General features: G+C 42.4%; 47 protein-coding genes (1 of these 47 only partly in view). 28 read left to right on the top strand and 19 right to left on the bottom strand.

The features are described from left to right. The 3 genes in view from BLQ87_RS24855 to BLQ87_RS24845 are tightly spaced (at most 10 nt apart) and all read left to right on the top strand, a layout consistent with a single transcriptional unit that may run on beyond the window. A protein-coding gene (locus BLQ87_RS24855; protein WP_074611626.1) for a carboxypeptidase-like regulatory domain-containing protein crosses the window boundary here: on the top strand, positions 1-1,475 show its 3' portion. It extends 1,219 nt beyond the left edge of the window; the window shows 1,475 of its 2,694 coding nt (coding positions 1,220-2,694); its start codon lies off the left edge, out of view; it ends in the stop codon at positions 1,473-1,475. Positions 1,476-1,485: 10 nt separating this feature from the next. Next, complete coding sequence (locus BLQ87_RS24850) at positions 1,486-2,247, top strand: enoyl-CoA hydratase/isomerase family protein (RefSeq protein WP_074611625.1); 762 nt, start codon at positions 1,486-1,488, stop codon at positions 2,245-2,247. A 3-nt stretch (positions 2,248-2,250) separates the two neighbouring features. Continuing rightward, on the top strand, positions 2,251-3,126 hold the full coding sequence (locus BLQ87_RS24845; RefSeq protein ID WP_074611624.1) for an SDR family oxidoreductase: 876 nt from the start codon (positions 2,251-2,253) through the stop codon (positions 3,124-3,126). Positions 3,127-3,146: 20 nt separating this feature from the next. On the opposite strand, the gene BLQ87_RS24840 is transcribed toward BLQ87_RS24845, so the two are convergent. After that, complete coding sequence (locus tag BLQ87_RS24840; protein ID WP_245723924.1) at positions 3,147-4,196, bottom strand: 3-oxoacyl-ACP synthase III family protein; 1,050 nt, start codon at positions 4,194-4,196, stop codon at positions 3,147-3,149. A gap of 77 nt (positions 4,197-4,273) precedes the next feature. Between BLQ87_RS24840 and BLQ87_RS24835 the strand changes: the two genes are divergently transcribed. After that, positions 4,274-4,555, top strand: a complete 282-nt coding sequence (locus BLQ87_RS24835; RefSeq protein WP_073231955.1) for an ATP-dependent Clp protease adaptor ClpS — start codon at positions 4,274-4,276, stop codon at positions 4,553-4,555. Here the strand turns inward: BLQ87_RS24835 and BLQ87_RS24830 are convergent. Beyond that, positions 4,535-5,149 carry a thioredoxin family protein gene (locus BLQ87_RS24830; protein ID WP_074611623.1) on the bottom strand — a complete coding sequence of 205 codons (615 nt, stop codon included), beginning with the start codon at positions 5,147-5,149 and terminating at the stop codon, positions 4,535-4,537. The genes BLQ87_RS24835 and BLQ87_RS24830 overlap by 21 nt on opposite strands. 98 nt (positions 5,150-5,247) lie before the next feature. Here BLQ87_RS24830 and BLQ87_RS24825 point away from each other — a divergent pair, with 98 nt between their 5' ends. From BLQ87_RS24825 to BLQ87_RS24815, 3 genes are read left to right on the top strand one after another with little or no spacing between them, the layout of a single operon-like run. Then, positions 5,248-7,740, top strand: coding sequence for a TonB-dependent receptor (locus BLQ87_RS24825; RefSeq protein ID WP_083362044.1), 2,493 nt, complete (start codon positions 5,248-5,250; stop codon positions 7,738-7,740). A gap of 13 nt (positions 7,741-7,753) precedes the next feature. Further along, positions 7,754-8,308, top strand: coding sequence for an NUDIX domain-containing protein (locus BLQ87_RS24820; protein WP_074611622.1), 555 nt, complete (start codon positions 7,754-7,756; stop codon positions 8,306-8,308). 18 nt (positions 8,309-8,326) lie between these two features. Beyond that, entirely contained in the window at positions 8,327-9,061 is a 735-nt protein-coding gene (locus tag BLQ87_RS24815; protein WP_074611621.1) for a lysophospholipid acyltransferase family protein, read from the top strand. A 7-nt stretch (positions 9,062-9,068) separates the two neighbouring features. Here BLQ87_RS24815 and BLQ87_RS24810 read toward each other — a convergent pair whose 3' ends face one another. After that, on the bottom strand, positions 9,069-9,824 hold the full coding sequence (locus tag BLQ87_RS24810) for a LytR/AlgR family response regulator transcription factor (RefSeq protein WP_074611620.1): 756 nt from the start codon (positions 9,822-9,824) through the stop codon (positions 9,069-9,071). Then, a complete protein-coding gene (locus BLQ87_RS24805) occupies positions 9,821-10,849 on the bottom strand; it encodes a sensor histidine kinase (protein ID WP_074611619.1) in 1,029 nt (342 codons plus the stop codon). Before BLQ87_RS24805 ends, BLQ87_RS24810 begins: the two co-directional genes overlap by 4 nt. Positions 10,850-11,112: 263 nt before the next feature. Between BLQ87_RS24805 and BLQ87_RS33880 the strand changes: the two genes are divergently transcribed. The 6 genes from BLQ87_RS33880 to BLQ87_RS24775 all read left to right on the top strand — a co-directional run bounded on the left by BLQ87_RS33880 (position 11,113) and on the right by BLQ87_RS24775 (position 17,829). Then, complete coding sequence (locus BLQ87_RS33880; RefSeq protein WP_172664963.1) at positions 11,113-11,286, top strand: hypothetical protein; 174 nt, start codon at positions 11,113-11,115, stop codon at positions 11,284-11,286. 2 nt (positions 11,287-11,288) lie between these two features. Then, positions 11,289-12,197, top strand: a complete 909-nt coding sequence (locus tag BLQ87_RS24795; protein WP_074611617.1) for an ABC transporter ATP-binding protein — start codon at positions 11,289-11,291, stop codon at positions 12,195-12,197. A 2-nt stretch (positions 12,198-12,199) separates the two neighbouring features. Beyond that, positions 12,200-12,982: an ABC transporter permease gene (locus BLQ87_RS24790; protein WP_074611616.1), complete on the top strand. Its 783-nt coding sequence runs from the start codon at positions 12,200-12,202 to the stop codon at positions 12,980-12,982. 700 nt (positions 12,983-13,682) lie between these two features. Next, positions 13,683-15,278, top strand: coding sequence for a M28 family metallopeptidase (locus tag BLQ87_RS24785; RefSeq protein ID WP_245723923.1), 1,596 nt, complete (start codon positions 13,683-13,685; stop codon positions 15,276-15,278). Between the two features lie 191 nt (positions 15,279-15,469). After that, positions 15,470-15,847, top strand: coding sequence for a BlaI/MecI/CopY family transcriptional regulator (locus BLQ87_RS24780; protein ID WP_069379337.1), 378 nt, complete (start codon positions 15,470-15,472; stop codon positions 15,845-15,847). After that, positions 15,844-17,829: a M56 family metallopeptidase gene (locus BLQ87_RS24775; protein WP_074611615.1), complete on the top strand. Its 1,986-nt coding sequence runs from the start codon at positions 15,844-15,846 to the stop codon at positions 17,827-17,829. Before BLQ87_RS24780 ends, BLQ87_RS24775 begins: the two co-directional genes overlap by 4 nt. A 93-nt stretch (positions 17,830-17,922) precedes the next feature. Here the strand turns inward: BLQ87_RS24775 and BLQ87_RS24770 are convergent, their stop codons facing one another. The 4 genes from BLQ87_RS24770 to BLQ87_RS24755 form a co-directional block, all read right to left on the bottom strand. Beyond that, positions 17,923-18,693, bottom strand: coding sequence for a succinate dehydrogenase/fumarate reductase iron-sulfur subunit (locus BLQ87_RS24770; protein ID WP_074611614.1), 771 nt, complete (start codon positions 18,691-18,693; stop codon positions 17,923-17,925). 26 nt (positions 18,694-18,719) lie between these two features. Beyond that, positions 18,720-20,699 carry a fumarate reductase/succinate dehydrogenase flavoprotein subunit gene (locus tag BLQ87_RS24765; RefSeq protein WP_074611613.1) on the bottom strand — a complete coding sequence of 660 codons (1,980 nt, stop codon included), beginning with the start codon at positions 20,697-20,699 and terminating at the stop codon, positions 18,720-18,722. Positions 20,700-20,726: 27 nt separating this feature from the next. Continuing rightward, a complete protein-coding gene (locus BLQ87_RS24760) occupies positions 20,727-21,470 on the bottom strand; it encodes a succinate dehydrogenase cytochrome b subunit (RefSeq protein WP_245723922.1) in 744 nt (247 codons plus the stop codon). 153 nt (positions 21,471-21,623) lie between these two features. Then, positions 21,624-23,162 carry a trypsin-like peptidase domain-containing protein gene (locus BLQ87_RS24755; RefSeq protein WP_074611767.1) on the bottom strand — a complete coding sequence of 513 codons (1,539 nt, stop codon included), beginning with the start codon at positions 23,160-23,162 and terminating at the stop codon, positions 21,624-21,626. A 217-nt stretch (positions 23,163-23,379) separates the two neighbouring features. On the opposite strand from BLQ87_RS24755, the gene dapF reads away from it, so the two are divergent. Next, positions 23,380-24,165, top strand: coding sequence for a diaminopimelate epimerase (gene dapF, locus BLQ87_RS24750; RefSeq protein WP_074611766.1), 786 nt, complete (start codon positions 23,380-23,382; stop codon positions 24,163-24,165). Here dapF and BLQ87_RS24745 read toward each other — a convergent pair whose 3' ends face one another. The 6 genes from BLQ87_RS24745 to BLQ87_RS24720 form a co-directional block, all read right to left on the bottom strand. Continuing rightward, the gene (locus BLQ87_RS24745) at positions 24,166-26,445 is read right to left on the bottom strand and encodes a helix-turn-helix domain-containing protein (protein ID WP_074611612.1); all 2,280 of its coding nucleotides are present in this window, start codon (positions 26,443-26,445) and stop codon (positions 24,166-24,168) included. It abuts the gene before it with no gap. A gap of 251 nt (positions 26,446-26,696) precedes the next feature. After that, positions 26,697-28,217: a sulfatase family protein gene (locus BLQ87_RS24740; protein WP_074611611.1), complete on the bottom strand. Its 1,521-nt coding sequence runs from the start codon at positions 28,215-28,217 to the stop codon at positions 26,697-26,699. A 58-nt stretch (positions 28,218-28,275) separates the two neighbouring features. Further along, positions 28,276-29,934: a RagB/SusD family nutrient uptake outer membrane protein gene (locus tag BLQ87_RS24735; protein ID WP_074611610.1), complete on the bottom strand. Its 1,659-nt coding sequence runs from the start codon at positions 29,932-29,934 to the stop codon at positions 28,276-28,278. Between the two features lie 13 nt (positions 29,935-29,947). Then, positions 29,948-33,286, bottom strand: a complete 3,339-nt coding sequence (locus BLQ87_RS24730) for a TonB-dependent receptor (protein ID WP_172664964.1) — start codon at positions 33,284-33,286, stop codon at positions 29,948-29,950. Between the two features lie 284 nt (positions 33,287-33,570). Continuing rightward, positions 33,571-34,692 carry a FecR family protein gene (locus BLQ87_RS24725; RefSeq protein ID WP_172664965.1) on the bottom strand — a complete coding sequence of 374 codons (1,122 nt, stop codon included), beginning with the start codon at positions 34,690-34,692 and terminating at the stop codon, positions 33,571-33,573. Between the two features lie 116 nt (positions 34,693-34,808). Next, a complete protein-coding gene (locus BLQ87_RS24720) occupies positions 34,809-35,378 on the bottom strand; it encodes an RNA polymerase sigma-70 factor (RefSeq protein ID WP_074611608.1) in 570 nt (189 codons plus the stop codon). A gap of 272 nt (positions 35,379-35,650) precedes the next feature. Here BLQ87_RS24720 and BLQ87_RS24715 point away from each other — a divergent pair, with 272 nt between their 5' ends. Next, positions 35,651-38,419 carry an outer membrane beta-barrel family protein gene (locus tag BLQ87_RS24715; protein WP_317048293.1) on the top strand — a complete coding sequence of 923 codons (2,769 nt, stop codon included), beginning with the start codon at positions 35,651-35,653 and terminating at the stop codon, positions 38,417-38,419. A gap of 5 nt (positions 38,420-38,424) precedes the next feature. Continuing rightward, a complete protein-coding gene (locus tag BLQ87_RS24710; protein WP_074611606.1) occupies positions 38,425-39,192 on the top strand; it encodes a GLPGLI family protein in 768 nt (255 codons plus the stop codon). On the opposite strand, the gene BLQ87_RS24705 is transcribed toward BLQ87_RS24710, so the two are convergent. The 3 genes from BLQ87_RS24705 to BLQ87_RS24695 all read right to left on the bottom strand — a co-directional run bounded on the left by BLQ87_RS24705 (position 39,189) and on the right by BLQ87_RS24695 (position 42,741). Further along, a complete protein-coding gene (locus tag BLQ87_RS24705) occupies positions 39,189-39,884 on the bottom strand; it encodes a response regulator transcription factor (RefSeq protein ID WP_074611605.1) in 696 nt (231 codons plus the stop codon). The genes BLQ87_RS24710 and BLQ87_RS24705 overlap by 4 nt on opposite strands. After that, positions 39,884-41,728 carry a sensor histidine kinase gene (locus tag BLQ87_RS24700; RefSeq protein ID WP_074611604.1) on the bottom strand — a complete coding sequence of 615 codons (1,845 nt, stop codon included), beginning with the start codon at positions 41,726-41,728 and terminating at the stop codon, positions 39,884-39,886. The genes BLQ87_RS24705 and BLQ87_RS24700 overlap by 1 nt, the downstream gene beginning before the upstream one ends. A 647-nt stretch (positions 41,729-42,375) precedes the next feature. Next, a complete protein-coding gene (locus tag BLQ87_RS24695; RefSeq protein ID WP_073231935.1) occupies positions 42,376-42,741 on the bottom strand; it encodes a DUF3127 domain-containing protein in 366 nt (121 codons plus the stop codon). Positions 42,742-42,813: 72 nt separating this feature from the next. Here BLQ87_RS24695 and BLQ87_RS24690 point away from each other — a divergent pair, with 72 nt between their 5' ends. The 6 genes from BLQ87_RS24690 (at position 42,814) to BLQ87_RS24665 (ending at position 47,939) form a co-directional block, all read left to right on the top strand. Beyond that, complete coding sequence (locus BLQ87_RS24690) at positions 42,814-43,995, top strand: THUMP domain-containing class I SAM-dependent RNA methyltransferase (RefSeq protein WP_074611603.1); 1,182 nt, start codon at positions 42,814-42,816, stop codon at positions 43,993-43,995. Positions 43,996-44,096: 101 nt separating this feature from the next. After that, positions 44,097-44,360: a helix-turn-helix domain-containing protein gene (locus BLQ87_RS24685; protein ID WP_074611602.1), complete on the top strand. Its 264-nt coding sequence runs from the start codon at positions 44,097-44,099 to the stop codon at positions 44,358-44,360. A 62-nt stretch (positions 44,361-44,422) separates the two neighbouring features. Next, positions 44,423-45,070: an HD domain-containing protein gene (locus BLQ87_RS24680; protein WP_074611601.1), complete on the top strand. Its 648-nt coding sequence runs from the start codon at positions 44,423-44,425 to the stop codon at positions 45,068-45,070. A 34-nt stretch (positions 45,071-45,104) separates the two neighbouring features. After that, entirely contained in the window at positions 45,105-46,130 is a 1,026-nt protein-coding gene (locus BLQ87_RS24675) for a sensor histidine kinase (protein WP_074611600.1), read from the top strand. A gap of 145 nt (positions 46,131-46,275) precedes the next feature. Further along, a complete protein-coding gene (locus BLQ87_RS24670; protein WP_069379321.1) occupies positions 46,276-46,917 on the top strand; it encodes a DUF47 domain-containing protein in 642 nt (213 codons plus the stop codon). Positions 46,918-46,928: 11 nt separating this feature from the next. Then, entirely contained in the window at positions 46,929-47,939 is a 1,011-nt protein-coding gene (locus BLQ87_RS24665) for an inorganic phosphate transporter (RefSeq protein ID WP_074611599.1), read from the top strand. A gap of 72 nt (positions 47,940-48,011) precedes the next feature. Here the strand turns inward: BLQ87_RS24665 and BLQ87_RS24660 are convergent, their stop codons facing one another. Together BLQ87_RS24660 and BLQ87_RS24655 are read right to left on the bottom strand one after the other, a co-directional pair. Then, positions 48,012-49,376, bottom strand: a complete 1,365-nt coding sequence (locus tag BLQ87_RS24660) for a carboxypeptidase-like regulatory domain-containing protein (protein ID WP_074611598.1) — start codon at positions 49,374-49,376, stop codon at positions 48,012-48,014. Continuing rightward, positions 49,369-49,947: an RNA polymerase sigma factor gene (locus tag BLQ87_RS24655; protein WP_074611597.1), complete on the bottom strand. Its 579-nt coding sequence runs from the start codon at positions 49,945-49,947 to the stop codon at positions 49,369-49,371. The genes BLQ87_RS24660 and BLQ87_RS24655 overlap by 8 nt, the downstream gene beginning before the upstream one ends. Positions 49,948-50,045: 98 nt before the next feature. Here BLQ87_RS24655 and BLQ87_RS24650 point away from each other — a divergent pair, with 98 nt between their 5' ends. The 6 genes from BLQ87_RS24650 (at position 50,046) to BLQ87_RS24625 (ending at position 57,581) form a co-directional block, all read left to right on the top strand. Then, a complete protein-coding gene (locus BLQ87_RS24650) occupies positions 50,046-51,938 on the top strand; it encodes a vWA domain-containing protein (RefSeq protein WP_074611596.1) in 1,893 nt (630 codons plus the stop codon). Beyond that, positions 51,925-52,701: a DUF4197 domain-containing protein gene (locus tag BLQ87_RS24645; protein WP_074611595.1), complete on the top strand. Its 777-nt coding sequence runs from the start codon at positions 51,925-51,927 to the stop codon at positions 52,699-52,701. Before BLQ87_RS24650 ends, BLQ87_RS24645 begins: the two co-directional genes overlap by 14 nt. A gap of 113 nt (positions 52,702-52,814) precedes the next feature. Continuing rightward, positions 52,815-54,065: a DEAD/DEAH box helicase gene (locus tag BLQ87_RS24640; protein ID WP_074611594.1), complete on the top strand. Its 1,251-nt coding sequence runs from the start codon at positions 52,815-52,817 to the stop codon at positions 54,063-54,065. 60 nt (positions 54,066-54,125) lie between these two features. Next, the gene (locus tag BLQ87_RS24635) at positions 54,126-55,406 is read left to right on the top strand and encodes a replication-associated recombination protein A (RefSeq protein WP_074611593.1); all 1,281 of its coding nucleotides are present in this window, start codon (positions 54,126-54,128) and stop codon (positions 55,404-55,406) included. 1 nt (position 55,407) lies between these two features. Next, positions 55,408-56,886 carry a DUF5687 family protein gene (locus BLQ87_RS24630; RefSeq protein ID WP_074611592.1) on the top strand — a complete coding sequence of 493 codons (1,479 nt, stop codon included), beginning with the start codon at positions 55,408-55,410 and terminating at the stop codon, positions 56,884-56,886. After that, positions 56,883-57,581, top strand: a complete 699-nt coding sequence (locus BLQ87_RS24625; protein WP_074611591.1) for an ABC transporter ATP-binding protein — start codon at positions 56,883-56,885, stop codon at positions 57,579-57,581. Before BLQ87_RS24630 ends, BLQ87_RS24625 begins: the two co-directional genes overlap by 4 nt. Positions 57,582-57,671: the final 90 nt, after the last annotated feature.

The raw sequence follows: 57,671 nt of genomic DNA, 5'->3' as shown, positions 1-57,671 counted from the left end.
AGCTGACAGAAGGTATCCTACAACTGACTTTATTCTCCGGGGAGAATGTACCGCTTGCCGAACGGCTTGTTTTTATCCATAGTCAGGCTGATCGTATCCTCGCAAAACTGGAAACAGTGAAAACGACCTATGCAAAGAGAGAAAATGTGACTGTCAACCTAAGTAGCAGTTATCTTGGCCAACCAAACCCAGGCTCTTTCTCGGTATCCGTAACCAATACCTCATCCGTAAAACCCGACCCTGAAAATGAAAGCAATATTTTCAGTACTATGCTCCTCAGTTCAGACCTTATCGGCTACATTGAAAAGCCCAATTATTATTTTATCAATGAGGGTCCAGAAGTGGAACAAAACCTGGATAACCTGATGTTAACCCAGGGATGGCGTAGAATTTTATGGAAAAATGTGATCAATAACACACCCCCAATCACACGGTTTGCAGCAGAGAAATCGCAAACCATTAGTGGAACTATTACCAATTATAGTGGAAAGCCTGCTCCAAACAGTAAGGTTTCCTTATTTTCTTCTTCCGGTGGCTTTTTCGCCTTGGACACCCTTACTGATGCACAGGGGAAATTTAACTTTGATCGGCTGATTTTCCCTGAAGATACCAAGTTCATTATACAGGCGCGAACGGCAAAGGATAAAAAGAGGGTGGACATTCACATGGATATCGTTCCCGGACAGATCGTAACCAAAAGCAAAAACAGCGGAGATATAGAAATCAATGTAAACGAAGCTTTATCCGCTTATTTGCAACAAAGCAGCAGTTATTTCGATGAGCTAAACAAACGCGGGTTGCTCGAAAAAACACTCTTACTGAAAGAGGTACAGATTACCGAAAAGAAACAACAGGCAAAAAACTCTGCCAACCTCAATGGAGCAGGAAGAGCAGATGCGGTGATTACTGCAGAACAGCTCAGCACCTGCGTAACCTTATCTCAATGTTTACAAGGCCGTGTTGCCGGTCTGATGATCATGAATGGTCAGGCTTACCTTAGCCGAAATGGGGGCAGAACCCCGATGGCAGTGATACTGGATGGAATGAGCATGGGTTCTGATTTTCTGGACAACATCAACGTAATGGATGTAGAAACCATTGAAGTCCTAAAATCCGCTGGAAACACAGCGATTTATGGATCTAATGGAGGGGGTGGGGTACTGGTCATCACTACCAAACGCGGGGGAGGAAATTACAGCAACACCTTTAGCCCTGGTATTACCACTTATAACCCTAAAGGACTCTATATTCCAAGAGAATTCTATAGCCCTAAATATGAACCTTCCGTACCTGACCGCAAGCCGGATTTTAGAACAACGGTTTACTGGGCACCACAGGTTCCAGCTAATGAGCAGGGAAAATCGAGATTCAGCTTCTTCAATACCGATGAAACCGGAACCTACAGGATAGTATTGGAAGGAATGGATCATATGGGTCGTCTGGGAAGAGCTGTTTATACCTATGAAGTAAAATAAACTGATATATATGAATACCATTAAAGTCACCATAAAAGACCATTTAGCACTGATTACTTTAGACCGCGGAAGATCTAATGCCCTGAACCGCGAAATGATTACTGAATTGAATGACATGTTGAACAGCATAGCTTCAGATCAGAATATTGCAGGAGCGATCATTACAGGTAAAGAGAATTTCTTTTCTGCCGGACTGGACCTGATCGAACTGTACAATTATTCGGAAGCAGAAGCAGAATCCTTCTGGCACCTGTTTCTGGACTTTATCGCCAATATCACTTCTTTTAGAAAACCATTGGTTGCCGCAATAAACGGACATAGTCCGGCGGGAGGCTGCGTCATTGCCTTGGCCTGTGATTATAGAATTATGGCAGAAGGAAAGGCCATTATTGGCTTGAATGAAGTTCCTGTAGGGATCATTGTTCCAAATTCCATTTTCCACCTTTACTCTTTCTGGATTGGCAATGCCCATGCATCAAGAAGTTTATTGGAAGGTAAGCTGTTTACACCTGAAGAGGCGTTACAGGTTGGCCTGGTAGATGAACTGGTGAACCCGGAGAGTATCCTTACCGCCGCGGAACGCAGAATCAGAAAATATATGGGTATGGAAAGAAATACCTGGGAACAGAGCAAACTAAACATCAGAAAAGACCTCATTGCCGCCACCCGTGCAAATCAGGATGAAGCCCTAGCGCTCATGTTGAAACAATGGTGGGCACCAACCACCAGAAATATTTTAAAAACAATTATTGATAACCTGCAAAAGAAATAGCCCATGTACAATCAACCAATGTTAAGAGATGACGCCTTAAAAGGAAAAACAATCGTAGTTACCGGTGGAGGAACCGGTCTTGGTAAAGCGATGGGTACTTATTTCCTGAAGCTGGGTGCAAACCTGGTGATCACCAGTCGTAAGGCCGACGTATTGGAAAAAACAGCTGCCGAGATGGAGAAAGAAACAGGAGGAAGGGTTCTGGCCGTTGCCTGTGATGTACGTGAATATGAGCAGGTAGAAAATGTCCTTGCCGAAACCATTAAAACATTTGGCAAAGTAGATGGATTGCTCAACAATGCCGCGGGTAATTTTATATCTCCTACAGAACGCTTGTCTGCCAACGCCTTTTCTACCGTAATCGACATTGTCTTAAAAGGCTCGGTAAACTGTACCCTTGCTTTTGGAAAACACTGGATTAAAGAAAAACAAAGCGCAAGCATTTTAAATATCGTCACTACCTATGCGTTTACCGGCTCTGCCTATGTCGTTCCTTCTGCTTGTGCAAAGGGAGGGGTATTGGCGATGACCCGCTCATTAGCAGTAGAATGGGGTAAATATGGTATCCGAACAAATGCGATTGCTCCGGGACCTTTCCCTACTAAAGGCGCATGGGACCGCTTACTGCCGGGAGACCTGGCGGAGAAGTTTGATTTTAAAAACCGGGTACCACTAAAACGTGTAGGTGAACACCAGGAGTTGGCGAACCTTGCGGCCTTCCTCATCAGTGATTTCGCGGGTTACATCAACGGAGAAGTAATTAGCATTGATGGTGGAGAATGGTTACAAGGTGCCGGTCAGTTTAACGGACTGGAAGCCATTCCAAATGAGATGTGGGATATGTTTGCACAAATGACAAAATCAGCTAAAGGAAGTTAAACCTTTAGCTGATCTTATAATTACCATCTGATTAAAGCACTGGCCCAGGTAAAACCTGATCCAAAGGCGGCCAGGCATACCAGGTCGCCTTCTTTAATTTTACCCGCTTCCCATGCTTCGCATAATGCAATTGGCACAGAGGCAGCGGTTGTATTTCCGTATTTCTGAATGTTATTAAACACTTTATCATCGGGTAAGCCCAATAATTGCTGTACATACTGACTGATCCTCAGATTGGCCTGGTGTGGCACCAGCATATCAATATCTTCAGGCTGCAGGTTATTTGCCGTTAAAGCTTCTTTAATCACTTCCGGGAACTTCACTACGGCTTTTTTAAATACCGCCGGTCCATCCATGTAAGGCAGGGACGCTCCGCTTTCCAACTGCTCTGTGGTCATGAATAAACCACCCAGCTCCTGATCAGGGTAACCAGGTTTATCTTTCAGCCATTTGTTGGCACTTGCTCCCGGATAATACATCGCCAGAATCTCAGCATCTGCCCCATCACTATGTAAATGGGTACTCATGATGCCTTGTCCTTCTTTCTCCGCCGGCTGCAAAACGACCGCTCCTGCCCCATCACCAAAGATAACAGAAACGTTGCGGCTACGTGTTTCAAAGTCCATGGCGAAAGAGTGCTTTTCACTCCCTACCACCAAAATATTTTTATACATGCCGGTTTTAATAAATTGATCGGCAACAGATAAAGCATATACAAACCCGGAACATTGGTTCCTGATGTCTAATGCCCCAATCTCTTTCATTTTCATTTCACGCTGCAGCAGTACGCCGCATCCCGGGAAATAATAATCAGGGCTGAGGGTTGCAAAAATCACAAAGTCTATTTCCTGAGCCGTTGTTCCGGCTCTTTCTATCGCAATTTTCGCGGCTTCTACCCCCATAGTCGTGGTAGTTTCCTCTAAGCGGTCTGCAAACCTGCGTTCCTTTATGCCGGTACGTTCCTGAATCCATGCATCATTCGTATCCATAAAACGAGACAAATCATCATTGGTATAGACATTTTTAGGCACATAGTAGCCTATTCCGGCAATTTTTGAACGATGCATCATATTTGGGTTTATTACAAATTTTAGGCAAAAATAACTTTAACTGCAACATTATTTTGAAATTAGCTTATTTTTGTACCATGTCAACAGAAACTAAAGAAGAAACTTTTACATTAGAAGAAATCCTGACCTCCTTAAAAACGGTTCACCGGTTAATCCTATGGAACGATGATGTAAACACGTTTGACCATGTCATTCACTGTATGATGAAGTACCTTGATTATTCGGAAAGCCAAGCCGAAAAAATTGCCTGGGAAGTCCATAACAAAGGAAAATGTGCGGTATTGGAAGGTTCTTTTACAGAGATGGAAGTTTACCGTAAGATCTTACAACAGGAAGGTCTAACTGTTTCCGTTGACTAACACCTGTTGAACCAGCGCATTCAACTCTTGCTGAGTAGTTTGCGTTTTATCCTTCGCATACCATCCATGAAGTCTTTCTGCGATGAGCATCATATCCGTACTTTCTTTTTTCCAACCGGCCAATAAGGACTGTAGAATTTGTGGCCTTGGACCCCATTTGCAAAGAACAGTTCCTTCATCATCAAGGATCAGCAATACCGGAATTGCTCTTCCACCATTGGTGAGGTGTGCATCAATCAAAGGCAAATTCTGATCTCTCAATACGAATTTAAGACTTATTTTATCTGGAAAGCTACTGGCCATTTTATCAAAAACGGGAACAATCTGTGCCGCATCTCCACACCATCCTTCGGAGATCACCAGGAAGCGGTACTTCCCTTTTAAATCATTTAAGGAATCCAGCAGATCTGCATTGAGCTTCACCGTTTTGTCGACACGGCTCATTCGCTGCACATTCATTTTCGTATAGTGAAGCATTGCTTCGCTATCGTCCTCACCGGTTGTTTTTTTCGCGAGCAGCAGCTCATTTATCAAATTACGATAGGCTGAATAACTCATTCCTTCGTTAACAAAAATATTACTGTATTCGATCATAATTAGCTGTAATAAAATAGTTACGCCTGTTCTTTTTAAACCTCAGGCATGTTTCTTTGTCCCTCTTATATAAAAAGCACCAAAACCTAAACACACCAATGAAGAATCTGTTATACAAAGTTCTATTTTTAACCTTTGCCATTTGTACTACAACTGTAAAACTTAATGCACAAACTACCGGAGAAGGTAAGATTATGGCAAAGGTTGTAGATGCCCAAACCAGCGAAACCATTCCATTTGCTACCGCAGTTATCCTGGACAGAAAGACCAAAGCACTGGTAAAAGGGGTACAGACCGATGTGAACGGAAATTTATCCATGGCGGGATTGCCCAAAGGTGTTTTTACCTTTAAGATAAGCTATGTAGGTTACCAAACTATGGTCCGCGATTCTGTATCCATCTCTGCGATTGTTAAAGAAATCAACCTGGGAACCATTAAAATGAAAACTGCCAAAGGTACTGTATTAAATGAGGTGGCCATTACTGCCCAGAAGAGCACCATTCAACTTGGTGTAGATAAGAAAGTATTCTCCGTAGATCAGAGTTTAGTGAGTGAGGGCGGCTCTGCCTCCGACCTTCTACAGAATGTCCCTTCTGTACAATCTGATATCGACGGAAATGTGAGCTTAAGGGGCTCCACAGGAGTAAAAGTCCTGATTGATGGCAAGCCTTCTTTGATTGCCGGCGGCAATGTGGCACAAATCTTACAGTCCATTCCGGCGAGCTCGATTGAGAGTGTGGAACTGATCACCAATCCTTCGGCCAAATACGATGCAGAAGGGCAGTCAGGAATCATCAACATTGTATTAAAAAAGAACAAAAAACTGGGACTGAACGGTAACATTGCGTTAACCGCCGGAAACCGGGACAACTACAACGCCAACACCAGTTTGAGCTTTCAGAACAGTAAAGTGAACCTATATGGTAACTATAGCTACCGGTATGGAAACCGTCTTGGCGGCGGCTACAACAACATCAGTTATTTAAATTCAACTTTCCCGAATGCCTTTGCCAATCAGAATACAGACTCCAAATCTTTAGATAAAGGACACAATGTGAAAGCAGGCCTCGATTATTACCTGAGCGACAAAGACGTTTTAAGCTTCTCTGGCGGCTTTAACATCAGAGACAATGATAGAAATGAGTTCCTGACTATTGATCAGTTAAACAGCCTTAAAAACCCACTGGAGCTCAGCAGAAGGAACAATTCCAATCTGGGATCTGGCGGCAGCTATGACCTTAACCTGGATTTTAGTCATAAATTTAAAAAACCGAAAGAAGAAATTACCTTTAATGCCAGCTTCTCTGAGGGCGACAATGACAACCTGCAAATCTACAATACAGACATTTACAACCTCAACGGCACAGCTGTTGACCTGCTGCCGGAAATCATCAGAAACAACGGAACGGGAATCAACAGGAATTATAATATTCAGGCAGACTACACCTTACCGATCGGTAAAGCCGGAAAACTGGAAGCAGGTTACCGCAGTCAGATTCGCATTGCAGAGAACAATACCTTTTCTGATCAATTGAACAACCTCACTGGAAATTACGACGTCAACCTGGCGCTTACCAATGATTTCAATAGCAAAGACCAGGTTCATGCCCTATATGCGAACTATCAGAATCAGGTTAAAAACTTCGGTTATCAGCTGGGATTAAGGGCAGAAGATGCCACTCTTGACACCCGTTTGGGGATGTATGGATCGAATGGACAAATCAACGCTGTTCCGGGAAAAGTGGCCTATACAAGGTTATACCCAAGCATCTTTCTGACACAAAAATTCAAATCAGAACAACAGTTACAATTGAGCTACAGCAGAAGGGTCAACAGACCAAGAGGCTGGGATACCAATCCTTTTATTGATGTTTCTGATCCATTAAACTACCGTCAGGGAAATCCAAACCTTAAACCAGAGGATGTACATGCTTTTGAACTAAGCTACAGCAAATTCTGGCCAAAAATAACTTTCATCTCTACTGCTTACCTCCGTCAAACCAATGACGTGATTCAAAGGATCAGAACAGAACCAGATCAAAATGGAATTACCATTACAACTCCTCAGAACTTAACCAGGGAGATCTCCAGCGGATTGGAGCTAATCGGTCGTTTTGATGTAGCTAAAGCCTGGAATTTCACCGCCAATGCCAACTTATACCAAAGTAAAATAGATGGCGTCCCTGCCTTCGGTATCGTAGACAATTCCGGATTTACCTGGAATGCCAACTTAACCAACAACTTTGTACTTCCTTATAACATCACCTTACAGATCAAAGGAGATTACCGCGCGCGCCAGGTAATGGCACAGGGCACAAGGAATGCCATGTATGGTGTTGACGCAGGCGCCAAATATGATTTTAAAAATAAAAAATCTTCTTTAAGCCTGAACGTACGTGATATCTTCAATACCCGTAGCTGGAGTATGACTACGACTACGGCCAACTCTGTTGTTGATTTCAGACGTTACATGCAGGGAACGATGGCAAGCTTAACCTATTCTTACCGTTTCGGAAAGACCAGCTTCAGTCCTAAGAAAGGCAAAAAACCGGATCAGCAGGAAATGCGTTCCGATGAAGAGTCATTTTAGTATATTTGCGTCCATGGAAGAACACAATCCCTGGACCACTATTGAAAGCCGAAAAATCTATGATAACAACTGGATTGGGCTAACAGAACACCAGGTGATCAACCCATCCGGAGGTAAAGGAATATATGGTGAAGTGCATTTCAAGAACTTAGCCATTGGAATTTTACCTTTAGACGAGGAGTTGAACACCTGGCTGGTTGGACAATACCGCTTTCCTTTAAAAGCTTACAGCTGGGAAATCCCGGAAGGCGGAGGCCCCTTAGGTTCCGATCCCCTGGATAGTGCCAAACGGGAACTACAGGAAGAAACCGGGCTTTCGGCAACAGACTGGGTAGAGCTTCAGCGCATGCACCTCTCCAATTCGGTAAGCAATGAGCTGGCGATTATTTACATCGCCAGAGGCCTGAGCATGGGCATTGCCGAACCTGAGGAAACTGAAGAGCTCCGGCTCCGCAAACTTCCTTTTCAGGAAGCATATGAAATGGTCCTAAACGGGGAGATCACTGACAGTATGAGTGTTGCCGCCATTTTAAAAACAAAAATAATCCTTCAGGAATATCAGCTATAACGAACCTTTTCAGCTATTATGAATAAATTTTTCGGATACATTTTCAGTCCCCTGTTTTACCTCTTCTTTGGGCTGACTTTAATCATTTTTCAACCCATTCAATGGCTGTGTTACCGCATGTTCGGTTATCAGGCACACAAAGCCTCAGTAGATGGACTGAATTTCTTTCTCACCTATTGCGATATTTTCCTGGGCAGCTCGGTTACTTTTATCAATGAGCAGAACATCCCTGTTGATCAGCCCAAAATATTTGTGGCCAACCACCAGAGCATGTATGATATTCCCGGGTTAATCTGGTTTCTGCGAAAACACCACATCAAGTTTATCTCGAAAATAGAACTGACCAAAGGCATTCCGTCCATTTCCTTCAACCTTAAATATGGGGGTGGGGCTAATATCGACCGTAAGGACAGCAAACAAGCCGTTGGCGAGATCATCCTTCTGGGTAACAGAATGAAAGAGAACAACTGGTCTGCGATGATTTTTCCCGAAGGTACACGCTCCAAAGACGGCAACCTGAAGCCTTTTCATATAGGTGGGATTGCAACACTTTTAAAAAAGGTACCCAATGCATTAATCGTTCCTATCGCGATTGAAAACTCCTGGAAAATGGTACAATATGGTACTTTTCCACTCAGTTTCGGCGAAAAGATCCGCTGGACAGTATTAAAACCAATTGATTCCACAGGCAAAAACCCGGAGGAAGTTACCCAGGAAGCAGAACAGGCAATTCGCAAGAAATTAGGCCAGTAAGCGCGCTTTAAATATTTTTATTATCGATGTGTTTGAAGAATTCGTCGCGGTAGGTATCTCCTATCGGAATGACTTTACCGAAGATACTGATCCTGCTGCGTTCAATACTTTCAATCTTATCCAGGGCAATAATATAGGATTTATGCACCCTTATGAACTGAGCATTAGGTAGCGTTTCTTCCATTTTCTTCATATTCTGAAGCGTAATGATCCTTTCCGCTTTGGTATAGATAGAAATGTAATCTTTTAGCCCTTCAATATAGAGGATATCATCCAATTGTATTTTTTGAATCTTATGCTCTGTTTTTACGAAGATAAAGTCCTGAACAGGATGCACTGCTGCCGGTGCTGACATCAATGGAGTAATTGCAGGTGGAGCTGCCGGGCTCGGTTCCGCCGCTTTCTGTTGTTGGTTATGCACCTTTTCTACCGCTTTATAAAAACGATCGAACGCAATCGGCTTCAACAGGTAATCCGATACATTCAGGTCATAACTCTCCAAAGCATATTGTGAATAGGCAGTAGTCAGGATATAGTTTGATTTCCCATTAGCAATTTTCAGGAACTGGATTCCGGTAAGTTCAGGCATCTGGATGTCAAGAAAAACCAGATCAATCCCTCCTGCCTGTACCAGCTGTAATGCTTCAATCGCATTTTCTGTTCTTTTAACCAGCTCCAGGAACGGTACTTTTGACACATAATCCTCTATAATATCAAGTGCCAATGGTTCATCATCGACCGCAATACATTTTAACTTTGTCATAAATCTAGCATTAATTCACTGGTGTAATGGGTAGCCGAATTTACAATATTTAATTTATATCTTTCAGGATATAGCAATTGTAACCGTCGTTCTACATTATTGAGGCCCACTCCTCCTACTTCATCTTTATTATGTTTATTCTTTTTATTCGTCACGCTAAAATGCAGGATCTTCTGATTGGCGATGATATTGATCTTGATTGGATCTTTCGGATCGTTGGCCACCCCATGTTTAAATGCATTTTCGACAAAAGAGATGAGGATGAGTGGTACAATCTGCTGGTTGTCGATCTCTCCGTTCAGGCTAAGTTCCACAGCTGCGCCATCTCTGAACCTTAATTTCTGAAGTTCGATATAGCTCTGTACATATTCAATTTCTTTACTTAGTGAAACCCAGCTGTCATTGCTCTCGTAGATCATATAGCGCATGATTTCCGAAAGTTTAAGAATAGCATCTGCTGTTTTATCAGATTTCTGATAAGCAAGTGAATAAATGTTATTCAGGGAGTTGAACAGGAAATGTGGGTTTAATTGTGATTTCAGGAATTGCAGTTCCATTTCTTTCTTTTCACTTTCCAGGTTCCGCTGAACACGTTCATTTCTGAACCAGTCTACAGCGAATTTGAGCAGAGAACTGGCCACCACAAAAAAGCCGCATGTAAATATAGAAACGGCACCAAAGGTTCCGATAGGTATATAATCACGTTTCCCTCCTTCCCATGTCACCAATATCACTTCCGGATTCAGGCTGGCGATAACTGTTTTGATGGCACTCATGACCACGATCAACAACAGGATTGCCCCTATATACAATCCATATTTCTTCTGCTCTTTGATCAGCATCGGAATGAGCAGCATGTAATTGATATAGAAAATTGAAATATTGATCAGGCCGGAGTATCCATATCTAATTGCAACCGAAGATAGTGTCTGTGCTTCTTTGGCGAATATAATGTTCAGGGCAATAAGGGCTAGGATTAACGACCAGAAAACAACATGTACAATCAGAGGGCCTTTATTTTTCATTTAAACTTTGTTATTGACAAAAACTCCATTGGTCTAAAGTAAATTTTTCCAGCTGTTATGAGCAATGGCTTTCGACGAACGGGCATTTTTTTTCTACCAAATTGGCAAATAAACCAATCAATTGCAAAACTAGAATAAATAGGCGTTTATCTAGGATAATATGGCCTTGGTCTAAAAGATTTTAGCAGCGTTTTTTTTATCATTCTATTTGTTTCATCAAATCGCAACGAATTATGAAAACTGCATCTGTCAATATAAATATTATGAAAAAGTTAGCAAACGTATCGCCATTCTTACTTTTATTAGTTCCTGTATTCATGATGATGGTATTAACCATTGCCAACAACGTAACCCGTTCACAAGACGATGAAATCGCTGCAAAAGCAACGACTTCAGTAAAAGGGATTGCTAAAGTAAGCACCATTTCGTTTAAATAGGGATGAAGGACCTGATCATTGAAACCCGCGGGCTAAACTACTACTTTGGCACACAAAAAGTAGTTGACGACCTGTCGCTGAAGGTAGAGAAAGGAAGCATTTATGGTTTTCTGGGCCCAAATGGTGCCGGTAAAACCACTTCAATAAAAATCCTTTTAAACCTTTTAAAATCACCGGCAGACACCGTGTTTCTTTTTGGTAAGGAAATCAACTCCAATCGCATAGCCAGTTTAAAACGCCTTGGCGCACTGGTAGAGCAACCCGCAATCTATGCACACCTTTCCGGCGAGGAAAACTTATACAACAGGTGTATGCTATTGGGCATTAACAGGACTAAAGCGAAAGAGATGCTTCGTCTCGTAGGCCTGGAAGATGCTGCCAGCAAAAAAGCAGGGAAATATTCATTGGGAATGAAACAACGTCTGGGCATTGCCCTTGCCTTGTTATCAGATCCGGAACTGTTACTGCTCGATGAGCCGACGAACGGCCTTGACCCTAACGGGATTATCGAAATCAGGAACCTGATGATCGAACTTGCCACAAAACATCAAAAAACGATTCTGGTATCCAGCCATCTATTGGCGGAGATTGAACGGATCGCCACTCATGTGGGCATCATTAACAAAGGAAAACTACTATTCCAGGGCACCATCAATGAATTGCATGATTTGAGCAAGCCGATGATTGAACTAGAGCTAAACGATATTCCCAAAGGCCAGGAATTCCTGACCACCAATGGCTATCAGATATTGAACAGTACTGAAAAGAAAATCATCCTTCCTTTCATTTCCACCGAAGAATGTGGCAGGTTAAACACCTTGCTGATACAACACGGCTTTACGGTTTACAGCATTTATCAGATTAGGAAAGATCTCGAGCATTTATTCCTTGACATTACTAAAAACAATTAATCATGCGCTCATTACTCCTATCCTTACAATCTGAATTTTATAAATCAAGAAAGACGCTTGCCTTTTGGGCAGCGATTGTCCTTCCATTGATCATTTGCGGACTAATTGCCTTTGGATTCCTCAGCAATGCGGATAAAATCATAAAAATGCATTTTCCCTCCCAAGTGTTGTGGATGAACTTTAGCGGAGGAGCCCTTGGCGTGATGGGCATGTTGATCCTTCCCTTTTATGTGATCTTTATGGCTTTTTCGGTCAACAATATTGAACATAAGAACGATACCTGGAAAAGCCTCTTTGCACAACCGCTCAACAAGTTTTCAATTTACGCAGCAAAATATTTATACGCGGTGATATTGATATTTATATGTTTGTTCCTATTTGCACTGTTCACCATTTTATCCGGCTATCTATTGCAGGCATTAAATAGTGGTTTTACGTTCAATGGGTATTCCCCAGTGGCCCTGCTATCAAAAATATATTTCAAGATGTTCCTTTCTTCCCTGGGAATATTATCACTACAGTTCATCATTAGCCTGATCTGGTCGGACTTTTTAAAACCTATGGGGATTGGATTTATAGGGATTATTGCCGGAATTATTGTGGCCACCAAAGGATGGGAATATGCCTACTTCGTTCCTTACAGTCATCCGACATTGGCTTTATCCATGACCAAGTCGAAAAATATGGATCAACTGTTTAGTCAGGAGATTTACAGCAGTCTTATTTACGCCGTTATCCTCTTTGTCGCCGGTTACTTTATTGTCGCCAGGAAGAGCATCAAATAGTTTTTTAGTTTTAGTTAATAGTCAGAAATGGCGGTCTTGGTACCGCCATTTCCTATTTAGTTCTGCTTCACAGTTGTCCAAAATGTTTTTCATATATTCTAATTACAAGCTTTTGGCCACTTTTTTCAGAGCCTGTTAAATTTCATAATTTATTACTGTTAAGAATCTTGCAAAAGGTATTATTGGTTTTGGCAACTTTATTGAATTTTATGTTGAGGCTGATATTTTGCTTTATCAGCAAAGCGATACAAAAGGCTATATAAGCTGGCTAAAAGAGGGAAGATAGATACCCACCAATGGTAAAAATAATTTGTTCAGTCAAATATTGGCTAATATTATCAGAGAAAAATCTGATAAACTGGTAACAAAACAACCAAAGTGATAAACATATTAAAGGATTAAAAGCTGGGCCACTTACTCCAGGTGAGCATGCCTCAGGACCATGCCGATGCAGAGCATCGCAGCCAACAGGCAAATGGAAGCAGCTATAGTTGATATTGAAGAACGGATCACTTCGGTTGAAGCGGTGAGATCTTGTTGACCATAGAAAGCAAAAAGCTTGTAATTAATTAACGTATATGAAGAACGTTTGGAAAGCTGTGATCCCTATTTGTAAATCGCCCCGAACATTTAACTAATGATGTAAAAATATGATTAGGGAGATACAAGCAATTATCTTTTCCTGTAAATTCAGGTATTAATGAAAAATTCCAAGGAAAAAATAGATATGAAAACACTTACAATAACCGGACTAGCACTATGCTTCAGTCTCTCTTTATCTGCTCAGGAGCAGACGAATACGGCCGCGGTACAGAAAATACGCCAGGAAGGCCTTGAAAACTCGAAGGTAATGGATATTGCATTTCAGATTACTGATGTTGCAGGCCCGCGCCTATCCAATTCCCCGGGATTAAAACGTGCGCAGGATTGGGCGGTAAGACAATTCACCTCCTGGGGACTAAAAAATGTACACCTGGAAGCATGGGGTCAATTTGGTAAAGGATGGCAGATCGACAAATACTATGCAGCAACTACCCTGCCTTATTATCATGCGATGATTGGTGCGCCTAAGGCATGGACTCCGGGAACTAAGGGTGCGATAAAATCTGAGGTCATCCTGATCAAAGCGGATACGATTACCGACCTTTTACCTTATAAAGGAAAACTTGCCGGAAAAATTGTGATGTTTGATCAGGTTACGATACAGCCCTTACAAAACAGCTATAAAGCCGATGCAGTCAGATATACTGATGCTGAGCTTGCTAAAATGGCAGAAGCAGCACCACAGCCACAAGGACAGCGCCCGCGTGCCGGGGCAGCTAACAATATGATGGCCCAAATGATGAAGATGAGAGAAATCCGCGCTGCTATGGCCAGTTTTATGCTGGAAGAACAAGTGGGCCTGCTCCTTAGTTACGGCCGGGGAAACCACGGCACATTCTTCACCAGCAATGGTGCCTCTTATGCACTGGATGCAAAACCTGTTGCTCCTGAACTGGAAATATCTGCAGAAGACTACCTTCATATCCTTCGTTTGCTTCGTGCAGGAGAGAAAGTAGAAGTAGAGGCCGATATCAGAACGTCCTTCTATGATCAGGATCCTCAGGGGTATAACGTGATTGCAGAGATTCCCGGAACAGATAGAAAGTTAAAAGATGAAGTGGTGATGATTGGCGGACATTATGATTCCTGGCATTCGGCTACAGGGGCTACCGATAATGCTGCCGGAGCGGCAGTAATGATGGAGACTATGAGAATTCTTAAAGCCATTAATTTTAAGCCTAAAAGGACCATCAGGGTGGCGTTATGGAGTTCTGAAGAACAGGGTCTACATGGCTCCAGAGGTTATGTAGCCAAACATTTTGGGGATCCCAAAACGATGGTATTGACCAAGGATCACAAAAAGATCAGCGCGTATTATAACCTTGATAATGGAACCGGTGCGATCAGAGGAATTTATTTACAGGGGAATACCGCAGCAGGCCCCATATTCCAGGAATGGTTAACCCCCTTCCAGGATTTAGGCGCAAAAACAGTTACTGCCGGCAATACCGGAGGAACAGATCACCAGGCCTTTGATGCAGTGGGGATTCCCGGATTTCAGTTCATCCAGGATCCAATGGATTACAATACCCGTACCCATCATACCAATCAGGATACCTTCGACCGCTTAGCGGAAGAAGATTTAAAAAGAGCAGCAACCATAGTCGCCTCTTTTGTATATCACACGTCTGAACGTGAAGCACAGATTCCGAGAAAAGAATTGCCAAAGACTCCTGAGGTTCCAAAGCAGTAAAAAAGCCAGTTTAAACAAAGAAACCTCTGAAAATTCAGAGGTTTCTTTGTTTAAACTAAAATATTTCCATTAAAATTCTTTGAAAACTAAAATATTAGTTTTAAGTTTATACTAAGGTTTTAGTTATAGTACTATTGACGAATAGTTATGATCCTTAAACCAATTAAAAAAACCGGTTAATACAATAAAAGATGGACATTAAAGATTTAACAAAAGCAGAAGAACAGTTGATGCAAATTCTATGGCAAATAGAAAAGGGGTTTGTAAAAGACGTGATGGATTTTTTACCGGAGCCAAAGCCGGCTTACAATACGGTATCTACGATTATCAGGATACTGGAAGTAAAGGGTTTTATCGGACATGAGGCATTCGGAAAATCACATCAGTACTTTCCGCTCATCAGCAGGGAAGACTACAAACGCCATGCTACCGAAAAGTTACTAGGTAACTATTTTGAGAATTCTGTGGAAAGCATGTTTTCCTTTTTTGTTAAGGAAGAAAAGCTTGATTTAAGCGATGTAGATGAAATTTTAAAAATGATTAACAAAATTAAAAACAGACCGAGATGAGTTGGGCACATTATATCCTGCAGGCCAATATATACCTGGTATTATTCTATGGCTTCTATAAACTATTTTTAGCTAAAGAGACTTATTTCATCCTCAACAGGATTTATCTGATCTCGGCGGGAATATGTTCTCTATCCATTCCTTTTTTAAGGTTTGAATGGTTTGGTAACCAGGCCGCGGCGACCCCAATTTATACTGGTGTTGATCAGCTAAATGACCTTATGACACAGGTTAGCGTTGGATCAGATGCTCCGGAAAAACTAAGCCCCGGAAATGTGATTGTAGCCATTTATCTGACCGGTCTGCTGATTTTTGCCCTTCTCTTCATCTACAAATTACTAAAAGTACAACGTTTGCTTCAAGAGGAACATGTTGGAAATGCCTTCTCCTTTTTCAGGAAGAAAAGAATAGATACAAACCTGCCGGAAGTGCAAACCATCGACAAACATGAAGAGATTCACATCCGTCAATGGCATACGCTGGACGTACTGTTCTTTGAATTACTGGCCGTTTTCACCTGGTTCAACCCCATCATTTATTTTTATAAGCATACCATTAAAAACATTCATGAATACCTGGCAGATGAGGAAGCTGCCAGATTTCAGGGCGACAAAGAGCAATATGCATTGCTCCTGTTGAGCAGGGCATTTAACATCGCTCCCAGTAGCCTCACTAATACTTTCTTTAATAAATCACTGATTAAAAAGAGAATATTTATGCTACATAAACAAAGATCAAAAAAGACCGCCGTATTAAAATACGGATTGTTTTTACCTCTTTTTGCCATCACATTGGTGATGTCGTCTGCCACTATCCGCAGTAACGAAAGCATCATTGCTGTAACAGAAGAGATCCCATTAAATACCCCGCTGAATGTTGTGAAAGACGTCATATCTGCACCTATAGAAATTGCCGTGTCGAATATGAAGCGGGAAGCGGTTATTAAACCACAAAACGTAACTGACCCTGCCTGGGAAGGCTTTTACAACTACCTTAAACGCGGCATCAGGTATCCGGCAGAAGCTTACAATACCGACCTTCAGGGAAACAGCCAGATTAAGTTTAGTCTTAAAGACGGACATATCGGAGCGATCAGTGTCGTAAACAAGCTTGGTTCAGGATTTGAAACCGAGGTCATGAGAATCGTGTTGAGCTACAGAGATTTCAAAAGCAGCCAGGACGGTAATTACTCATTGCCTGTTTCCTTTATCCTATCCGGAGCAACCAGTGCTAAAAAGAACCTGAAATTAAGCCCGGTAAAAGGTTATAAGAGCCTCAGCAAAATCACCGTTATGGGCTATAAATCTGAATCGGCAAATGCGAATGTCATTCCTGTGGAGGAAATTCGGACAGATCCGAATGACGTTAAAGTTTACGACTTTGTTTCCATCGACAGACAACCTGGATTTCCGGGAGGAATGGAAAGATTCTATAAATACCTAAGCAAGACCGTTAAGTATCCGGCAGAGGCTCAGGAAAAAAACGTGCAAGGCAAAGTATTCCTATCTTTTATCGTAGAAAAAAACGGTGACCTTGCAGACATTAAGGTAGAAAGAAAGCTTGGCGCAGGAACGGATGAAGAAGCCGTAAGGGTCTTGAAGGCTTCACCGAAGTGGATTCCAGGTGTTTACCATGGAAAAACAGTCCGGGTGAAATACAATATTCCGATCAGCTTTAGTTTAACAAGTGATCCTCCTGCAGGCAATAGAACAGGTAAAGTAATCGGGTTAAACGTTACAGAGGGCACAGATAAAAAGCTGAAACTTACAGGCCTTGGTACCGGCAAAGACCCACTGATCCTGGTAGATGGCAAGAAACCTGAAACCAGCATCAATGAAATCAATCCAAACAACATTGAAAGTATTGAAGTTTTAAAAGAGTCGGCCACTACACTTTACGGTTCAGCAGGCGCAAACGGTGTGATCTTGATCAAGACAAAAGCCGCTTTACAAACGAAACAGAAAGAAGACAAAAAAGACTAAAGACTATACCCCCAACCTCCCGCTAATGCACGAAAGCCCAGCTAAATAGCCGGGCTTTCGTGTCAAATATCCTTGTCTCGTTAGCTAAATTTATTAAATATCTTCCTCAGATACAAATTTTGCAGACAAATAATCTCTATTCATACGTGCAATGTTCTCTAAAGAAATTCCTTTAGGGCATTCCGCTTCACAAGCACCGGTATTGGTACAATTTCCAAATCCTTCTGCATCCATCTGCGCCACCATAGTTTGAACCCTGCGGTAACGTTCCGGCTGTCCCTGAGGCAATTGCGCCAGCTGAGATACTTTTGCAGAAACAAATAACATGGCAGATGCATTCTTGCAGGTAGCTACGCAAGCACCACAACCAATACAAGCTGCAGCTTCGAATGCTGAATCGGCCTGTACTTTTGGAATAGGCAGGTTGTTGGCATCCTGTGCGTTCCCTGTATTCACAGAAATAAAGCCTCCAGCCGCAATAACTCTGTCGAACGCAGACCTATCTACCGTTAAATCTTTAACTACCGGAAAAGCCTTCGCTCTCCATGGTTCCACAACGATGGTATCTCCATCTTTAAATGAACGCATGTGTAACTGGCAGGTGGTAATTCCTTCCTTTGGTCCGTGAGGTCTGCCGTTGATAAACATCGAGCAGGCACCACAAATCCCCTCTCTGCAGTCGTGATCAAACACAACCGGCTCATCACCCTTAGAAATCAGCTCTTCGTTCAATACATCAAACATTTCTAAGAAGGACATATCAGGAGAAATGTCTGATAGTTTATAATCCACCAAACCACCTTTGGCTTTTGTATTTTTTTGACGCCAGATTTTCAGCGTTAAATTCATATTTCCTGTACTCATGATATTGAGATTTTAGTACTTAGCTATTATTTATAACTTCTTTGTGCAACCTTGATGTTTTCAAATTTCAGCTCTTCTTTATGCAGCTCAAATTTAACACCCTCTTTGAACTCCCATGCCGCAACGTAAGCATAGTTTTCATCATCACGCATGGCTTCACCTTCTTCAGTCTGATATTCTTCCCTGAAGTGACCTCCGCAAGATTCGTTTCTGTTCAACGCATCGATACACATCAATTCTCCCAGTTCGATAAAGTCGGCCACACGACCTGCTTTTTCCAGCTCAGGATTGAACTCATTGGCTTCTCCCGGTACACGAACATCGCTCCAGAAATCTTTACGCAATTGCTGAATTTCCGCGATCGCTTCAGTTAAGCCTTTTGCATTACGTGCCATTCCGCATTTTTCCCACATGATCTTTCCTAATTTCTTATGGAAATGATCAACAGTTTTGGTTCCTTTAATCGCAAAGAATTTGTCGATAATTCCCCTCGCACTGGCTTCTGCTTCTACAAATGCCGGGTGATCCTGAGGGATTGGCTTTGTGGCCAGTTCTTTAGACAAGTAAGCACCAATAGTATAAGGGATTACAAAGTAACCATCCGCTAAGCCCTGCATTAAAGCAGAAGCACCTAAGCGGTTCGCTCCGTGATCAGAGAAGTTTGCTTCTCCCAGGGAATATAAGCCCGGAACGGTGGTCATTAAGTTATAATCTACCCATAAGCCACCCATGGTATAGTGAACCGCAGGATAAATACGCATTGGCAGTTCATAAGGATCTTCTCCCGTGATCTGTGCATACATATCAAACAGGTTACCATATTTTTCCTTAATCACCTCACGGCCTAAGCGCATGCAGGTTTCTTTATCAGGGTTATGGATATTCTGTACGTTAGCTTCAATACGGCCATAACGCTCCGTATTGGCTTTAAAATCAAGATAAACAGCTAATTTAGATTTACCTACACCATAACCTGCATCACAACGCTCTTTAGCAGCTCTGGAAGCCACATCACGTGGTACAAGGTTACCGAAAGCAGGATATCTGCGCTCTAAATAATAATCTCTTTCATCTTCAGGAATCTCTGAAGCTTTACGCGTATCGTCTTTCTTTTTAGGCACCCAGATTCTGCCGTCATTACGTAATGACTCAGACATCAGGGTTAATTTACTCTGGTGATCACCTGAAACCGGGATACAGGTAGGGTGAATCTGCGTATAGCAAGGGTTACCAAAGAAAGCACCTTTTTTATGTGCCTTCCATGCTGCAGTTACGTTACTGCCCATTGCATTTGTAGAAAGATAGAATACGTTACCATAACCACCAGTACACAACAATACCGCATGTCCTGAATGACGCTCTAATTCACCTGTAAGCAGGTTACGGGCAATAATACCACGGGCTTTGCCATCTACGACAACTACTTCAAGCATTTCATGGCGGGTAAACATTTCAACTTTACCCATTCCTACCTGACGCTCCAAAGCGCTGTATGCACCTAAAAGCAATTGCTGACCCGTTTGACCGGCAGCATAAAAAGTTCTTTGAACCTGTGTACCACCAAAAGAACGGTTGTCTAACAGACCACCATATTCCCTTGCCAGCGGCACACCTTGTGCCACACACTGATCTATAATATTTGCACTTACTTCTGCCAAACGGTGAACGTTGGCTTCACGTGCACGGTAATCACCACCTTTTATGGTATCATAGAATAGACGGTAAGTACTGTCACCATCATTCTGATAGTTTTTCGCTGCATTAATCCCGCCCTGAGCTGCGATAGAGTGCGCTCTTCTCGGGGAATCCTGAAAGCAAAAACATTTAACTTTATAGCCCATCTCCGCCAGGGTTGCCGCTGCCGAAGCACCTGCCAATCCCGAACCCACTACAATAATTTCGATGCTTCTTTTATTTGCCGGGTTAACTAATGGCATAGAAGACCTTAATTTGGTCCATTTCTCCGTTAATTCGCCTTCCGGTATATTTGCATTTAATTCAGCCATTTTATTTAAGCTTTATACGTTCAAAAATTATTTAATAAGACCTGCATAAATTGCTACAGGCATAGCTGCAAATAGTATCGCAATGATAATTGAATACCAGATACCAAATGCTTTGATGAGTGGAGTGTATTTTTTGTGGTTCCATCCCAGCGTCTGGAATGCAGAAGCAAAACCATGTAATAAATGGTAAGCCAGAGAAACCATTGCCAAAATATATAAAATCACTACCCAAAGGGTTTGAAATCTTGCCACCATCACTGCAAAAAGATTTTCGTGTCCTGCTGAATCAACAGTAGGGATTCCTGTAAAACGGGAAACTACCCAGAAATCAGATAAGTGTACGATTAAGAAAATCAACAAGATCGTTCCTAACAGTCCCATTGACCTGGAGTACCACTTGCTGTTTGCAGCACCATTATTTACCGCGTACTTCACCGGACGTGCAGCCTGATTTTGAAAAACCAAACGTAAACCCTGGATAATGTGTGCAAGTAAGCCTGCCATCAAGACCACTTCCATTGCCCTGATCAGCCAATTGGTAGCCATAAAGTGAGCCCCAACATTGAAGGTTAAACCACCGTCATTCACGAAGATCAAAGCATTTATAAAGCAATGAACCGCAAGAAATGAAATAAGAAACAGGCCGGTGATACCCATTATTAGTTTTTTTCCTATAGACGAGGAAAAAGCGTTTCCGAAACTAGCCATTTGATTGTATTTTAGTTCTATTCCTGCAAAAGTATTTAATAAAAGAATTAATATGTTAATCATTGTCATAAAATAACGACAATTGGGCTATTTAGAAACGTTCTAAATTTTACAGAGCGATGACAAGTGAAAATTCAAAAACCTTCTGCTCTAAATAAAAAACGGGAGACAGTAAAACTGTCTCCCGTTTAAGAATAAAATTAAAATGATACCTCTTTAGAAAGTAAAGGTATAGTTTCCGTTCGGGCCAACACCCGAGATGGTCGTCATTCCATTTTTTGAAGTAGGCAATGCTGCCTCTACATCTTTAGCACTATTTACAGGCTTACCGTTTACCGTAGTTACCAATAAACCTTTAGGAAGGTCCATAGAATCGAATACTTTTCCTGGCTCCACACTGGTCACCACTACTCCGTTCTTTGCACCATATCTGGCCTTCACCTGAGCAGAAGCCGGTGCAAAAGCAGCGCCTAATTTGCTGATCGTTGTACCCGTTGATTTTGCCGCCGGCGTTGCTTTCGCAAGGTTCACACTGGCATCTCCTTTAAGGGTAACATTTACATCTTTTAAGGCCCCGTTTCTCAATACCGTCAATTGTACTTTATCACCAGGACTCATACGACCAATTTTTTCCTGCAAATCCGGAGAATCATAAATCGCGATGCCCTCTACTTTTTTAATGATATCTCCTTTTTGGATTCCTGCAGCTGCACCACCACCATTTGGCAATACATCGCTTACATATAATCCGTTGATATCTTTAATTTTCAGTTCTTCTGCATAATCTGCATCCAGCGGTCTGAAAGACACACCAATATAACCACGTTTCACCGCGCCATATTTTCTAAAATCTTCCAGCACTTTTTTCGCCAGGTTTACCGGGATGGCAAAACCATAACCTTCATTCGTACCAGTCTGCGATGCAATTGCTGCATTGATTCCAATCAGCTCACCGCTTGCATTCACTAATGCCCCACCGCTGTTTCCAGGATTGATTGCCGCATCAGTCTGAATGAAAGATTCGATACTGTTATTTGTACGCTCAGGAGCCTTACCGGTTCTGCGATATTCATCATACTCTTCCTCTGTTGGCTGACCTTGCTGTCTTGCCAGAATTCCAATGCTTCTTGCTTTTGCACTTACAATTCCCGCAGTTACTGTAGTTTGAAGATCCAGGGGGAAGCCTACAGCCAATACCCATTCTCCGATTTGCACATTATCTGAATTCCCCATTTTCACGATCGGAAGATTTGTCTCTTCTACTTTGATCAGGGCAAGGTCTGTGTTTGGGTCTTTTCCAATCACTTTTGCCATCACCTTACGGCGGTCAGACAGGATCACTTCGATCTTATCTGCATTTTCCACCACATGGTTGTTCGTTACAATATAACCATCAGGCGTAAGGATCACACCAGAACCTGAGGCTGCTCTTGGCATACGGGGTCTGCTACGGCCACCGCCACCAAAAAATTCCTCGAACATGTCCATTGGAGAACCGCTACCACCTCTTTCATTTCCGGAGCTGCTGCCATAAGAAGTCTTAATGTGCACCACTGCCGGCGATACTACTGAGGCGGCCTGTACAAAATCGACCGCTCCTGTAGAAGATATTTTTACGGGATTGTTAGCAAAAAGCACATTTTGTTTCTCCGCTAATGTCATCCCATCGTTGTTGCGCTCTAACAGTTTGTAAGCGCCAATCGCAGCCGCACCACCTATAAATGCGGCTAACACTATCAATCCGATTCTTTTCATTTGTATTTTTTCTTTTTTTAATTGTTTCAAAAGCAATCTAATAGGCCTTAACTCCTTAAAGCAAAGCTGGCATGGATTGTGATTTATTCGTTTTACTCGTTAAGAACTAATTCTTTTGTTTCAATTACTCAAATTTAATACCATATAAACGATATTTGCATAAGTAACAGGCCGTGAATACTGTTAAAAAATGTTAAATGACAAGCACATACATCTTATGAAGATCCACTTTTTCAAATACCAGGGCGCAGGCAACGATTTTATCTTAATAGACAACCGTGATCAATCCTTTAAATATACGGGTAATAATACGGTCCTGCAACTCTGTAACAGGCGTTTTGGAATTGGAGCAGATGGATTGATGCTGCTGCAGAACCATAAAGATTACGACTTTGAGATGCTTTATTTCAATGCAGATGGCAATCTCGGCAGTATGTGTGGAAATGGTGGCAGGTGTATCGTCGCTTTTGCCAAATATTTGGGAATAATTGACACAGAAACTAATTTTTTGGCAGTTGATGGACCTCATTATGCCAAAATTTCAGAAAAGGGCGACTGGGTTGATCTTCAAATGATTGATATTGATCATATTGGAAATGATGGAACCGCTTATGTATTGAATACAGGGTCGCCACATTATGTACAACAAGTAAGCGGATTAGCAGCGCTGGATGTTTACAAAGAGGGCAAAGCGATCCGCAACAACTCCACTTACAAAGCTGAAGGAATCAATGTAAATTTCGTAGAAGACCAGGGAGACCACCTTTTTGTCCGCACCTTTGAGCGTGGCGTTGAAGATGAGACCTATGCCTGTGGAACAGGAGTTACTGCCGTAGCCTTATCTATGGCTCAGCACAAACAGCAGCAAGGGCATATCAAAACACCCGTTAAAGTATTAGGTGGGGACCTGCGGATTGAGTTTGATTATGACGGCAGACAGTTCAGAAATGTATTTCTATGTGGCCCCGCAGCGCAGGTTTTCCAGGGAGATACAGCAGTCTGATTATTCTCCCTCAGCGAGGTATGCAGCCAGTCCGATTTTGATTTCCCCAAAGCTATAATCTCTGCCCAGGTGTTCCCGGATCGGGTTCATCTGCATCGTCTTTAGCTCCCTGATGGTTTTCAGAATTTTATCCAGCTTTTTTGAACCTAAAATGTCCTTGGCTGAAATCTCTTGTTTGGCCACATAATGCGCCAGGTGTCCTTCTATCGTACCAATCACCATTTTCCGGTCTCTGGCAATTTCAGCAATCGTTTTTCCTTCTTTGTGCAGCTCCAAAGAAACCTCTTTGGTATCTACTTTAGGTGCTTTTTCTTTAACAACCGCTGTTTTGGTTTTTGTAGACTTTGCCTTTTTGGCCGTAAAGTCCAGCTTACCGGGAACAGCAAACACCTTTTCCATTACTGCCGCCCGTTCTGCCTGACTCAATAAAGCATTCACATCTTTTTTTGTAAACTCGCTTCCATTAATCGTAGCACCCAGCAAGGCAGTAGCTTTACGTATTTTCTTAAACTGATCATAAAACAGCGCTTCCATCTCTAACAATTCCGTGAGATAAGCAGTCACCTGTTTGTCCTGTTTCACCAACTCCATGCGCTCAAAGATGCGTTTGGAAAATCCGACCAGCAAGGGATTAAAATAATTCTCCGCAGCAGCTGTACGTTCCAGCAATGCCGTCATTCCCTGTTCCGTCTTTACCTCGTACATCCGTTGTATCTGAGTTAAAAACTTACTTGCATTTACTTTTACCTCAGTCAGGTCTTTCAACAGCTGTCCGGCCCACTTAACATGTTTCTGCTTTGCCGATTTATTAATGTCTTTGGTATAAGAATGTACATGTTCGTACACATAATTATCCAGTGGTGTCAGGTCAAAACACTGCAACAGGTAAGACCTTAAAAAAACATCACTCTCCGTTTTGATTTGCGCAATCAGATTCTCCTGATTTTCTTTTGTCTTAGAGAAGAAAGAAACGTTCTGATCCTGGCGGATGCCTGATCCCGAGATCTGGGAAGTTAAAATCAGTCCATCCAGGGACCGTAAGCGGGAAAGTGCCACATACACCTGTCCCGGCGCGAAAGCGCTTCCAATATCAATGATCGCCCGGTCAAAGGTCAGGCCCTGGCTTTTATGAACCGTAATTGCCCAGGCCAGCTTTAAAGGATACTGCGTAAAAGTTCCAACCAGGTCCTCTTCAATTTCGCCGGTTACCTTATCCGTCGTGTACTTGATGTTCTTCCAGGTATATTTTTCCAGGATGATCTTTTCTCTTGTCCCTTCCGTCTCTACCTCAATGGTATCTGTTCTCAGCGAGGTCACCACTGCAATCTTTCCGTTAAAGAAGCGCTGTTCTCCCGTAGGATCATTTTTAATAAACATCACCTGTGCGCCGACTTTAAGCTCCAAAATATGTTCTGCAGGGTAGGCATATTCACTGAAATCATCTTCAATTTTAGCCACATACAAAAAAGAAGGAGACTTCAATTCTTCCAGGCTCTGCCTGTTTAAGGTGTCCGCTTTATTGTTGTGTGTGGTAAGGGTAATGTATTTATCATCGATAGAAGGCTTAAAATCCGCCCTATAATATTTATCCAATAATGCGACATCCTGGGCAGTCACCTCATTATTTCTCAGGTTATTCAGCAGATTGATGAACACCTCATCGGCTTGTCTGTAGATCTTTTCCAGTTCAATATAAATGGGAGGATTGTTCTGCAGTGCAAGCGCATCAAAGAAATAAGCACTGTTATAAAACTGACCCAACAAATTCCATTCTGTAGATTTCACCACCGGAGGTAACTGATGCAGGTCGCCGATAAACAAGACCTGTACCCCTCCAAAACTTGCTGTATTGTTTCTACGGATATAGCGCAATACCATATCAATGGCATCAAGAAGATCTGCGCGGAGCATACTCACCTCATCAATGATCAGCAATTCCATATCTGTCAGCACCTTCCTTTTAGCCGCCGTCATGTTTAAATGGCGGACAATGGATTTCGGGGTATTGTATTGCTGGTTATAATGATCTCCGTCTGCTGCCGGAGCTTTAGGCAGATACGTCCCAAAAGGGAGCTGGAAGAGTGAGTGGATGGTTACCCCTGCAGCATTTATGGCTGCAATGCCTGTAGGAGCCGCTATGACCGCCTTTTTATGTGTCAATTCAATCAAGTTCCGCAGAAAAGTCGTCTTCCCCGTTCCGGCCTTTCCCGTCAGAAAAATATGCTTAGAAGTATAATTTACGAATTTGGCGGCAAGCTCGGCAGGGTTTTGTTCAGACATATTGTAGGCATCAATTAAAAATAAACCATCTTCAAATTGGTGTTTACAAAGATACTAAGAATGCTGCAAATTAATAAACCCTAATCATAATTAAAAAACAATCGTAAAAAGAAACATCAGACATCTAAAATTAACGGAGTTGATCTTTCCGGTTTCTCCTGAGGCAGAACGACATCCTTAGTCCTGCAAAGGGCTGATTTCTTCTGTTAAATGAGGAAATCAGCCCTTTGCATTCCGGAGGATAAAATCGTTTATTTTTTCTGTTTGATCTGCTCCAATAATTCAGACAGTTCTTTAACCCGCTCCGGGTATTTTCCGGCAAGGTTGTTCTTCTCGCTAAGATCTTCTGTCAGGTGATACAACTGTGCTGTCGGCAGGTTTCCTGATTCAATACCTACATCCTTCATAAAAGGAGCACCTCCGCTTGGGCTAATGTATTTCCAACCATCTTTGATCACAGAAAGCGGGCCTCCCTGTTCTACGAATGACGTTCTTCCTTTTACAGATTTACCCAGAAAAGCCTGGATCAGATTTTCGCTATCCGGGGCATCTCCCTGAGGAACAGGCCTACCGATCAAGCTGGAAAATGAGGCAATGAAATCCATCTGACTCACTAATGCAGGCGATACCTGAGCTTTGATTTGTCCTGGCCAACTCACAATAAAAGGCACCCTTGTACCACCTTCCAATGCACTATATTTACCACCACGCAGCACACCTGCAGGCTGGTGACCATTCTGTTTCGTCACTGCTTCATCCTGATAGCCATCGTCCAGTACCGGACCGTTATCACTGGTAAAGACGATCATTGTATTTTTATCAATTCCAAGGAATTTCAATTGTTTCATGATCTCCCCGACCGTCCAATCCAACTGCAAGATCGCATCCCCACGCAATCCCAATCCGCTTTTTCCTTTAAACCTTGTTGCTGGCATACGTGGCACATGTGGCTCCGTTAAGGCAAAATACAAGAAGAAAGGCTGCTGATGATTTTTCTCGATAAAGCTTTGCGCTGTGCTCAGGAAAGTGGTCGACACCTCTTCGTCTACCCAGCGCGCCATTTTACCACCACTCATATAACCGATCCGGCCGATTCCGTTCACAATCGTCTGGTTGTGTCCCTGCCCCGGTGAGGACTGCATTTTTAACAGTTCAGGATGATCTTTTCCTGTCGGATCATCACCTACTTTTTTAGCATAATCTACTGCAATCGGATCATTCGCTTCCAGGGCAACCACTTTATGGTTTTCCAAAAATACGGTAGGCACTCTATCCGCAGTTGCGGGAAAAATAAAAGAATAATTAAAGCCAACTTCGTTTGGTCCGGGTTTTAGTTCTCCATTCCAATCTTTCGCTACGGTTTCTCCAATACCCAGGTGCCATTTCCCGACGATTCCAGTTTGGTATCCCGCTTTCTGAAACAGGTTTGGCAAGGTCGTTTTATCTGTAGGAATGATGAGCGCTGCATCGCCAGGTAAAATACCCGTTCCTTTTTTACGCCATGGATATTCACCCGTCATCAGTGCATAACGTGAAGGCGTGCAGGTCGCAGAAGTCGCATGTCCATCTGTAAAGCGAATTCCATTCGCCGCAAGGCGGTCCAGGTTAGGGGTTTGAATTTTCGTGGCACCATAACAGCTCAGGTCGCCATACCCCAGATCGTCCGCAATGATATAAATGACATTTGGTGGTTTAACTTTTGTCTTCTTCGACTGAGCTCCGGCAGTAAATGCCATTGCTATAGAAAAAAATAGTAACAGGTTCTTCTTCATATTTGTGTGTTTAAGCAGCCCCTAAAGATAAAAACACCTTAGGGGCTTTGCATTAAAATTATTTTAAATTCGGATTAATGCTCACTTCCGACTGAGGCACAGGCCAAAGCTCATCTATTCCGACCCGGAAAGCTTTAGATGTGACATACCAGCGGCTATAAGGATCTGTTGCAGTTCCTTTTTTACGCAGGTTTTTAGCTCCGGGAAATGCGGCACCATAAAAATCTCCGTTCAGCACCTGTCCAATCGTCTTCCACCTCAAAAGGTCCCAGTAACGGATTCCTTCCAGTGCAAGCTCATTCCTGCGTTCTCTGCGTAGAATGGTCCGCAGTGCGACCGTATTCATCTCCGTTACACGGGGCATATTGACTCCGCTTCTTCCCCTTACTTTATTGATCGTGGCATCTAACAAGGCCTGGTCCGAGCCTTCCCCATTTTCCAGCTTAGCTTCCAGATAGCCAAGCAGCACTTCTGCATACCTGATAATCGGCAGGTCAATCCCCGAGTTTTGCAGATCACCGCCACTAAATGCTTCGCTATTGAACTTCTTTAACGCAAAGCCCGTACGTGTTCCCTGTTTGGACGTCGTTAGCTGATCCGGGGAACTGGCATCATCCGGATTACTGTTATAAATGATGTTTTTAAAAGGTTGCCCGTTATAAAGCACCGTATATTTTAAGCGGGGATCCCGGTTTTCTCCAGGATTGCCCGCATTATACCTGGGATCAGTAAAAGAAAAAGGAGCGCCATCCGTAAACTCATAAGATTCTACCAGGCTTCCCAGCGGGCAGTCTAACATAAAACCACCGAGTTTTGCAGGATAGTTGTGCTGCATCATTGCATTTGGCGCCAGGTCCTGTTGGTATTGCGTAGCAAAAATGATCTCTTTACTCGTTTCATTTGTTCCGTTAAACAGGCTTTCGAAGTTCGGATCAATCACATTATCATTAAAATCTATGATTTGCTTATACGTTGACGCCGCTAATGCCCATTTTTCTTCCGCCAGATATAAACGGCCCAGAAAAGCCAGCGAAGCCTGATTGGTAGCCCTTCCCCGCTCCGATCCTGCCAGTTGTCCGGACCGCGGCAATAAAGGCGCGACCTCCTTAAACTCTGCTTCGGCAAAATCCTGAACTTCCGTTTTCGTGGCCTTCTTTACGGTATTTGCTTCCGACAAGGTCAGGGTATTTTTTACCAGCGGTGCTGCGCCGAAAAACTGAGACAGATAAAAATACTGGCAAGCCCTGATGAAACGAACTTCTGCAACCATCCGGTTCATCAATGCAGGAGCCAGTGCGGCCTTGGAAATGTTTTCCAGGAAATAATTACATCGCGCAATTCTGGCATAACTTGCCGTCCAGTAATTGCTGAGATAGCCGTTGGTCGCTGTCAAAGTGCCATTAGTAAGCGTATTGAACCCGGAGTTGTCTCCCCTGCGATCGTAAGCATTGTCTGTCGCAAATTCGGTATACAATAAACCATGATACGACCACCAGTCTGTGGCAGAAAACTCTGCACCTGTCGGATTAACAGACATCTGGATATTCCCTCTGTAAACACCTGCCAGGGCAAGCATTACATTCGGTTCGCTGGTCCAGAAAGATTCATTTGAAAATTGATCCAATGGTGTTTTATCCAGTTCCTTGCGACAGGAGCTCAGACTTCCTGATAAAATCAGCAATGGTAAAAGGAACTTATATATGAATGATGTTTTCATCTTTTTTCTTGATTTAGAAATTAATATTTAGACCCAGGGTATAATTTGCCATGATCGGATAATAGCTCCCTCCGGTATTCGTTTCCGGATCCCATCCTATAGGATATTTACTGAAGGCAAGTGGATTCTGGGCCGTAGCATAAATCCGCACGTTCTGGATTCCTGCTTTTTTCAGCCTGATGCCCGACAACTTATAACCCAGCTGTACATTTCTAACTTTCAGGTAATTACCATTCAGCATCCAGAAAGAGGAAGTCAGTGTATTTGCCGTTCCCTGATTGGAAATCACCTCCATACGTGGATACTTTGCATCCGGGTTTGGATTGCCCGGAGTCCAGTGATCTTCCATTTGCCACTTTTGCACATTCCCATTCTGATAGAAGGCATAACCTGCATAATCACGTAAATAACCATTCACCTTCGCCACTCCCTGCAAGAGCACAGAAAAATCGAAATTCTTATAGTTTGCCGTCAGATTGATGCCATAAGAATATTTAGGAATCAGACTTCCCAACACGGTTCTGTCGTAAGTCGCATCTACCTTTCCATCAGGAACACCATTTGGCCCGCTAATGTCTTTATAACGGATATCACCAGGCTGTACCTTTGGATTGATACTTTTCTGATCTGCATAACCGGCAATGTCATTGACATCTCTAAACAGGCCTTCCGCAACGTAACCATAGTAGATGCTCATCGGAGCGCCAACGAATAGGTTGTCGCCATTTCCAACCTGACCATTTGGTTGCGTAATGTTACCTACGCCCAGGTCAATAACCTTATTGTTGATGATTGAAAAATTGGTATTGATCTGATAAGAGAATTCTCCGATCTGGTTCCGGTAAGCGGCTGTGAATTCCCAGCCTTTATTGCTCAGCTTTCCGGAATTCTGAACGCCAACCCCAAAACCCAGCACTTTAGAAACACTTGCAGAAGGGCTCACCAGAATGTCATAGGTATAGCGGTCAAAATAGGTGGCACTCACATTCAGTTTACCACCAAAAAATCCCGCATCCATACCTACATCCTTTGTCCTCGTTGACTCCCAGTGTATCGTTGGGTCGACTAAAACATTATAAGCCACACCCGATGATAAGCTCCCTCCGAAAGGATAATTCGAGCCTGCATCTAATTTCCCCTGATAAGGATAATAATCAGCGTTATTATTTCTGATGATGTTCTGATTTCCAAGAACCCCGATAGAAGCTTTCAGTTTCAGATCAGTTAACCAGCTGATTTTATCCTTAAGAAATGCTTCTTCAGAAATCCTCCACCCTACAGCAACAGCAGAAAAATCTGCGTACTTATTATTTTTAGGGAAACGGGATGAGCCATCATAGCGGATGGTACCCTCCGCCAGATACCTACCGGCATAATTATAATTTAAACGACCGAAGTAAGAATCCAGTGCAAATTCATTAGCGGTTCCGCCATTTTTTTGAGTATTGGCATCTCCGGCGTTCAGCTCTGTCAGGTCATTACTGTTGTACCCCGTTCTATTTGCAGAGAATGACGTATTTTTATTGTATTCATAAGAATGTCCCAATAGTACGCCCAACTCATGTTTGCTAAAAATCTTTTTATACTCCGCCAGCTGTTGAAATGTTTTATAAATATTCAGTGAATTACCCTGACTGAGCGATCCCGGCCCTAGTTTTACGGTACTATTTAGTCTTTGGTTCGCCAAAAAGCGTTGACTATTGTCATTGAACTGAGTATAGCCCCCGATAGCCGACAGCTTCAGGTCCTTGATGACCTCCCAGTCCAAACGTAAGTTCGCCAATAAATCGGTCTGCTTACTCTTAAAAAACGAATCATTATCCGAGTAGGAAACCGGTGTTCCTTTGGCTACGACGCCCAATCCATAGTCCCCATTGCTCAGTTTGTTCACATAAATTGCGGGAACCCGGATCACCTGGCTGATATTGGTCAGCATGTCTGTCCAGTCTAAGGTAGCTGGAGGGGCAGGTTGATTGTCAAGGTATTGTGCGCCCGACAAACGGGTGGTCAGCTTCAGGTTTGGCCGGAAAGTATTGGTCATATTGAACCTCAGGTTATACCTGCTGTAATCGTTTTTCTTTACAATTCCATTTTGATAGAGGTATCCCATCGACAATAGATACTGTGTGTTCTCTGTGCTATTGGAAAAGGATAGGTTATGCCCCGTCTGGAAAGTAGATTTTTTCAAAACCTGATCGATATAATTCTCATTCGGATAATTGTCCCGATCGGAACCATCCCTGAATTTTTGAATCTGTGCTTCTGTATAGGTACCTGGTTGTGCCTCATTTAAAAGAGCTGCATATTCCCAGGAGTTCACAAACTCAGGATAGGCAGTTGCCCTTTGGGTACCTGTATAACCATTATAGTCGATCTTTATTTTGCCATCGTTGGCCTTGCCGTTCTTGGTGGTCACTAAGATGACACCATTTGAAGCCCTTGAGCCATAAATCGCTGCTGTGGATGCGTCCTTAAGCACCGAAATATTTTCTACATCATTCGGGTCGATGTCATTAAAGGAGTTGACAGGAATTCCATCAACAAGAATCAAAGCTGCAGGACTCGCCCCAAAGGAACCAACTCCCCTTACCTGGATGTTCCCTCCTGCCGAGCCTGGCTGTCCACTGCGCTGAATGATTGTTACTCCCGGAAGCATTCCCGTTAAGGCGTTTGATAAGGAGCTTACCGGTCTGTCGTTAATTTCTTTTGCCGTTACCTGAGCAACAGATCCGATGAGGTTCGCCTTTTTCTGCGTACCAAAACCCACCACAACCACCTCGCCAAGTTCAGCAGGCTGGGGAATGAGTTTTATGGTAAAATCTGCCGATGCAGATGCTTTGACTTCCTGCGTGACATATCCGATATAAGAGATTTGCAAAATGGCATTTTCGTCCAGATTCCTGAAGGCAAACATTCCATTTACATCAGTCACTGCCGTCTGTGTATTTCCCTTAACCCTGACACTTGCTCCCGGAAGCGGTTGATTCGTTTCATCCAGCACCTTTCCCCTAACATCTATTGCAGTAAAGTAACTGATGATTTTATCCATTACAGATACGGGTTTTGGATTCAGCAAAACGATCTTATCTTCAATTGTAAAAGTAAGATCCTGGTCAGACAAGCAGGCATTGAGCGCTTCCTGAATCGTGACACCTTTCACATTTATACTTACAGGTTTTGCCTTTTTGATCAGCTTACTGTCTACCAGAAAGTCATAGCCACTTTGTTTTCTGATCTTTTGAATGATTTTCTCCAGAGAAGCGTTCTGCTCTGAAAGGGTAATTCTTTGGGCGAAACCGGCCGCGCTCAACTGGAGGAAGCAGGCCGTTATAATGATGATGGTTAGTCTCATAATCCGCAAAATTGGTTTAGGCAGCCAGGCCCTTTTAGCGGACCTAAACAGATGGTAAAATTTCATACATTTGGTGGTTTGGTTTTCGCATAGGCCTCCCGTTCCTCAAAGAAATCAGGAGGACCAGCGGAATTAAATTGATTGGATGTTTACAAAAGCATTGATTTAGCCCAGACCTGGTCAGGGGCGTTACGAGCACTCCTGACCTTTCTTTAAAGGACCCGCAGCTTTACTTAAGGTGGTGTGTTCTTCTTCATACTTGGTTGATTTGGTTTATAGGTTTATTACCATACGGTCACTTTTTTTCCTTCCACTTTAAAATGGACTTTCCCTGTTTTATCGAGGGCATTTAATACGGCAGAAATATTTCTGGAACGGGAAACTACTCCGGTAAAGGTCAGGTCTGCGGGTTTACGCTGATAGCTGACCTCCACATCATACCATCGGGAGATCTTTCTCATGATGGTTTCCAGTCCTTCGTCATTAAACACAAAATTTCCGTTTTTCCATGCCAGAACTTCTTCCGGATCCACCATGGCCACTTTCATGCGTCCTGAGGCAAGGACTGCCTGCTGACCAGGGCTAAGGATCAGGTCCTGACCTCCATGCGGAAAGAGCCGCACCGCACCTTCCAGCAACGTCGTTTTGCTGGAAGGCTCATCGGCATAGCTGTTGATATTGAAATGCGTTCCCAACACTTCCAGTTCCTGGGTTCCGCTGTTTACTTTAAAAGGTTTATGTTTATCTTTTGCCACTTCAAAATATCCTTCTCCCTGCAGGCTTACTTTTCGTTCTTTCCGATCAAAGCGAACCGGATATTTCAGAGAAGAGGCTGCATTTAACCAGACCCGCGTTCCATCTGGAAGGTTGATCTGGTACTGCCCTCCTTTAGGGGTTTCAATCGTATTGAAAGCTACCGGGCCCCCGCTATTGGCGGCTGTTCCGGAATCGGAAAGTGTATAAATCAACTGTCCATCTGCAGTTTTCCTGATCCTGATCCCTGATTGTTCCGCGATTTCTCCGTTTACAGAAGCATTCAGAACAATCCTTTTGCCATTTGCAAGGGTCAATACGGCCTGATTAGCGCCAGGTTTCACATCGTTGACAATTTCTGTTTTCGGAGTGGTTAAGTCAGGCATATGCTGACGATAGAAATACAGGCTGATGCCGGAGATCAGGACAATAGTCGCCGCTGCCATGATCTTTTTCCAAAGCGACAGGTTTAGGGCCACAGGCTGAACCTGAATTTCTGCAGAAATTTTATTAAAAATAGCTTGCTCCAACTTGCCTTTATTTCCAAGTATGGATTCATCCCAGGACTGCTCCTCTGATTGCACCGCATTCAGACAGGCATTGTATAACGCAATCTCTTCATCCGTTGCGGTACAATCGCTTATTCTGTCCAATAATCTAAAAAAATCTGTTCTCTGTATTTCCGGCATATACTGATAAGGCACTGCTCAGGCCCCGACCCCTTAGTCCAACTCAAAAAATATTTACAGGGGTCATTCCTAAAAAGCGGTTAACTTAAAAAAAACAGCCAGGCAGAGGTTCTGCCCATCTTTTTGCGTAGTTTATTTAATGCGGTAGTGATGTGTGTTTCTACTGTTTTCTCGGATATATTTAATCTGGATGCAATTTCCTTATTGCTCAGGTGTTCGGTCCGACTCAACTGAAAAACCATTCTGCACTTTTCGGGAAGGTCGGTCGTAAACTCCCTGATGAATGCAATCAATTCTTTAACCTCCAATGCTGATTCATCAACAGCCGGGCTTAAATTTTCAAGCTTAACCTTTTCATAAAAAGTATCCCTTGTTTTTTCATTTCTGATGTAATTGGCCATTTTATGTTTTACGGCCACGGAAAGGTAGCTTCTCACTGCGTATATTTTCAGTTCGGCACGATGGTTCCAGAACCAGACAAAAACTTCCTGCAGCACGTCTTTAACCACATCCGCATCCGGGAGAATATTAAAACAATATTGATATAGCCCCTCCCAGTTGCGCTTATAAAGCTCTGCGAAAGCAGCCTCATCACCGGTCTTCATAAAACCGACCAGTTCCTCATCAGAAAACGCTGTATAAATCCCCATAAATATTCCCTGAAAGCTAAGGTAATAAATTGTTCTCCCCACACAATATTTCCCATAGAAGAACAAAAAAATGATCGATTTTGAAACATTCTCCAGCAATTACGTCTAAAGCTTAAGACCAATCCCTCCAACGATTGTCTTATTATAGGATCGACAAAAAATATTCTTTAACATAATTTAACAATTTTTAACACTATTACTAAATCCTTAGTTATACCTTAGATTAAACAACACCTTCCCCCCGAATGAAACATAAAATCCTAGTATTAATCTTGCTTTTCATAAGCTCTGTCTCCGCTTTTGCCCAGGACCAGTATGAAATCAAAGGTTTAGTAACCGACACTGCCGCAAGTTATAAGATGGTCAACTCCACCATCACCTTGTTAAAAGCAAAAGACTCTACGCTCGTTAAATTTACCAGGGCTACGGCCGATGGCTCTTTTAGCCTGAGCAATCTTTCTCCCGGAAAATTTATTCTGCTGCTCAGTTATCCCGGTTATGCAGACTTTGTAGAAGATTTCCAGTTGGATTCGACTAAGAAGACCCGTGATTTTGGCCAGATGAACATGACCCTGAAAGCAACCATTCTGAAGGGCGTAATCATCAAGGGCAATATCGCAGCGATAAAAATAAAAGGGGACACGACAGAATTCAATGCCGCAGCCTATAAAATTCAGCCCAATTCAAAAGTCGAGGACTTGTTAAAGCAGCTTCCCGGCATTACCGTAGATAAAAACGGAAAGATCACTGCCCAGGGACAGGCCGTAAATAAAGTCCTCGTTGATGGCGAAGAGTTTTTTGGCGATGACCCTACCCTCGTTACTAAAAACCTACGTGGTGACATGGTGGATAAGGTTCAGTTGTACGACAAGAAAAGCGATCAGGCAACTTTTACCGGAATCGATGATGGACAAAAAACAAAAACAATTAACATTCAACTCAAAGAGGACAAAAAGAACGGCTATTTCGGTAAAGTAGACGCGGGAGCCGGAACCGAAAAATTCTATCAGGGACAAGGCATGTTCAATGCCTTTAAAGGCAAGAAGAAGTTCTCTGCCTATGGTACCTTTGGAAATACAGGAAAAACGGGTTTGGGCTGGGAAGACAACGACAAATATGCCGGCTCTCAGATGGAAGTCTCTGAGGACGGCGGTATGATGTTTTATAGCGGAGGAGGTGATGATGGGCTGGATTCCTTTGATGGCAGATATAATGGACGCGGAATTCCGTTGACAAAAAGCGGTGGTGTTCATTTTGACAATAAATGGAATAAAGATAAAGAAACCATTAACACCAATTATAAAATCGGTTCGATCGATGTGGATGGAACCAATACGAATCTAACCCAAAACAATATCCCGGGGGAGGCCTATAACACTACGGTCAAGGGGAAATTCAGCAACAGGATGTTCAGACAAAAGCTCGACGGAACCTATTCGATCAACCTTGATTCCAATTCCACGCTGAAAGTTTCCATTGACGGGACCTTAAAAGACAGCAACAAAGCCGATGAGTCTGATGCGATCAGCATTAGGGATGACCAGACCAGGTTAAATACGAGCTATAACAAGTCCAGCACTGACGGGAACCAACGGGCTTTAAATGCCAGCGCATTTTATACTCAAAAATTAAAGAAAAAAGGGCGTACTTTCTCTCTGAGACTGAGTCAGGCACTTAATGAGAATAAAAGCACCGGATTTTTATTTTCTGACAACCAGTTCTTTGATGAAAAGGGAAATCCGTCGACCCAGGAAACCGTAGATCAATACAAAACAAACAACAGTACCAGTAGTGCTTTCAACAGTAACCTGACCTATACCGAGCCGCTCAGCAAAGCACTGTCGCTGATCCTCAATTATGGCTTGGGCATCAACAAAGGCGTCTCGGACAGAAAATCCTTTAACAAGGCTGGCGATGGCAGTTACAGCGTTTTGGACGCGGAGTTCAGTAACGGCTTTGAGCTCAACCAGCTGTCCAATCAGGGGGGAGTGATGTTCAATTTAAAAAAGGACAAGTCTGTCGTCACTTTTGGCACTAAAATCAGTGATGTAAAGTTTGAACAGTTTAACAAGTACACCAACAATACTTATAAAAGAAATTTCACCAACTGGAACCCGCAGCTGAGCTATAGATACAACTTTTCGCAGATGACCTCTTTCCGGATCAATTATAACGGAAACACGCGGCAACCAGGGATAGATCAGCTGCAGCCATTAAAGGTAAATACAGACCCTTTGAATATTGTTGAGGGAAATCCCGAGCTAAGGCCTTCCTTCAATAACGGCATCAACATTGGCTATAACTCTTATAAAGTAATGAGTGGGCAGTCGATCTATATAGGTGCAAATTACGGCTTTAACTCCAATCCGATCACCAACAGCATCATCACAGACGCAACAGGTAAAAGCACTTCCCAATCGATCAATTTGCCTGGAAAAACCCCGGTGAATTATGGTCTCTATTTCTACCTGGGCCGGAAAATAAAACTTTTTGACATGAACATCGGGCTAAATGGAAATACCAGTGGGAGCACGAACTACAGTCTGGTCAATAAAGAACTGAATACCACAAAGTCCAATTCTTACAGCGGGCAATTGAGTTTATCAAAATATAAAGAGAAAGGATACTCGCTCTCGGTATCCGCAGGTCCAACTTATAACACCAGTGAAGCTTCTTTGCAGAAACAACGAAGCAACAATGGATGGGGCACTAAAGCTGAAGCAAACTTCTACATCAATCTTCCCGGAAAAATAGAGATTGGTACCGATGGAGATTACGAATACAGGGCCAAAACTCAGACTTTCAATCAGGACTTTGAGCGTTTCATCTGGAATGCATCAATCAGTAAAAAATTCTTCAAAGAAGAGAACCTTAAACTGACTGCTTCTGCAAATGACTTACTCAATCAAAATGTTGGTTTTGACCGCAGTTCCAACAACAACAGGATCACGCAAAGCAGCTATACCACTATCAAAAGATATTTCATGTTATCCCTGATCTGGGATTTCAATAAAATGGGCGGATCAGCCCCTAAACCATAAGCACCATGAAACAGCCACTAATTTTACTTTTCCTCCTATTTGGATACACGCTTACACAGGCCCAGAATGTACGGTTTACCACAGACGGGGTTATTGAATTTGAAAAGAAGACCAATATGTATGCCCTCATTAAAAAAAGCATCAACAAAGACAACTCTTCCTATATGCAGACTGCTTTTGACGCGTATAAAAAAAATCAGCCTCAATTCAAAATTTCAAAAAGCACACTTGCTTTTTCAAAAGACAGAACCCTCTTTACCCCTATTAAAGAGGAAATTTCAAGAGGATTTTTTGGAGATGATCCGACTTCTTCACAGAACAATACCATTTTCACAGACCTTGCAAAATCCAGCTTTATTGCTCAGAAAAATGTATACGAAGAAATCTATCTGGTAAAGGACAGCACCAGAAAGATCAACTGGAAAATAACGGAAGAAACCCGGGAAATTGCCGGATATGAATGCAGGAGGGCTAATGCTATTGTGCTCGATTCTGTTTATGTGGTCGCTTTTTACACCGATAAGATCCCTGTTTCCGGTGGTCCGGAATCATTTAGAGGATTACCGGGAATGATTTTGGGGGTAGCCCTTCCACATGAGAATGTATCCTGGTTTGCGACCAGTATTAAAGACCGGCCGGTAACAGAAGCAGAGCTAAAGGCTCCTGCAAAAGGAAAACAAATGAACAATAAAGGATTGATGGAAACCATTCAATCCGCCTTAAAAAATTGGGGTGACTATGCTCAGGTTGCACTAAAGGCTTTCAGCCTTTAGTTTACCAACAGTTTATATCCTTTTCCATGAACATTCAGGATTTCTACCTTAGGGTCTTCCCTAAGGTATTTCCTTAGTTTACTTAAAAACACATCCATGCTGCGCCCGTTAAAATAGTTGTCATCATGCCAGATGCTCAGTAATGCTTCCTCACGGGTAAGTACTGCATTTTTCTTTAAACACAACAACTGTAATAACTCTGCTTCTTTTGTGCTGAGTTTTTGCTGCTGTCCTTTAAAGTGAATCAACTGAGTGGTATAATCAAAAGTATAATCACCAATCAGGAAATGTGTTTCCACCGGACTTGCCTCTGCACCTTCTTTTGCAGAAACCCTTTTCAGTAAAGCATTGATTCTTAAAAGCAATTCTTCAATCCGGAAAGGCTTGGTAATGTAATCGTCGCCGCCAAGATCATAAGCTGAGGCTTTGTCTTCCATCATCGCTTTGGCTGTGGCAAAAATGATTGGAATGTGCTGATTGATTTTCCTGATCTCCTTACCCAGCGTAAATCCATCTTTCTTAGGCATCATGACATCCAGAATACACATGTCAAAATCCTGCTTTCCAAAAGCCTTCAATCCCTCTTCACCATCCACACAAAGGATTACGTCAAATTTACCTTTCAGTTGCAGGTAGTCTTGCAAAAGCAAACCCAGATTCGGATCATCTTCTACCAATAGAATTCTTTTCATTAGTTATGGTTTAGCGGTAATATTATTTCAAATACAGTGCCTTTATCTTTTTCGCTATGGACCTTAATTACCCCATTCATTTGTTCGATGATGTCCTGTACATAGTTCAATCCGAGCCCGAATCCTTTTACATCATGTAAATTTCCTGTCGGCACTCTATAGAACTGATCAAAAATACGCTTAGTTTGCTCCTTAGTCATCCCGATACCATTATCGGCAACTTCAATGACCAGGCTCTTTCCCGTATTTTTTGTACTTAGGGTAATTTGAGGTGCATTCGCACTATATTTATTGGCGTTGTCAATCAGGTTATAAATCACATTAGAAAGGTGAAGCTCATCCGCATAAATGAGGTCTTGTGTGGCATCCAGATGCAACTTAATCTCCGCCTCCCTCTTTTGCAGCTGCAGGCTCATACTGTCTACCACCACCAGGATCAGGTCGTTGATATTTAATTCGGTCTGCTCCAGTTTCAATTCTTTCTTTTCCAGTCGTGCAATGCTCAGGACACGTTCAATATGATTTCCAAGGCGTACATTTTCATCATAGATGATTCCTGCAAGCCGTTTCACCCGATTTTTATCTGCAGTAATCTCCGGATCTTTAAGTGCTTCACTTGCAATCATAATCGTAGCCACGGGCGTTTTAAACTCATGGGTCATATTGTTGATGAAATCGGTTTTCATTTCCGAGATCTTCTTTTGTTTTAAGATGGCATAAATGGTATAGGCAAAAATAAAGATCAGAACTAGCAGCAAGCCCGCCGAGGAGCCCATTGTAGCACTTAGGTTCCCCAGAATCAAAGAATTCTCATTGGGAAAGTTCACATACAACATTCCGGGATCACGAAAAACATCATTGCTAAATAAGGCCATTTTATGCACATCGGCAGGAACTTGTTCCACGTAAGAATTGGAGACCCTTCGATATAAAACAGAATCTTTATTGGCCAGTTTTACCCAAAAATTATATTCCAGCTTAATATTGCGGTTCAGCAACTCATTCCTGATCAGCGTATCCAGGACATCCCTTTGCACCCTTTCATTAATAGGGATGTTCTCCTGCCTCATTTCCTTGGCCACATCTTCCAGATAATTCAGGCTATTGGCTTTGATGATGACGGTATCTGTGAGCAGGTCTTTGAAAGCCCGTTGAAACTTCTGAGCTTCAATTTCATCTTCACTCTTAAATTTTGCCGCCATTTCAGGAGAAACCCGGGGTAGTGTAATCAACAAAGGTTTACGGCTAAAGGGGTTAAAAGCCAGGTAACGGATGCTATCGGGAAGGCGGTCTGCGGTCACTTTAAAGGTGACTATCTTTTCGGGAATAGGAACATAAGTCTGATTGACATTTGCGGTAACGACATTTCCGGATTTATCTACTCCAAAATTCATATCCACCTGTAAGGGTGATTTCTTGTCATCATCCAGCGTTGACATCGATACAAACTCTTTTTCTGTAATAATCATTGGCCGGACATAGTTGTTCCGGATCACACTATCCTGCATATTCAGATCAGCAATGATCTTTTTCTGCTGTTCCAGTTTTCTTAACTCTTCTTTTTCTTTATGCTTTTCCTTAAACTCGACCAGTATCTGGGCTTTATCCCTAAGCTCTGTCTCCCTTTCTTCTCTTAGCTGATCGTCCTTTTTATTGAGATGACTCGCAGCGTATCTTTTCTGAACTTTATTAACAACTGCATTTAAAGCCTGGGTAACGTCCTGTTCAAAAAGCTGCGATTTAAGGTTATAGGCCTCCCTTATGTAATACAATTGCATTACAAATACACCAAGCAAGGCTATGGTCATTAAGGCGGTTATTAACCAAAGGCTTCTTTTCTTCATTACAGGATATTCAAAAATAAATAAGGATTAACAGAAAAATGCTTATTTAACACTTTTTAACACAGGATTTGACGGAGAGAAGCTACAATTTAATGCAAATACCCGGAAAAACGGCATTGAAGTAATGTGATTTCATTAAAGTATTCCGCTCAGACCTAAAACTTTTTCAGTATCGGAGATAATGGTCAGCACAAATCCATCTAACTCATCTGGAATTCTTAAGAAAAGATGGAAGCCTAAAAAGTACAAAACAAAGGAAAACCAAACTTGTATAACCCGATCAGGAATAACAAATTTGCATGTATAGTCAATTTAAAATTAATTCAATAACCTGTATAGCCATACACGGATAAGACAAGGTTGGAACTGCTTTTTTGGTACCTCGTTCTGACCTCGGTCTAAGCTCGGTCTATACTCGGTGCTAACTCGGTCAGAAGCATGTTAAAGGCGGGTAAGCAACGCGCTTGAACCGGCCTTAATTCCTTCTTCTTCCGAAGCAGTTTCCAGCCCCTCCCTTTTAAGGTATTTAACAATAAAAGCAGCCTTGCTGAACAGGCTGCTCCGGAGAAAATATTTGTAAAAAATAAAGGCTGTCCGAAATGATCGGACAGCCTCGTTTGGTCAATTTGTTTATTTAAAAAAGATCTTTAGAAAGGAAGATCATCTTCCTCGCCCGGAGCACTATTTAAATCAGCTGGTGGCGCATATGCCGGAGTTGCTGCTGCAGCTCCTGGAGTAAGTGCGTTGATACGCCATACCACTAAACTGTTAAAATAAGATGTTTTTCCGGCTTTGTCAGTCCATGGACGACCGCGTAAGTTAAATGAAACTTCTACATCATCACCAGTTTTTAGGCTATCAAATAAAGCTGTTTTATCTTGTAAAGCCTCAAACCTGATGTATTCAGGATAAGTAGGGTTTTCTGCATATTCTATAATCAGGTCACGTTTCTTAAAAGTCTCACTCACCTGTTGTAATGCACCAATTTCATGCACTTTTCCTTTTATTTCCATAACAATTACTGTTTTATTCTCGTACGAAGTTCAAATCTCTATATTTTTATTGATAACTTCGCACAATAAATTATGCAAGTTTTCCACACAAAAAGCAAGGTTATCTTAACCTGCAACAAGCGACTATCGCCATATCTACAGGAAGAGGTTAAATCCCTGGGCTACACTATTGTTAGGGATTTCCCTACAGGGGTAGAGCTGAACATTACCCTCACTGAATGCATTAAGTTAAATTTGAACTTAAGGTGCGCCAGTCAGATTTTATATTGTTTAAAGAGCTTTAAGGCCAATAACCCGGAAGAATTGTACCGGGAGCTCCTGGATATGGAATGGGAAGAACTGATTGATTTCTCGGGATATTTCTCGGTGACATCAAATGTGGATAACCCAACGATTACCACTCCGCTTTTTGCCAATCTAAAAGTAAAAGATGCAATCGTTGACCGCATTAAAGAGAAGAAAGGGATTCGTCCGAATTCAGGATCTGATGCCAATAAAGCGGTGGTCCATTTATACTGGAAAGACAGTGAAGCAGATATATTTATCGATACTTCAGGAGAAACGCTGGCAAAACATGGCTACCGTAAAATTCCGGGTAAAGCACCAATGCTGGAAGCCCTGGCTTCCGGTGTCATCATGAGCAGTCAGTGGGATCAGAAATCTCCTTTTGTGAATCCGATGTGCGGTTCAGGAACCCTGGCCATTGAAGCGGCATTAATTGCTACCAACCGCAGACCGGGACTATTTCGCATGAATTACGGCTTTATGCATATCCTTGGATATGATGAAGAAGTGTTTTTCGCAGAACGAAGAATCCTGAAAGAGCAGGTGATTAAAAATATAGACCTTCAGATCATTGCGACCGATCTTTCGGAAGATGCTGTTGATGTGAGCCGTAAAAATGCAAAAACAGCCGGTGTAGATACACTGATTACTTTTGAAGTTTGCGATTTTGCAGATACACAAGTTCCCGAAGGTGGTAAAGGCGTGGTTCTATTTAATCCGGAATACGGAGAGCGTTTAGGAGTACACTCCAAACTGGAAGCAACGTATAAACGAATGGGCGATTTCATGAAACAGGAATGCAAAGGTTATTTCGGCTATATCTTTACCGGAAACCCTGATCTTGCAAAAAAAATCGGCCTTAAAGCCACCAGAAAATTAGAATTCTATAACGGAAAGCTGGACTGTCGTATGCTGGAATATGAGTTGTACGATGGCACTAGAAGACCGGAGCCAAAAGAAGCAGAATAACAGCTTCAAATAAAAAAAGATTTTTTTATTTTTTTTGAAATCCGTACCTGTTTAGTTTTCGTATGTACTTCTGCATATACGAAAACTAAACTTCCCAACCTATGAAAGAGCGCCTCGAAATTAACGTCAGGGACATTCCCGGTAATATTAAAAAAGTCAGGAAAATCAAAGCCTTAACCCAGGACTTCCTCGCTGCAAAGCTCCACATTTCTCAGAATGCCTATAGTAAGATTGAACTTGGGCATAGCAAACTAACTGTAGAACGCCTATATCAGATTTCCGTCATTCTGGACGTGCAAATGAATCAGCTCATCAATTTTAAAGCATCGGACTTCACTGGCAGGATACAGCTCGTCCCTGGATAATTCTCCACACCAGCGTCTTTTTTGGATCAATTCAGATACATTTGCTTCAAATACAAAATCTGATGAACTCCATTATTGACAAAACCATATTGTTTGTTAAAGAAACCTTGTCGGGCGCAGAAGCCGGGCATGACTGGTTTCATATTGAGCGTGTTTTTCTCAACGCCCAACACCTGAATGAAACAGAAAAAGGTGATGAACTTGTCGTTGCCCTTGCCGCCCTGTTACACGACATTGCCGATTCAAAATTCAACAATGGGGATGAAGAAATCGGCCCGAGGATTGCGGGAGAGTTTTTAAACAGCCTTGGTCTGGAGCCTTCACTGATTACTCATGTGCAGCAGATCATTAAAAACCTGAGCTATAAGGCTAGTCTGGGGAAAATCAATTTCCATTCCAAAGAGCTGGATATTGTACAGGATGCAGACCGCCTGGACGCCATCGGTGCCATCGGTATCGCGAGGGCATTTACTTATGGAGGCTATAAAAACAGGGTATTATATGATCCTGAGATTGCGCCTAATCTACACATGAGCAAGGAAGAATATAAAAATTCCAGCACGCCTACCATCAATCATTTTTATGAAAAGCTGTTAAAGCTGAAAGACTTAATGAAAACAGAGAGCGGAAAAAAAATTGCTGCCGGGCGCCATGACTTTATGTTACTTTATCTGGATCATTTTTATAAAGAATGGCAGGGAAAAATTTAACCTTGAATTTAAATCTAAATTGTAAATTGCCTTCATGAAGTTAAGCGTCCTCGTCCTCATTGCTGCTTTTGCAGTCGGCCTTTCCATTGGCCTGGTGAATTTCTACTTTCAGCAGAGCTGGTATTTTATGCTGGTTTCTTTTGCGGTGTCCTTCATTACCAGTTTTATTGTTTTTTACTACCTCCTGGAGAAGTACATCTATTCCAAGATCGTATTGATTTATAAGCTGATCCACAACTTAAAACTTGGAAAAGACCTGAAGGATGCTTTAGGAGAATATGTGAGCTCCGATCCGATAAACGACGTAGAGCATGAAGTAAAAGAATGGGCAGGTGCAAAAAAACGGGAGATTGATATCCTGAAAAAGCAGGAACAGTTCAGAAGAGAATTTCTATCCAATGTTTCCCACGAGTTTAAAACACCGCTGTTTGCCATACAGGGATATATAGAAACTTTACAGGATTGTTTAATTGACGACCCCGAAATGGCGACTAAGTTCCTTAAAAAGGCAGAAAACAATGTAGAACGGCTAAGCTACCTGATCAACGACCTGGATTCGATTTCCAAATTGGAAACCGGGGAAATTCCGATCAATTATGAGAAGTTCGACTTTGTCCTTCTGGCTAAGGAGGTGATGGAAGGGCTGGAAGATAAGGCAAAAACCAAGGAGATCAAGATCTCCTTCAAGGATAAGTATACCCACCCTGCTTATGTGAAAGCCGACCGGGAGAAGATCAGACAGGTAATGATCAATCTGATTCAAAACTCCATAAAATATGGTAGGGAAAATGGTTCAACGGCGATAAAAATCTTTGAATTGCACGACCAGTACCTTGTGGAGGTGACTGATGACGGGATTGGAATTGAAGAAAAACACTTGCCCCGCTTATTTGAGCGTTTTTACAGAATAGACTCTCACCGTTCCAGACAGGAAGGTGGTACAGGATTAGGGCTCGCGATCGTAAAACACATCCTGGAAGCCCACCAACAGATCATCTCCGTAAGGAGTACCCTGCAGATCGGAACCACTTTTGCTTTTACACTCGAAAAGATTGGTTAACAGAAACAAAGCTTTTTCAAAATAACTTAACACTTAACATTAACTTAACATTACACTCATACTTTTGTAGCATATTTTATAAGTAGGATGGGCTAGGCGCCATGCGGGTTTCATCTGACAATTAAAACAAAATATAATATAACAGATGAATAGCATTTTTAAGTTCTTCACTCCAAGAGACAAAAAATTCCAGCCTTTATTCGAACAGGCAGGCAGCAATGTATTGAAAATTTCTGAAGCCTTATTGCTTGCCTTAAGTGCAACTGACCTGGAAAAAAGAAAAGAATACATCAAAGAAGTGGAGCGTCTTGAGCACGTTGGTGACGACATTACCCATTCAATTTTCTTAGAACTAAGTAAGAATTTTATTACTCCTTTTGACAGGGAAGACATCCATGCACTGGCAAGTGCGGTTGATGACATTGCAGATTATATTCATGCTTCTGCGAGCAACATCGAACTGTACAACATTGTTAACATTGGTGATGCAATGATCAAACTTGCAGAACTTTTGGTAGAGATGTGTACCGATTTGGACAAAGCGATTAAAGAATTAAGAAGCTTCAAAAATATCCGCGTTATCGCTGATGCTTGTGTAAGAATCAACAGCGGTGAAAATCAGGCTGATTATGTAACAAACCTGGCAATCGCCCGTTTGTTCGAATTTGAAACCAACGCAATTGAACTAATTAAACAAAAAGAAGTGCTGCAGACCTTAGAAATGGCTACAGACAAATGTGAAGATGCAGCAAATGTGTTGGAATCTATTTTGGTAAAGAACGCTTAAACCTTCAAAAAATGGTAACTACCTTATTGGTTGTTGTAATTGTCCTGGCAATTGCCTTCGATTATATTAATGGCTTTCATGATGCCGCAAACTCTATTGCAACAATTGTATCAACGAAAGTATTATCCCCATTCCAGGCAGTGTTATGGGCAGCGCTCTTCAATTTTGCTGCATATTTTTATTTTACGGATCATAAAGTAGCCAATACAATTGCTAAAACGGTTGTGGAAAATTTCATCACCCTTGAAGTGATTCTTGCCGGTCTTTTAGCGGCCATCACCTGGAATTTATTTACCTGGTGGTTTGGTATCCCTTCCAGTTCATCGCACACCCTTATTGGTGGTTTTGCGGGTGCAGGTATGGCTAAAGCAGCAACGGTTGGTGCTGGAGTGATGTCGGCAATTAACCTTGCCCCGATCCTCAAAGTGGTGGCCTTTATCGTGCTCGCCCCGGTGATCGGGATGGTGATTTCCGTGATTATATCCATTATTATCCTTCATATTTCCAAGAATGCAAGGCCTTCAGTTGCGGAGAAGTGGTTCAAAAGACTGCAATTGATCTCTTCTGCGGCTTTAAGTTTTACACATGGCGGTAATGATGCCCAGAAAGTAATGGGAATCATCTACGTATCTATGGTGGCCGCAAACGTCCTTAAAACAGGTGATGCCATGCCGGAGTGGATCCCAATCTCCTGTTATGCAGCGATTGCATTAGGAACCATGAGCGGTGGTTGGAAAATCGTTAAGACGATGGGTTCAAAAATCACCAAAGTAAATGCTTTTGAAGGTGTGGCTGCAGAAACTGCAGGTGCAGTAACTTTAGGGATCACAGAACATTTTGGTATTCCGGTTTCCACTACACATACGATCACAGGATCTATTGTTGGGGTAGGCTTATTGAAAAGAGTATCGGCGGTACGCTGGGGAGTAACGGTAAGTTTATTATGGGCATGGGTATTAACCATTCCTGTTTCAGCAACACTTGCGGCACTTGTTTATGCGGTGATTCACTTGTTCTTTTAGACTCCAGGTTAGCAAAAATATAACATAAAAAAACGGGATCAACTGATCCCGTTTTTTTATGTTTAAGGTTTTCTAAAAGACCATGCTAAGGATTACCCGATTAGTTGGGTTGGCTGGGACCTTCCATTTCGGACCATCCAGGACTAACCTTATTGCTTCCTCATTGTAAGCCTCATCAATTCCGTTTAAGACTTTAATATCTGTTGCCTTCCGATCAGTTCCAACGATAAAGCTCAGTTCAACCTGACGGTTAAGAACAGGTGCTGCGTTGAATTTGCTCTTCCTTCGGATATACCTTGCCCATTTGTTCCAGCCTCCGTCAGGAAGGGAAACACTTTCTTTATGATCAGTGATTTGTACTCCTGCCACTTTCCCCGACAGTACGTTTCCTGAATTTTCTGCCTTGATTCTATTAGAATCCGCTGTCTTTTTGCTGCGTTGAGCGGCATTGGCGGTCATCACAACTTCAGCCAGGGCCGAAGTACTTTCAGCTAAACGGATATTCATGGGTTCATTCAGCTGCGCAGGGATCACCTTTGCATTAAAGCCAATATAATTCAAGACTACTTTTTCACCTTTAATATTGCTGTCTGCGGGGATTCTAAACCTTCCCTCTGCATCCGTGAACGCAGCTAGTTTTGTTCCCTCCACCGTCACGGATACGCCTGATAATGGCAGCCCGTCACTTGCTGAGGTTACTTTACCAGTCAACACAAGGGGACTAATCAGTTTTCCAAGCGCAGCATTCCCGAGTGGTGTTTCTTTCGCGGCAGAAATGGTTGTAGAACTATAGGTTACCGATTTTTTTTGAGCCGGCGCCGCATAGCCCACTACCACAACTTCGTTCAATGATTGAGGAACCGCATCTGCAGCGGGTACCGGCGCAACTTTTGCTTTCCTGTTCGCCGCATAAGTATTGGTTTTTGCAGCACGCACTGCCCGGTCTATTTCTACTGTACGCGGATCCACATCCGAATTTTCAATTTCCGCGGCATCTTTTTTAGGATCCGTCTTTAGTTTAGCCAATCCGTCTGTTACGACAGGCGGAGCAGGTTCAGGAACAACAGGCACAATGGTCACATCCACCGATTTCGGCTGTTTAGCCAACTGATTCTGGTGTGCCGTTTCCTTCATCCAGAAAACAATACTTACCGCGATAAACATAACTGCCGCTGTAGCAGCAATGCTTAGCCTTTGCCAGGTAATTACCTTTGTTTTCTTAGACTCCTGCTGACCGGCAATCCTTTCCTGTAATTGTTTCTGAAGCAAAGAGATGGATTGCAAAGAACGCTTAGGTGACGCACTCAGTCCGGCCAGTGCCTCTGCCACGAAAGGATCTTCAAGCGCTTCACGCTCTACCCTGTTCATGGTTTTAGCATCCAGCTTACCATCAAGATAATCTTCTAAAACTCCTATATCTAACCAATCGTTATTCACTGCTGTTTTTTTCTATACAAATTTTCAAGTTCCTTTTTCCATTCTGGATATAACTCTTCACTTTTACCATTTCATAACCGGTAATATCCGCCACTTCTTTATAACACTTTTCCTGCAAATAGAACAAATCTACGCTTAACCGCTGTTCTTCAGAAAGTGTTTCCATACACCTTTCCATAACGGTAAGCTTCGTTTCTTTTGTATCATCCATATCAAGATGCACAAATTCTGTGTTTTCCACAAAAGTATCTTCCAGAGAGAGTGTTGTATTTTTGGAATTTTTACGGATGGCCATTAAGCAATGGTTCCTCGATAGGACATGAAGCCAGCTTTTGAAGTTCTGTACTTCATGAACTTTGAGCTTGGTTACCAGCTCTTCAAAGATCTGCATTACCGCATCTTTGCTTTGCTCTTCATCCTTCAGGTAGTTCAGACAAACCCCAAATACCAGGTGCATATACTTATTGTACAGCTGACCCAATACCTCCAGATCGCCGCTGATTTTATATCGGGCAATTAAAGTAGCATCGTCCTGCTCCTGGATTCTGGTATTATTTTTTATAAACTTCAATGGGTGTCCGGGACATAATTCGCTCAAGTATAAAAATATTTTCTGATACTGGTATGGAAATTCTTTAAAGCTTACATCATTCCTAAAAAAAGGAAATTATGAAAAAGCTATTACTTCCCATCTTCGTTGTCCTATTTCTATTCGGATTTAAGGCCACAACTGTAAAAACAATTCAGGGTATTGTGACCGATAAAAGTGATGGATTGCCACTTCCGGGAGTACAAGTTCAGGTCGCCAAAACAAAAAAGGGCGTAGTTACAGACCTGCAGGGTAAATATACCATCGCAATGAACGACGACGAACTTCAATTTTCTTATGTAGGATACAAAACGCAGAAAATAAAAGTAGGGAATAAAGCCAGGATTAATATTGCACTGGAAGCAGACCACCAGTCCTTAAATGAGGTGGTGGTTATGGGATACCAAAACCGGGCAGAAAAGAAGATGGTGACCGCCAGTGTGATGACAATCGGACAAAACAGTGCTTCCCCAGCTTATGGCATTAGCAGGAGCGTCTATACCGAGCCCAATACAGAAAGCTATGCTGCCATCCAGGAAAATGCTTTTCATAATCCTGATCAAACGCCTTTGTCTACCTTCTCTATTGACGTAGATGCCGCTTCCTACAGCAATGTCCGCCGTTACCTGAACAATGGAGGATTGCCGCCTAAAGATGCGGTAAGGATTGAAGAAATGATCAATTACTTCGATTATGATTATCCTCAGCCAAAGGGAAACGATCCGGTGAACATCATCACCGAAATCTCCACTGCACCATGGAACAACAAACATAAACTCGTACAGATTGGCCTTCAGGGAAGAAAAATGAAAACAGAGCAGCTTCCTGCATCGAATCTTGTTTTTCTGATTGATGTATCGGGTTCTATGGCCCAGCCGAATAAATTACCTTTGCTCATTTCTTCATTTAAACTCTTAACCAATCAGCTTCGCGAAAAAGATAAAGTAGCCATCGTGGTTTATGCAGGTAATTCCGGACTTGTACTGCCTTCTACACCTGGAAACCTTAAAAACACCATCAAAGAAGCGTTAAATAAACTGAGTGCAGGCGGTTCAACTGCAGGCGGACAAGGGATTGAACTGGCTTACAAAATTGCCAGTCAACATTTTATTAAAGGCGGCAACAACCGGGTAATCCTTGCCACAGATGGGGACTTTAATGTCGGCGCGTCCAGTGATAAAGATATGGAGCAACTGATCGAAGAAAAAAGAAAATCAGGTGTTTTCCTAACCGTTCTTGGCTATGGAATGGGCAATACCAAGGACAGCAAAATGGAAACGTTAGCCGATAAAGGCAACGGCAATTATGCGTATATCGACAACATCACTGAAGCCAGGAAAGTATTGGTGAATGAGTTTGGCGGTACCCTGTTTACCATTGCAAAGGACGTGAAGCTTCAGGTAGAATTTAATCCGGCCAAAGTACAGGCTTACCGGTTAATCGGATATGAAAACAGGCTGTTACAAGATAAAGATTTTAATGACGACCGTAAAGATGCAGGGGATCTGGGCTCGGGTCATACCGTTACTGCCTTGTACGAAATCATTCCTGTTGGGGTTCAAAGCTCATTTAGCCCTTCAGTTGATCCACTGAAATATCAGGAAAACAAGAAAAATACCAGCAAAAACAACAGCCCTGAAATGCTGACGGTAAAGCTACGTTATAAACAACCTGATGGCGACAGCAGTAAACTGCTTCAAAAATCGGTCATTGACGCTTCAAACCTCTTTGAGGGAAGCAGCAACAATTTTAGATTTGCTGCCGCCGTAGCAGAGTTTGGCATGTTGCTCAGACAGTCAGATTTTAAGCAAAATGCCTCTTTCGCACAAGTGATCAGCCTTGCGGAACAATCAATGGGAAAAGATACGGAGGGCTACCGTTCCGAGTTTTTGAAATTAGTGAAGTCTTCTCAGTTATTGGCCAAAGATTTGCTTACTATTGAAGACACAAAAGACCATAATGAAAAAAATTAGCATTTATTTGATCGCTACCGGCGTAATTAGTTTGAGCAGCATCACCGTACATAGCCAGTCGAAGTTCGAAAAGATTTTGAAAAAAGTAACAACCAAGACCGGCAGTACCAGTACCACAAAAGGCAGCACCACCGCAACAGGAACACCAACGGCCTCAGAAATGGGCTTTGGAATAAAAGAAGCGCTGGAAATGGGCATCTCCAGAGGTACGGACCTGCTTTCTGCAAAAGATGGCTTTTTAGGAAATGCAGCCGTAAAAATTCTGTTCCCTCCTGAAGCGCAAAAAGTAGAAAGAACATTGCGTAGCATTGGGATGGGTTCACTGGCAGACAATGTGATTCTTAGCCTGAACAGGGCTGCTGAAGATGCAGCAAAAGAAGCGAAGCCGATATTTGTCTCTGCGATCAAACAAATGACCATCACTGATGTGACCAATATTTTATTGGGACAACAGGATGCGGCGACCAACTATTTTAAAAGAGTAACGACTTCCCAGTTGATGGAAAAATTCCAACCGGTAATTACCACCAGTCTGAACAAAGTAGGTGCAGTGAAATACTGGGGAGATGCAGCGGGTCAATACAATAAAATCCCGCTTGTAAAACCAGTGTCGACAGACCTTTCCAGCTATGTGGCACAAAAAGCAATTGATGGAATGTTTATCCAGGTGGCTCAGGAAGAGCTTAAAATCAGGGGAAGCCTTGGCGCCAGGTCAACACCTCTTTTACAAAAGGTATTCGGCTACGCTGATCAGAAAAAATAAGGCCTGCATGGGCTTATAATTTAATAATCAAGCCCATGCAAGTAAAAAACATTATATAAGTAATGAAATAAAAGGTTACTTTTATAGGGTAATACTAACAACATAGAAGTATATTGGATTTCAAAGATTTTAATTTTAACCCCGACTTACTAGAGGGTTTATTAGCGATGGGTTTTCGCAACGCTACGCCCATCCAGCAAGAAGCTATTCCGCTTATCCTAGATAAAAAAGATTTAATTGCCTGTGCACAAACAGGTACGGGAAAAACAGGCGCTTATCTGTTGCCAATCATGAACATGATCAGCCAGACAGAGGATCGTCATAATAATACCCTGATATTAGCACCAACCCGGGAACTTGCCCAGCAAATTGATTTGCAGGTAGAAGCACTTTCCTATTTCACCAACATCAGCTCCTTAACGGTCTATGGTGGTGGGGATGGCATCGCTTATGAGCAGCAAAAACGCTCTATGCGCGAAGGAGTAGATATCATTATCGCCACTCCGGGACGTTTGATCTCTCACCTTTCTTCGGGCTTATTGAAACTGGATCAGCTTCAGCACCTGGTATTGGATGAAGCAGACAGAATGCTGGACATGGGCTTTTATGATGACATTATGCGCATTGTAAGCTTCCTTCCGGAGAAAAGACAAACGGTATTGTTTTCCGCAACAATGCCTCCTAAGATAAGAACCCTTGCCGGCAGATTGCTTCAGCAGCCTGAAGAAATCAGCATTGCGATCTCTAAACCTGCAGCAGGAATTAACCAACAGGCCTACCTTGTTCATGATGCCCAGAAAGTAAAGCTACTAACGGAGCTGATGAAAAATGTAGATTTTCCGAGTATCCTGATCTTCGCGTCGACAAAGGAAAAAGTGAAAAATCTGGGTAAGGTTTTCCGTGGATTAGGATTTAAAGCGGAAGCTTTCCATTCTGACCTTGGTCAGAAAGAACGTGAGGCGATTTTGTCTGAATTCAAGAACAAAAGGGTTCCTGTCCTGATCGGAACAGATGTACTGTCGAGAGGAATTGATGTGGAAGGAATCAGTCTGGTGATCAACTTTGATGTTCCTCACGATCCGGAAGATTATATCCACAGGATTGGAAGGACAGCCAGAGCAGCAACCACCGGTACGGCGATCACCCTGGTGAACGATAAAGACAAACGTAAATTTGCGAACATTGAAAAACTGATCGATAAAAAGATCGATAGGATGCCGCTTCCTGAACATCTTGGAGAAGCACCTGCCGATACCCCGGCCAGTGCCTCAGCAGAAAAAAGATACGACAAAAAGAAACCGCAGCGCAAATTCTGGAAGAAAAAGCCAAAAACTGCAGGCGCCACAGGCCCGGCTAAAGAATAAACGCTAAAAATAATAGCATTCAGGGAGGGGATTTGCGATTAAGGTATTATCTTTACCTATATGCAAAACCTACCTCCTTTAGCAGAACGTATGCGTCCAAAAAATTTGGATGAATACGTTGGTCAGAAGCACTTAGTAGGTCCTGATGCCGTATTACGTAAAGCAATTCAAAGCGGACAGCTTCCTTCTATGATCTTTTGGGGCCCGCCCGGTGTAGGTAAAACGACATTGGCCTATATCATATCGCAAACTCTCGACCGTCCTTTTTTTAATCTTAGTGCCATCAATTCCGGGGTTAAAGATATACGGGATGTGATCGACAGAGCTGCACTGCTCAAAGACAGCCTGATGGGACTGCCAATTCTTTTTATTGATGAGATCCACCGTTTCAGCAAATCACAACAGGACAGCTTACTGGGGGCCGTAGAAAGAGGATTGGTCACTTTAATTGGTGCTACCACAGAAAACCCTTCTTTCGAGGTCATCTCCGCATTACTTTCCCGCTCGCAGGTCTATATTTTAAAATCTCTCGATGAAGAAGAGCTTTCCGGATTGCTGCAAACAGCAATCAAGCAGGATGTGGTCCTGAAGGAAAAGAAAATCACAATCAAAGAGCATGAGGCATTGATCCGCTTATCCGGTGGGGATGCAAGAAAATTATTAAACGTACTTGAAATTGCCGTTAATGGTATTGGCGGAGATAAAATCGTGCTCAAAAACGAAAATGTATTGGAGCATGCCCAGCAGAACCTGGCACTCTATGATAAAGCAGGAGAACAGCACTATGATATTATTTCGGCTTTCATTAAGTCGATCAGAGGAAGCGATCCCAATGCAGCAGTGTATTGGCTGGCAAGGATGATTGAAGGAGGAGAAGATCCGCTGTTCATCGCCCGCCGGCTGTTAATCCTTGCTTCTGAGGATATTGGGAATGCCAATCCAAATGCCTTGCTCCTGGCCAACAATTGCTTCCAGGCAGTGAATGTAATTGGTTATCCGGAGGCAAGGATTATCCTTTCTCAGGCGGTAACTTATATGGCTTCTTCCGTAAAAAGCAATGCTTCTTATGAGGCAATTAATAAAGCACAGGCCCTGGTGAAACAAACCGGGAATCTGCCTGTACCTTTACACATCAGGAATGCCCCGACCAAACTGATGAAAAACATCGGTTACGGGAAGGATTATCAATATGCGCATGGCTATGAAGGTAATTTTTCTGAGCAGGAGTATTTCCCGGAAATCCTGGCAGGCACAAAACTATATGACCCTGGGAAAAATCCCGCAGAAGATAAACTGAGAGAGAAGTTGAAACAGAACTGGAAAAATAAATACAACTATTAATATGCTGGGAACTTTTCTCGACCATCAATGGAAGGCCTTCTGGCGTTCAAAAAACAAAGGAGGAACCATTGCCACTCAAATATTTATAGGGATAATTGTGGCCTATCTTCTGGGCGTAGCCTTTTTCTTAGGCTTTAGTATGGAAGTCTTTATCACGCAGTTTTTTCCCGGAAAAGATATTTTTACCGTATTCAATGGGGTGATTCTTTATTATTTTGCGGTCGACTTTCTCATGCGCATGCAGTTACAGGAGTTGCCAACCCTGAGTGTTGTCCCCTACCTGCACCTTAAAATCCCAAAAAAGAAAATCGTAAATTTTCTAAATACAAGGGCCCTGTTTTCCGCTTTTAATGTATTACCGCTCTTTCTATTTCTGCCCTTTTGCGCAACCGCCATATCGGATGTATATGATCCTTTTACAGCGTTGATGTATGTGGTAAGTATTCTTTCCCTAACGGTTTTCAATAATTACGCAGCTTTATATATCAAAAGACGAAGCATTCAGAATTTGAAAATCGTTCCGCTAGTGTTGTTGCTCATCATCACCCTGGGACTTCTTGAATATTTTAAGGTTTTCTCTATCTCTGCGATCTCCAATCAGGTATTTGGATTTGTGACCAATTATCCGCTCGCCGGATTTGGGTTTACCCTTTTTGCAATCTTGATGTATCAACTAAATGCAAGGTATCTCCGACGTAATCTATATGTAGAGGAACTGAGTAAAAATGAAGCAAAAAAGACAAGTACAGACTACCCTTTTCTGGATCGGTTTGGAGAGACCGGCACCTTAGTAGCCCTTGAGCTTAAACTGATCCTCAGAAATAAAAGAAGCCGTTCTGCCATAACGATGAGCTTATTGTTCCTGTTCTATGGTTTCCTGTTTTATAAAAAGGAGCTGTTAGATCAGGACAAACTGGAACTCATGCTATTTGCGTCGGTATTTATGACCGGAAATTGCATCAGTATTTATGGACAGTTTATGTTCGGCTGGCAGTCTTCCCATTTTGACGGGCTGATGGCCAATAAAATAAACCTCAGAAATTTCATTAAAGCAAAGTTCCTGATGTTTACCCTCTTTTCTACTTTTACCACCTTAGTGGCTTGCTTATATGGATTCCTCAGCTGGAAAATCCTGGTGATTCAGTTTGCTGCGTATTTATACAATATAGGAATAGGAACAGTGATCGTCTTGTATTTTGCCACAAGAAATTACAGATCAATGGACCTGAGCAAAGGATCAACATTTAATTTCCAGGGAGTAGGTGCCAGTCAGTGGGTATTAGGACTTCCCTATTTTTTAGCTCCTTATGTTATACTTCTTCCTCTCTCCTTATCGGGATCTCCATACTGGGGCTTCATCGCATTAGGGGCTTGCGGATTAACGGCCTGCTTAACCCGTGAATTCTGGGTTGGTTTTATAGTAAATGAGTTTAATAAGAGAAAACACAAGATTACCGAGGGCTTTAGAGAGAAATCATGATTTTAGAAATTTCAAAATTACAAAAGACATACGGTAACAGAACCGTTGTAAACATTAACGATTTACAGATTAATGCAGGCGAAACTGTTGGGATCGTGGGTAATAATGGTGCTGGAAAAACAACGTTATTCAGAATGTTACTTGACCTGATTCGCCCGGATCAGGGAGAAATCTTATCTAAGGGGGAACAGGTAGCGCATGATGGCCAATGGAAAGATTATACCGCTTCTTACCTTGATGAAGGTTATCTGATCGATTACCTGACTTCAGAAGAGTATTTTGTATTTATTGGAAGCCTGCACAAGATGAGTGTTGCCCATGTGATGGATTACCTGGAGCAGTTTCATGAGTTTTTTAATGGAGAGATTCTGGATAAAGGGAAGTACATACGGGATTTTTCAAAAGGCAATCAGAATAAGGTAGGCATTGCCGCAGCATTGATGCAGGCGCCCGAGTTACTGGTATTGGATGAGCCTTTCGCTAACCTGGATCCGACTACGCAAATCAGATTAAAGGCACTGATCAAATCATTGAAACAGGAGCGGAACATGACCACCCTGATCTCCAGTCATGACCTGAATCATGTGACAGATGTTTGCGACCGGATTATTCTCATGGAAAAAGGATTGATCATTAAAGATCTCCGCACCAATGAAAATACTTTGATGGAATTGGAAGCCTATTTTTCCGGATAAAACAGAAATCCTTATTTCCAGTTGTACAGAATTGTAGTCAGTGTTTGATTGGCAGCTCCGCTAAAATGACCTTTTGACCGACATTTGAGT

It is taken from the genome of Pedobacter steynii, from assembly GCF_900103665.1.
Classification (GTDB): domain Bacteria; phylum Bacteroidota; class Bacteroidia; order Sphingobacteriales; family Sphingobacteriaceae; genus Pedobacter; species Pedobacter steynii.
The sequence above is the reverse complement of the archived record's forward strand: the minus strand, read 5'-3'. Positions and strand labels throughout refer to the sequence as shown.

Excerpts from the sequence above, each read along its gene's own strand:
- BLQ87_RS24850 (WP_074611625.1), top strand. The coding sequence starts at position 1,486 with ATGAATACCATTAAAGTCACCATAAAAGACCATTTAGCACTGATTACT.
- BLQ87_RS24845 (WP_074611624.1), top strand. The coding sequence starts at position 2,251 with ATGTACAATCAACCAATGTTAAGAGATGACGCCTTAAAAGGAAAAACA.
- BLQ87_RS24840 (WP_245723924.1), bottom strand. The coding sequence starts at position 4,196 with ATGATGCATCGTTCAAAAATTGCCGGAATAGGCTACTATGTGCCTAAA.
- BLQ87_RS24835 (WP_073231955.1), top strand. The coding sequence starts at position 4,274 with ATGTCAACAGAAACTAAAGAAGAAACTTTTACATTAGAAGAAATCCTG.
- BLQ87_RS24830 (WP_074611623.1), bottom strand. The coding sequence starts at position 5,149 with ATGATCGAATACAGTAATATTTTTGTTAACGAAGGAATGAGTTATTCA.
- BLQ87_RS24825 (WP_083362044.1), top strand. The coding sequence starts at position 5,248 with ATGAAGAATCTGTTATACAAAGTTCTATTTTTAACCTTTGCCATTTGT.
- BLQ87_RS24820 (WP_074611622.1), top strand. The coding sequence starts at position 7,754 with ATGGAAGAACACAATCCCTGGACCACTATTGAAAGCCGAAAAATCTAT.
- BLQ87_RS24815 (WP_074611621.1), top strand. The coding sequence starts at position 8,327 with ATGAATAAATTTTTCGGATACATTTTCAGTCCCCTGTTTTACCTCTTC.
- BLQ87_RS24810 (WP_074611620.1), bottom strand. The coding sequence starts at position 9,824 with ATGACAAAGTTAAAATGTATTGCGGTCGATGATGAACCATTGGCACTT.
- BLQ87_RS24805 (WP_074611619.1), bottom strand. The coding sequence starts at position 10,849 with ATGAAAAATAAAGGCCCTCTGATTGTACATGTTGTTTTCTGGTCGTTA.
- BLQ87_RS33880 (WP_172664963.1), top strand. The coding sequence starts at position 11,113 with ATGAAAAAGTTAGCAAACGTATCGCCATTCTTACTTTTATTAGTTCCT.
- BLQ87_RS24795 (WP_074611617.1), top strand. The coding sequence starts at position 11,289 with ATGAAGGACCTGATCATTGAAACCCGCGGGCTAAACTACTACTTTGGC.
- BLQ87_RS24790 (WP_074611616.1), top strand. The coding sequence starts at position 12,200 with ATGCGCTCATTACTCCTATCCTTACAATCTGAATTTTATAAATCAAGA.
- BLQ87_RS24785 (WP_245723923.1), top strand. The coding sequence starts at position 13,683 with ATGAAAAATTCCAAGGAAAAAATAGATATGAAAACACTTACAATAACC.
- BLQ87_RS24780 (WP_069379337.1), top strand. The coding sequence starts at position 15,470 with ATGGACATTAAAGATTTAACAAAAGCAGAAGAACAGTTGATGCAAATT.
- BLQ87_RS24775 (WP_074611615.1), top strand. The coding sequence starts at position 15,844 with ATGAGTTGGGCACATTATATCCTGCAGGCCAATATATACCTGGTATTA.
- BLQ87_RS24770 (WP_074611614.1), bottom strand. The coding sequence starts at position 18,693 with ATGAGTACAGGAAATATGAATTTAACGCTGAAAATCTGGCGTCAAAAA.
- BLQ87_RS24765 (WP_074611613.1), bottom strand. The coding sequence starts at position 20,699 with ATGGCTGAATTAAATGCAAATATACCGGAAGGCGAATTAACGGAGAAA.
- BLQ87_RS24760 (WP_245723922.1), bottom strand. The coding sequence starts at position 21,470 with ATGATTAACATATTAATTCTTTTATTAAATACTTTTGCAGGAATAGAA.
- BLQ87_RS24755 (WP_074611767.1), bottom strand. The coding sequence starts at position 23,162 with ATGAAAAGAATCGGATTGATAGTGTTAGCCGCATTTATAGGTGGTGCG.
- dapF (WP_074611766.1), top strand. The coding sequence starts at position 23,380 with ATGAAGATCCACTTTTTCAAATACCAGGGCGCAGGCAACGATTTTATC.
- BLQ87_RS24745 (WP_074611612.1), bottom strand. The coding sequence starts at position 26,445 with ATGTCTGAACAAAACCCTGCCGAGCTTGCCGCCAAATTCGTAAATTAT.
- BLQ87_RS24740 (WP_074611611.1), bottom strand. The coding sequence starts at position 28,217 with ATGAAGAAGAACCTGTTACTATTTTTTTCTATAGCAATGGCATTTACT.
- BLQ87_RS24735 (WP_074611610.1), bottom strand. The coding sequence starts at position 29,934 with ATGAAAACATCATTCATATATAAGTTCCTTTTACCATTGCTGATTTTA.
- BLQ87_RS24730 (WP_172664964.1), bottom strand. The coding sequence starts at position 33,286 with ATGAGACTAACCATCATCATTATAACGGCCTGCTTCCTCCAGTTGAGC.
- BLQ87_RS24720 (WP_074611608.1), bottom strand. The coding sequence starts at position 35,378 with ATGGGGATTTATACAGCGTTTTCTGATGAGGAACTGGTCGGTTTTATG.
- BLQ87_RS24710 (WP_074611606.1), top strand. The coding sequence starts at position 38,425 with ATGAAACAGCCACTAATTTTACTTTTCCTCCTATTTGGATACACGCTT.
- BLQ87_RS24705 (WP_074611605.1), bottom strand. The coding sequence starts at position 39,884 with ATGAAAAGAATTCTATTGGTAGAAGATGATCCGAATCTGGGTTTGCTT.
- BLQ87_RS24700 (WP_074611604.1), bottom strand. The coding sequence starts at position 41,728 with ATGAAGAAAAGAAGCCTTTGGTTAATAACCGCCTTAATGACCATAGCC.
- BLQ87_RS24695 (WP_073231935.1), bottom strand. The coding sequence starts at position 42,741 with ATGGAAATAAAAGGAAAAGTGCATGAAATTGGTGCATTACAACAGGTG.
- BLQ87_RS24690 (WP_074611603.1), top strand. The coding sequence starts at position 42,814 with ATGCAAGTTTTCCACACAAAAAGCAAGGTTATCTTAACCTGCAACAAG.
- BLQ87_RS24685 (WP_074611602.1), top strand. The coding sequence starts at position 44,097 with ATGAAAGAGCGCCTCGAAATTAACGTCAGGGACATTCCCGGTAATATT.
- BLQ87_RS24680 (WP_074611601.1), top strand. The coding sequence starts at position 44,423 with ATGAACTCCATTATTGACAAAACCATATTGTTTGTTAAAGAAACCTTG.
- BLQ87_RS24675 (WP_074611600.1), top strand. The coding sequence starts at position 45,105 with ATGAAGTTAAGCGTCCTCGTCCTCATTGCTGCTTTTGCAGTCGGCCTT.
- BLQ87_RS24670 (WP_069379321.1), top strand. The coding sequence starts at position 46,276 with ATGAATAGCATTTTTAAGTTCTTCACTCCAAGAGACAAAAAATTCCAG.
- BLQ87_RS24665 (WP_074611599.1), top strand. The coding sequence starts at position 46,929 with ATGGTAACTACCTTATTGGTTGTTGTAATTGTCCTGGCAATTGCCTTC.
- BLQ87_RS24650 (WP_074611596.1), top strand. The coding sequence starts at position 50,046 with ATGAAAAAGCTATTACTTCCCATCTTCGTTGTCCTATTTCTATTCGGA.
- BLQ87_RS24645 (WP_074611595.1), top strand. The coding sequence starts at position 51,925 with ATGAAAAAAATTAGCATTTATTTGATCGCTACCGGCGTAATTAGTTTG.
- BLQ87_RS24635 (WP_074611593.1), top strand. The coding sequence starts at position 54,126 with ATGCAAAACCTACCTCCTTTAGCAGAACGTATGCGTCCAAAAAATTTG.
- BLQ87_RS24630 (WP_074611592.1), top strand. The coding sequence starts at position 55,408 with ATGCTGGGAACTTTTCTCGACCATCAATGGAAGGCCTTCTGGCGTTCA.
- BLQ87_RS24625 (WP_074611591.1), top strand. The coding sequence starts at position 56,883 with ATGATTTTAGAAATTTCAAAATTACAAAAGACATACGGTAACAGAACC.